The organism is Streptomyces sp. NPDC007896 (genome assembly GCF_042959425.1).
GTDB lineage: Bacteria > Actinomycetota > Actinomycetes > Streptomycetales > Streptomycetaceae > Streptomyces.
The window spans coordinates 54,847-110,519 of sequence record NZ_JBIBKX010000020.1 but is presented as its reverse complement, the minus strand read 5'-3'; the positions used below and the strand labels follow the sequence as shown (position 1 = coordinate 110,519).

The window sequence follows — 55,673 nt, the reverse complement described above, 5'->3', positions numbered from 1 at the left end:
TGTTGGGCACCAGGAACCCGTCGGTGAAGACGGCGCTGCCGATACCGGTGCCGAGCGTCACCATCACGACGACGCCCTTGCGTCCCTTGCCGGCGCCGAAGCGCATCTCGGCGATCCCGGCCGCGTCGGCGTCGTTCACCACCCTCACGTCGCGGCCGGTCGCTCGTGCGAAGAGCCGGGCCGCGTCCGTCTCCATCCAGGCCGGGTCGATATGGGACGTCGTCTGGACTTTGCCGCCCCGGATGACTGTCGGGAGCGTCAGCCCGACCGGTCCTGGGACGCCGATCTGGGAGAGCAGCTGCACGACCACGTCCGCGACTGCCCCCGGGGTCGCCGGATGCGGGGTCGGGATCCGGACCCGCTCACCGATGAGGCTTCCGAGCTCGAGGTCGACCGGCGCTCCCTTGATACCGGTCCCGCCGATGTCGACTCCCAGCACGTGGGCCGTCTTGTCCAGACTTGCCTGCGCCACTGCCCGCTCCCCTCAGGGGCCGGCCCAAAATGTGTTGTGTGAATTTTGGACGTCAGGCCCCGTAAGAGCTTCGCGATATAATCCTTAACACTCACACATATCCCTTATATTCGCCACATCACTCATACAGGGTTATATCGAATCCCAAGGGGTACATCCAAGCATTGCGCGCCCTCAAGGGCGTTGGTCTTCTCCTCTGTCCGAGAGGAACGCGACTGCGACTCGTGCCGGTCGCGACGGTAACCTGCAGCAACTTTCGGAAATCAAGCCGGCTGGCAGCCCGTCCCGCAGGTCCCCACCCGCATCCATGAACCGTTGCCTCTCCCCACCCGGACCGGCCGCGACCAGAGCTTACGGAGGCGTGATGCCAACCCGCCCGATCCGCCTGCTTCTTGCCGACGTCGACGGCACTCTGGTCACGAGCGACAAGGTCCTCACCGACCGCGCCGTCCATGCGGTCCACAAGCTCCACGACGCCGGCGTCCTCTTCGCGGTGACCAGCGGGAGACCGCCCCGCGGCATGTCCATGATCATCGAGCCCCTGGCGCTTGCCACTGAACTCGCCGCCTTCAACGGTGGTCTCATCGTCAACCCGGACATGACCGTTGTCGAGCAGCAGGTCATTCCCGCGGAGGTGGTGGCCCCGGTCGTCGCGCTGATGGAGTCGTTCGGCCTCAGCGTCTGGATCTACCGGGGTGCCGACTGGTACGTCCGCGACGTGAAGGGGCCGCACGTGGATCGCGAGAGCTGGACGGTGCAGTTCGCGCCCACGCTCGTTCCCGGCTTCGACGGGCTCGAGCAGGGCACCGCCAAGGTCGTCGGGGTCAGCGATGACCACCAGGTCGTCGAGGCGGCCGCGGTCGCAGCTCGCGCGCAGTTCGGCGAGCATGTCTCGGCCGCCCGCTCGCAGCCCTACTACCTCGATGTGACCCATCCGCAGGCCAACAAGGGCGGTGTCGTCAAGTACTGGTCCGCCAAGCTCCAGATTTCCCCCGAACAGATCGCCACGATCGGCGACATGCCCAACGACGTACTGATGTTCGCCCACTCGGGACTGTCCATCGCGATGGGCAACGCCAGCCACGAGGTCCAGCGCGCGGCGAGGCGGGTTACAACGAGCAACGAGGAGGAGGGCTTCGCGAACGCGGTCGAGCAGTTCATCCTATGACCCGCCTCACCGCATGCCCGGGCCTGGCCGCCCTCAGCCTGAGACCTGGCCCAAGGAGGAGGACCGTGAGCGTCGAGCATGAGCAGCGTTGAGACGGGCGGCTAGCCTGCCGTCATTCTCCCGACGAAGATTGCCACTTCTGGGCCCGAGCTGCGGGCCGCCGAACCTGCCGACTCTCCGGTACGGCACCGAGAACCAGCTGTCCCCACGCACTGACACAGTTCCGTTTGTCTCACGAGACCTGGCCTGCCTGAGGATCGGCGCAGGCCAAGGCAATCAGCCTTCCCTCCCGCTCGCGCACGCAAGGACAGCTGGACAAGGCCGGACTCAGCGCGTTCACGGACACTGCCGGAGCACCTGACTACTCGTCAGCAGAGTCGGCCAAGGGGCAGCAAGTGTCCGATCAGACCTGGTCACAGAGGCCAAGACTTGCACGTCGCGCTCCGGCCCGAGCCGATCACTCCAGGACGCGACCCTCCCTCTGGGCTGCTCCTACCCAGCCCCTCCGGCCCATCTCCGCTGCCCCACCGGAAACGCCCAACGAAGTTCACGACGCGGGCCGCGCAATCGAGGAACAACTCCCCCGCACTCCCGGCGACATCCATGACCACTTCCGCCGACTACCCGTCGGATCCGCCACGGACATCGGCAGGTGACACCCCCCAGCCCCCAGTTGGACCAGACCAATCCTGTCCGAATCGTTGACATGCACGGCACCCGCCGCAATTCTGAGAGCGCTCTCAACGAGAACCGGACGGCTTCACTCCGCCGGAATCGACCTCGTTGGAATCCCCCCACCCAAGGAGAGAGCGAGTGCCCAGAAGGCTCAGGAGTCTCAAATGGCATGCCCTGGCGGTGGCTGCGGCCACCGCCACCACGGCGCTTCTCACGTTCGGCGCCCCCTCCGACGCGAACGCGGCCGTCCCGACGACGATCCCGCTGAAGTTCACGAACAACTCCGGCCGCAGCGAACCCGTCTACATCTACGACCTCGGAACACTCCTCTCGACGGGCCAGCAGGGCTGGGCCGACGCGAACGGCACGTTCCACGCCTGGCCCGCCGGCGGCAATCCGCCGACGCCCGCGCCCGACGCCTCGATCACGGGACCGGCGAACGGCCAGTCGATGACGATCCGGATGCCCAAGTTCTCCGGCCGGATCTACTTCTCCTACGGCCAGAAGCTCGACTTCCGCCTGACCACCGGCGGTCTGGTGCAGCCGGCCGTGCAGAACCCGAGCGACCCCAACCGCAACATCCTCTTCAACTGGTCCGAGTACACGCTCAACGACTCCGGGCTGTGGATCAACAGCACCCAGGTCGACATGTTCTCGGCCCCGTACGCCGTCGGGGTCCAGCTCGCCGACGGCAGTACCAAGAACACCGGCCACCTCAAAACGGGCGGCTACACCGGGTTCTTCAACGCCCTGCGCGGTCAGCCGGGCGGCTGGGCCAATCTGATCCAGACCCGGTCCGACGGCACCGTCCTGCGGGCGCTGGCTCCCGGTCACGGCATCGAGGCGGGCGCGCTGCCGGGCACCGTCATGGACGACTACGTCAACCGCGTGTGGCAGAAGTACAGTTCGTCGACGCTGACGGTGACGCCGTTCACCGATCAGCCGAACACGAAGTACTTCGGGCGGGTCTCCGGTGACGTCATGAACTTCACCAACAGCGCCGGAGCGGTCGTCACCAGCTTCCAGAAGCCCGACTCGGACAGCATCTTCGGTTGCTACAAGCGGCTGGACGCCCCCAACGACCTGGTACGCGGCCCCATTTCACGGACCCTGTGCGCGGGCTTCAACCGCTCCACGCTTCTCACCAACCCCAACCAGCCGGACACGAGCTCGGCGAGCTTCTACCAGGACACGGTGACCAACCAGTACGCCCGCAAGATCCACGCGCAGATGGCCGACGGCAAGGCCTACGCGTTCGCCTTCGACGACGTCGGCAACTACGAGTCCCTCGTCCACGACGGCAACCCCCAACAGGCGTACGTCACGCTGGACCCGTTCAACTGACCGATACCGAAAGGCTAGGCCCTGTCGGACACCGGGCAGGTGGTCCGCTTCACGAGGTCGTGCCAGCCGGACTCCAGGCGTTCGAGGGGCATCCCGCACTGTCGCGTCAGGTGATGGATCAGGGCGGGTTCCAGGTAGCCCATGAGGGTCTGGGCCAGGAGAACGCTGTCCGCGCCGGGCACGGCCTCGCGCAGGAGCATGGCGACATGCGTGAAGCGGACACGGTACGGGGCGGAGCTGAAGCGGCGGGAGGCGTCCGGCTCGGCGGCGATGTACAGGTCGAGCCGGTCGTGGATCTCGCGCAGGACCCGGCAGCCGAAGGCGTGCAGGCGGTCCGCCGGTGACGCGCCGGGGCCGAGAGGTGGCGGACCGCTGAGGAAGGCGGCCTGGAACTGCTGCTCGGTGTGGTCGAGCAGGGCCATCAGCAGGCCGGTGCGGTCACCGAAGCGCCGGAAGACGGTTCCCTTGCCCACCGAGGCCGCGACGGCGACGGCCTCCATCGTGACGTTGGCGACCCCGTGCTCCTCCACCAGGCGGGTGGCGGCCTCCAGCAGTCGCGCGCGGTTGCGCGCGGCATCGGCGCGGAGCTGCGGCGCGGCAGGCCCGACGGTCAGCTCCAGCGGGACCGGGGCTCCCGAGGGTTCCTGCCCTCTCGGGAAGGGCGGAAGTGGGGTGGACATGAACACAGCGTAACGGCAGACGGGGACAACTGGACCCTGGTCCGTTTAGCTGCTACAACATTAAACAGACCAGCAAGCGGACCTCGGTCCGCTTTATTGCCGCAATGTTTCGTCCCCGGGAGTTCCCCATGTCCGTACGCATCCTCGCGCTCGTCGGCAGCCTTCGCGCCGGCTCCCACAACCGCCAGCTCGCGGAGGCGGCCGTCAAGCTCGCCCCCGAGGGCGCGGAGATCGAGCTGTACGAGGGACTCGCCGAGGTCCCGTTCTACAACGAGGACCTCGACGTCGAGGGCAAGGTGCCGGCCGCCGCCACCGCCCTTCGTGAGGCCGCGGGCCGCTCCGACGCCTTCCTGCTCTTCTCGCCGGAGTACAACGGTACGATCACCGCCGTCCTGAAGAACGCCATCGACTGGCTGTCGCGTCCGTACGGCGCCAGCGCCTTCACCGGCAAGCCCGCCGCCGTGGTCGGCACCGCGTACGGTCAGTTCGGTGGCGTCTGGGCCCAGGACGAGGCCCGCAAGGCCCTCGGGATCGCGGGTGCCGCCGTCCTGGAGGACCTCAAGCTCTCCGTTCCCGGTTCCGTGGTCCGCTTCGCCGAGACCCACCCGGTCGACGACGCCGAGGTCGCCGCCCAGCTCACCGAGGTCGTCGCCCGCCTGCACAGCCAGGTCGGCACCGCCAGCGCCTCCTGACGACTCCCCCCAGGGCCGGTCCGGTGCGCCGGACCGGCCCTTCGCGCGTTCCCGGCAGCCGCCAAACCGCCCCCAACGGGCCGCGAATGTCAGCGATCTTGGCGGAACCAAACCCTCCGGGCCAAGATGCCCGCATGAAGGGTGATCTCTTTTCCAGTGACCACATGGTGCAGCCCGCCGTCACGCCGGGCATGACCATCCAGAACGCCAAGTCGATCAAGTACGCCGTCAACGGCGACATGCTCGCGCGCCAGGGGGCGATGATCGCCTACCGGGGGAATCTGCAGTTCGAGCGCAAGGGCCAGGGCGTGGGCGGCATGCTCAAGCGGGCGGTCACCGGTGAGGGACTGCCGCTGATGACGGTACGCGGGCAGGGCGAGGCCTGGTTCGCGCACGAGGCGCAGAACTGTTTCATCATCGACATCGAGCCGGGCGACCTGTTCACCGTGAACGGGCGCAACGTCCTGTGCTTCGACTCCACGCTGTCGTACGAGATAAAGACCGTGAAGGGCGCGGGCGTCACCGGCGGCGGCATCTTCAACAGCGTCTTCAGCGGTCACGGCAGACTGGGGCTGATCTGCGAGGGCAACCCGCTGGTGATACCCGTCTCACCGCAGCAGCCGGTGTACGTCGACACGGACGCGGTCGTCGGCTGGACCGCGCAGCTCCACACCTCGCTGCACCGCTCGCAGTCGATCGGGTCGATGATCCGCGGCGGCTCGGGCGAGGCCGTACAGCTGAAGCTGGAGGGCGACGGCGTGGTCGTCGTACGGCCGAGTGAGGCGACTCCGCAGAAGGCACAGCAGCACTGACGCCGGGAGAACGGCCGAAAGGGGCCCCGCCGCCGGGCGGGGCCCCTTCTTCTTGTCCCGTCCGTCAGCGCCCTGCGGCCGGGGTGTCGGCGGTGGTGACATTGACGGCGGCCCACGCCGCGTCCACCGCCTGGTACTCGGCGCTGGTCGCCCCGTACATGTCGGCGGCGGCCTCGAGGGTCGCGGTCCGCGCGTCGTGGAAGTCGGTCGTGGAGACCATGTAGCGGGTCAGCGCGCGGTAGAAGATCGCGGTCGCCTTGGCACGTCCGATGCCGGTCACCCGCGAGCCGTCGTACGTCGGCGAGTCGTACTTCACACCGCCGATCGTCTTGCGGCCACTGCCCTCGGCGAGCAGGTAGTACGCGTGCGAGGAGACGCCGGAGCCGGCGTGCACCTCGGTGTCGTACGCCGCGGGCGACCAGTAGTCGATGGTGCCCTCCAGCTTGTCCAGGGAGGGGTGGTCGAGGCGGCGCAGGAACTTCTGGGCGAGGCCCAGCTTCTCGCCCATGAGGTAGTTGGGCGGGTTCTTCGGGTTGTTGGCGGAGAACTCGACGTTGGACCCGAAGATGTCGGCGAGTGACTCGTTGAGTGCGCCCGGCTCGCCGTACTGGTTGCCGCGCGCGTCCACCCGGGTGGGTTCGAGGGCCGCGGTGGCGTCGACGACGCCGTGGGTCAGCTCATGGCCGGTGACGTCCAGCACGACCAGCGGCTTCTTGAACATCTCACCGTCACCGTCGCCGTAGAGCATGCAGCCGCACGTCGAGTCCCAGAAGGCGTTGCCGACCTTGCGGCCGAAGTGGACCATCGCGCGGGCGCCGGTGCTGTTGTTCTTGATGCCCTTGCGGCCGAAGGTCTTCTTGTAGAAGTCCAGCGTCTGGGTGATGCCGTACTGGGCGTCGACCGCGGTGGTGGTCCGGTTGGCGGTGGTGCCGGTGCCCCACTTGTTGGTGGTGCTGGTGAACTTCGTGCCGCGCGAGAAGGCTTCCAGTTCCGCGCCCTTGGCGTCCCGGGTCTCGGTGTTCCACCGGGTGGGGTCTTTGAGGAGGAAGCTGGTGCGGGCGGTCTGCGTGGTGGTCAGCGTCACCTTGCCGGCGAACAGGGAGGTGCCGCTGCCGGTGGCCTTGACCGGGTAGCGGGCGGCCGCCGTCGCGCCGAGGAGGCCGGCCGGCTGGGTGGCCACGCCCGTCACCGGGCTCGCCGTCTCGCCCTTCTCGCGCAGCGTCTTCTCCAGGTGCGGCGAGATGAACTCGTCGCTGTCGGGAGTGTTGCTGCGGATCCGGCCGCTCTGCGCGTCCACGACGACCGTGCGGGAGCCGCCGGCCTCGGTGGTGTCGCTGTCCGTCACGCGCACCTGGTAGGCGAGGGCGGCGGCGCCGTCGCGGGCGTCGACGACGAGTGCGGCGCTGCCCGCGTCGCCCTGGGCGACCGCGGCGGCCTTCTGCTCGGCCTGCCGGGGCGTCAGCTTCGCCTCGGTCGTGGCCGGCTTGACGGCGTGGTCGGCGGCCCGGGTCACGCCCAGGTAGGCGGACTGCTTGCCGAGGTGGATGACCAGGTCGCCGCCGAGCACCGGGAGCCCTTGGTGGCTGCGGACGAAGCGGACGTGCTGCTTGCCGTCCGGGTCGGTCATGACGTCCGTGGCCCGCAGGGTGTCACCCGGGCCGACACCGGTGGCCGGGGCGTGGGCGAACGCGGCGACCCGTGCGGCCTCCACCGGCGAGGAGGCCGAAGTCGCGGTGCGGGCGGGCGAGTCGGGCGCCGCGAAGGCGGGGCCCATCGGAAGCGTGGCCGCCGTCGTCACCGCGACGGCGATCGCCACGCGGCGTATGTGGGGTCTACGCACTGAGTTCCTTCGAACGGGGGCGGCCGGCGTCGCCAACCGCCCTGGGGCACGGCGTCGTTGAACGCCGTGGGAGCTGTCGGGCCCTCCCGACAGATGCGACGAGCGGGGCGATGGTTGCCCGACGAGGTCCACCAACCCGCACATGTGATCGAGGTCGCAGCGCCTCCGGCCCACAGTGGGGGAGCCGGAGGCGAGCAGGTGTCAGATCGTGCGGTGGGCGAGGGAGGAGAGAAGCGTCCGCAGGTCCGTGGCGGGACGTGGGGCCAGGGAGGCTTCCGTCAACAGGGTGTCCGCCTCGGTGAGATGGCGGCGCGCCGCGCCCAGGGCCGCCGAGCGGCCGCCGGCCCGCTCGACCAGGGTCGCCGCCCGGCGTACGGCGCCGTCATCGAGGACGGCGGCGGAGGTGAGGAGTTCGGCGAGCGCTGAGCGGCCCGGCGCGGCCAGGGCGGCGAGAACGGGGAGGGTCTTCTTCCCGTGCCGCAGATCACCGTGCACCGGCTTCCCGGTGACGGCCGGATCGCCCCAGATGCCGAGCAGGTCGTCGGCGATCTGGAAGGCCACCCCGAGATGCCGTCCGGCGCGGTCCAGGGCGGCTGCGGTCTCCCGTGGCGCGCCCGCCAGCCCGGCTCCGAGGGCGAGCGCGCAGCCGAGCAGGGCACCGGTCTTGTGCTCCGCCATCGCCTCGTACTCCCCCGCACCCACCGCGTCGGGGCCGGTCCACGGGCGGTGGGCGAAGAGCAGGTCGTCGGCCTGACCGCGGACCAGGTCGCGCGAGGCCCTCGTCAACCGCCGTACGGCCGCCGCGGCCTGGGAGGCCGCGGGCGCCGCGGTGAGGGTCTCGACGGCCAGGGCGAAGAGCGCGTCGCCCGCGAGGACGGCGGGGCCAGTGCCGTACGCCTTCCACACCGCTGGGCGGCCGCGGCGCATCGCGTCGCCGTCCATGATGTCGTCGTGCAGGAGCGAGAAGGTGTGCAGCAGTTCCACCGCCACCCCGCCCGGCACGCCCGCCTCGGCGGAGCCTCCGGCCGCCTCGGCCCCGAGCACGGCGAGTGCCTGCCGTACGCCCTTGCCCTGGCGGTGGGTCGCGGGGGCGCCGCCGACCTCGCATCGACCCAGCGCGTAGCCGGCCATCTCCGCCACCCAGGGGTGCAGCCCGTCGATCGCCTCCGTGAGGGCCGGGGCGACCAGTTCGCGGCAGCGCGCCAGGATCTCCGGGGCGGCGGCCGGCGCCGTCAGGACCGTACGGGGAGAGGTCATCGGGCGGCCTCCGTGTCCGGGCCCTCCGCCGGGGTGAGGCCGAGTTCCGTCCGCGCCCGTTCGACCATCTCCCGGGCGTGCCGCAGCCCGATGCCCTCCAACACCTCGGCCAGTTCGGTGAGTTCCGCGGCGGTCTCGGCGTGCTCGCGGCCGAGCCTGGCCAGGGACTTGACCAGTCCGAGCCGGGACAGTGCCCGGCCGCGCGGCTCGCTCATCGCCTCGAACTCCGCCAGTGCCTGAGCGTAGAGGTCCCGGGCCCGCTCATAACGCCCGGCCCGGTAGAGGACGTTGCCGCGCATCTTGTGGTTGTAGGCGAGTGCCCCGGACAGGTTCATCGCCCGGCAGGACACCTCGGCCTCGCTCAGCAGTGCCAGCGCGCGGTCCGGGTCCCGGTCGCGTACGGAGACGATGTCCGCGAGGCCGCGCAAAGCCCAGGCGTGGCCGCGCCGGTCCTCGGCGCGCGCGGAGATCTCGGCCGCTTCCTCGAACATGGCGTACGCGGTGTCGTAGGCGCCGGTGTTGCGGTGTATCTGCGCGATGCCCTCCAGGGCCCACACGGTGTGGCGGGCCTCGCCGCGCTTGCGGGCCTCGACCAGCAGCTGTTCGTGCAGGGCGGTCACGGCGGCGTAGTCGCCCTGGATGCGGCCGGTCTCCGCCATGCCCGCCAGGGAGTAGCCGCGTACGACGACGTCCCCGGCCTGCTTGCCGAGTTCGGCGGCCAGTCGCAGCAGCCGCCAGGCCAGTGGGAACGCCCCGCGCTGGCGGGCCAGGGTGCCGCCGCTCCACAGCGCCCATGCCATCGCGCCGGTGTCCCCGGCCGCGCGGGCGGTGCGGTAGCTCGCCTTCCACGCCCGGTCGGCGTCGGCCACCTGTCCGAGCCTGCGGTGCGCCTCGGCGACCGCCAGGCCCGAACGGGCCGCCTCGGCACGGGCGCCCACGCGCTCGGCGGCGCGCAGCTGCTCGGTACCCGCCGCCAGGACATCGGTCAGCGAGGAGTTCACGGACAGGGTGGTCAAAGCGCCCTGGTATTCGGGGGCGAAGGCCTTGCCGTACATGGATCCCTTTCGATCGGCCGACTTTCACGGATCGGCGGCATCCGGCGACTCGACTATGCACCTCACGTATACACACCTTGTATACGCGGAGCGTATAGTGTGCTGGATTTCCACTCGGAAATCCGTCCACGTCGCGGTCGTCACGTCGCCCACCCGTTGCGGATCAAGACGGCGACGGCGTACGCCAGGTTGCCTGCCGCGAAAAAGAAGCGCGAACCGCCTTCGTCGCAGGCATAGTTGGGCCCCGTGTCCGACAGAGAATCAGAAGCGCAAACGATCCCCGAGGGCCCGATGCGTCCCGGCGAGTTCCCGATCGACGCCTCGCTCGTGCGACGACTGCTGGCCGCGCAGTTCCCACGGTGGGCCGAGTTGCCCCTGAAGCGCTTCCCGTCGGCGGGTACCGTCAACGCCCTGTACCGGCTCGGCGACGACCTGGCCGTACGCCTCCCCCGGATCGAAGGGGGCGCCGAGGACGTGGGCAAGGAGGCTCACTGGGTGCCGCGGCTCGCCCCGCTGCTCCCGGCCGCCGTCCCCGAGATCCTCGCCACCGGCACCCCCGGCGAGGGCTACCCGTGGCCCTGGATGGTGCAGCGCTGGCTGGACGGCGAACCCCCGCGCGCCGGCCGTCTCACCGATCCGGGGCCCCTGGCCGCCGACCTCGGCGCCTTCGTGGCCGCGCTGCGCCGGGTCCGACTGCCCGACGGGCCGACCGCCTACCGGGGTGTACCCCTGTCCACCGTCGATGCCACGACACGCGCCGCGCTCGACGAGCTGCGCGGCACGATCGACACATCGGCCGCCACGGCCGCCTGGGAGGCGGCGCTCGCCGCGCCCGCGTGGACCGGTCCGCCCATGTGGGTCCACTCCGACCTGATGCCCGGCAATCTGCTCACCCGCGGGGGCCGGCTCGACGCCGTTCTGGACTTCGGCACCGTCGGCGTCGGCGACCCGGCCTGCGACCTCATCCCGGCCTGGAACCTGCTCCCCGCCGAGGCACGGGACACCTTCCGGCAGGCGGCGGGCGCCGACGACGCCACCTGGGCACGGGGACGCGGCTGGGCCCTGTCCATGGCGCTCATCCAGCTCCCGTACTACCGCGTCACCAATCCGGTGATCGCCGCCAACGCCGAGCACGTCATCCACGCGGTCCTCACGGAGGCCGACACCCTCGCGGAGGCCGATGTCAGGCCCTGAGCATCACAATGGAACGTATATTCGAATACGGAGTACGCTGGGGGCATGTCCACGCACCTCCAAGGCTCGCTGTTCGACCAGACCGACGAGCTCCACCTCAGTCAGTTGACCGCGATGCGCCGGACGGTGCTGGGCGACGGGGCCTGGATCGACCTGTTGCCCGGATGGCTCAGCGGCGCCGACGCCCTGTTCGCCCGGCTCGTCGACGAGGTGCCGTGGCGGGCGGAGCGGCGGCAGATGTACGAGCACGTGGTGGACGTACCGAGGCTGCTCGCGTACTACCGGGCGGGCGACGCGCTGCCGCACCCGATCCTCGACGAGGCGCGACGGACACTGTCCGCGCACTACGCCCCTGAGCTGGGCGAACCGTTCACCACCGCGGGCCTGTGCTACTACCGGGACGGCCGCGACAGCGTGGCCTGGCACGGGGACCGGATCGGGCGGGGCGCTCGGGAGGACACCATGGTCGCGATCCTCTCCCTGGGCGCGCCGCGCGACCTGTTGCTGCGCCCGCGCCGCGGCGGGGAGACCGTACGGCGCCCACTCGGACACGGCGACCTCATCGTGATGGGCGGCTCCTGCCAGCGCAGCTGGGAGCACGCCATTCCCAAGACGGCGCGGGCGGCGGGGCCTCGGATCAGCGTCCAGTTCCGTCCGAACGGCGTGAACTGAGACGGACGCGGGCGTTCGTGTCCGGCAGCGCCCTTCGCCTCACGGCGTCAGGAGTGCCTGGACCGTGGGGCCGTACCGGTCGACGATGTCCTCGATCGCGGTCGCGCGCAGCCGGGTGCCGCGTGCGATGCCGTACATCGCGCCGAGGCCGAGCAGTGTGCCGACGGCGAGTTCGGCGCGCAGGTCCGCGTCGGGGCCGCTCAGCCGCAGGGCGAGGCGGTCGCTGACCTGGGTGCGGAAGTTGGCGCGCATGATGTCGCCCTGGTCGCCCTGGCGCGGGGCGAAGATGATCCGCAGGACGGGGTCGGCTCCGCGCTCGGTCTGGCCGACGAGCACTTGGCGGACCATGTGGGGGCCGAGTTGGTCCAGGGGTGCGTCCAGGAGGGCGGCGGCGTCCGTCTCGAAGGACATCACGCGCCCGAAGAGCGCGTCCTTGTTCCCGAAGTACTTGAGGATCAGCGGAGCGCTCACCCCCGCTCGGTCGGCGATCGCCTTGAGCGTGATGTCCGCGTGGGCGTGCCGGGCCATCAGATGGCGGGCCGCGCGGAGGATGGCCGCCTTCGTGGCCTCGGCGTCGCGGCGCGGTGGGGCGATCGGGGTCGCGCTGAGGCCGGGGGGCGGAGTGGACACGGTGCTCAGGCTCCTTCGAATGCCTCGTCCCGAGGTGCGTCCGAACTGCCGGAGGCCCGTCGGGTGTCACGGAGGGTGGGGTCGGCGGGTATGACGAGGGCGGCGGCACAGGCCACCAGTGCGACCGTACCCGCCATGGCGAAGGCCAGGAGATAGCCGTGCAGCGTGGGTATCGGGGCACCGCCGACGAGGCTGGTGTGGTGGACCAGGATGGCGGCGACGGCGGCGCTGCTCACGGCCTGGCCGACGGTGCGCATCAGCACGTTGACACCGTTCGCGGACGCGGTCTGCCCGGCGGGCACGGCGCGCAGGATGAGGGTGGGCAGCGCCGAGTAGGAGAACGCCGTGCCCATCGCGCAGACCGCGGAGCCCAGCAGGATCACCAGCAGGCTGTGGCTGTTGATGATGCGTATGCCGTAGCCGGCGGCGATGACCAGGGTGCCGAGGGCCAGCGTCACCCGGGCACCGCGGGCCGCCGAGATACGCGCCGAGACCGGCGAGAGCAGCAGCATGATCACCCCGCCGGGCAGCATGACCAGGCCCGTCGCCACGATGGACAGTTCGAGGCCGTAGCCGGTCGCCTTGGGCGCCTGTACCAGCTGTGCCGTCACCAGGGAGTTGGCGTAGAAGGCGAACCCGGTCAGGAGCGCCGCGACATGGGGCAGGGCGACGCGGGGGCTGGTCGCCAGTTTCAGGTCGACCAGGGGACGTTCGGCGCGCAGTTGCTGAGCCCACCACAGGCCGAGGACGCAGACGCTCCCGACGAACAGGCCGAGGACCCGGGGGCTGCTCCAGCCCCACTGGCCGCCCTGTGACACCCCCAGCAGCAGACAGGAGAGCCCCAGGGCCAGGCCCAGCGCGCCGGTCATGTCGAAGCGGCCCGGCTCGCGGACGGGCGACTCGCGCACCGCCCACCAGGCCAGCGCCGTCCCGAGGGCGCCGATCGCGGTCGTCCCCCAGAACATGACGTGCCAGCTGGCGTACTGGACCACCATGGCGGCGATCGGGAGGCCGAGGGCGGCGCCGATCCCGACGGTGGAGCTCATCAGCGCCACCGCGGAACCCGTGCGCTCGGGCGGCAGTTCGTCCCGCAGGAGACTGATCGACAACGGTACGACGGCGGCCGCGGCCCCCTGCAGGGCTCGGGCCGCGATGAGTATGCGGATGTCGGACGTGAGGGCGCACATGAGCGAGCCGACCGTCATCATCCCGAGGGCGATCAGCAGCACCTTCTTCTTGCCGTACATGTCGCCGGCGCGGCCCAGCACGGGGTTGAGCACCGCTCCGGTCAGCAGCGTCGCCGTCACCATCCAGGACACGGCACCCGCCGACGCACCCGTCAGCCGCGGCAGGTCGGGCAGCAGCGGCACCACCACCACCTGCATGACGGCCATGAGGCTCCCGCCGAGCGCGAGGACCGGGACCGTCAGTCGGTCACGCAGTGCCACCATGAACTCTCCAGAAGTCGGCGCGAAGAGGGGGGTGAATGGCAATTCACCATAGCTGGTGAATTGCCATTCACCCAATGGGCGCCCTACTTCAGGGGGCGCTGCCGGCGCGAGCGGGCCTGCACCGTGCGCGCCATGCGCGGACCCAGCCACCGCTTGAACCGGCGCAGCGCCTCCAAGCGCCGTCCTGCGGTCCTGGCGCTTCGTCAGGATCGAGATGTACAGGCTCGCGGGTCCGCCACCGACGCACACGGTCCACACGCGCACCCCGGCCAGTCACACAGAGCGGTCGATTGATCGCAGAAAGTACCAGGCCGGCGCGACCCCCGCGGTTCGCGCCAGCTTGCGGGCGTGAGCCGCGCCACCCGCCACCGGCCGACCCGGGAAGATCATCGGCGGAGTGTCCACCGGCCGGAGGAATTCCGCCTTCCGGTCGATCACGGACACCCTCACAGCGAGATCATCTTCGTTCAACCTTGCACGACATTTACTTAATTGTCCTGATCGCGGCCAACCGACATTCGGCGATTTCTCCCACTCTCCGACGAACCGATAGGCATATCGGGTCATCGACCGAGCTTGATCGCAGGAGGTCTCCGCATGCCGGAACTCACCCGTCGCCGTGCCCTCGGGGCCGCGGCCGCCCTCGCCGCCGCGGCCGGCACCCAGACCGTCGCCGTGGCCAGGGCCGCGGACACCGGACACCACGGCGGGCCCGAGGCCTTCGACGAGGTGTACCGGGGCCGTCGCATCACGGGCCGTGCCGCCGGCGGCCACCACCACGAACACGGCGCCGGGTACGCGGTGTTCATCGACGGGGTCGAGCTGCATGTGATGCAGAACGCCGACGGCAGCTGGATCAGCGTCGTCAGCCACTACGACCCGGTGCCCACCCCGCGCGCCGCCGCCCGCGCCGCGGTCGTGGAACTCCAGGGGGCACCACTCGTCCCCCTCGGCATGCCCATGCCCATGCCCCAGCAGTGACCCAGCCCCGTCAGCACACCGTGGAGTCCCGCACATGACCGTACGCAAGAACCAGGCGAACCTGACCGCCGACGAGAAGCGGCGTTTCGTCGACGCGCTCCTCCAGTTGAAGCGCAGTGGCCGGTACGACGCCTTCGTCACCACGCACAACGCGTTCATCCTCGGCGACACGGACAACGGCGAACGGACGGGCCACCGTTCGCCCTCCTTCCTGCCCTGGCACCGCAGATTCCTGCTGGAGTTCGAGCGGGCGCTGCAGTCCGTGGACGCCTCCGTCGCCCTCCCGTACTGGGACTGGAGCACCGACCGTTCGACCCGTTCCACCCTGTGGGCCCCCGACTTCCTCGGCGGCACCGGGCGCAGCCTGGACGGCCGGGTGATGGACGGCCCCTTCGCGGCCTCCGCGGGCAACTGGCCGATCAGCGTGCGCGTCGACGGCCGTACGTATCTGCGGCGTTCGCTCGGCAGCGGCGCCCGTGAGCTGCCGACCCGCGCGGAGGTGGACTCCGTGCTCGCCATGGCGACGTACGACATGGCGCCCTGGAACAGTTCCTCGGACGGTTTCCGCAATCACCTCGAGGGCTGGCGCGGCGTCAACCTCCACAACCGGGTACACGTCTGGATCGGCGGCCAGATGGCCACCGGTGTCTCCCCCAACGACCCCGTCTTCTGGCTGCACCACGCCTACATAGACAAGCTCTGGGCCGACTGGCAGCGCCGCCACCCCGCCTCCGGCTATCTGCCGCTCTCCGGCACCCCCGACGTCGTGGACCTCGACGAGACCATGAAGCCGTGGAACGACGTGAAACCGGCAGACCTGCTGGATCACACCGCGTTCTACACCTTCGACACCGTCTGACCGCGCGTTCACAGACCCGGTCCCGGTCGCCTCTCCTCACCGGGAGGGACGACCGGGCCTCACACCTCTCGTCTACGCGTCCTCCACCTGCCAGCCGTCCTCGTACGCGATCCGCACGTGCGCCGCGGTGGTGCCCGTCTCGTCCTGGTGCAGCAGGGCGACGGGGCGCTCCGTGAGGACGACGGCGTCCTCCAGCGGCCACCAGGCGCCCACCTGGTACAAGGCCTCCTGCAAGGCTTCCAGCGCGGGTGAGCCGGGCAGCCCGGCGGCGGCGAGCATGCAACGCCAGTGGATCAACTCCCTCGCGGCGGACCAGCTGTCCAGCCTGCCGCCGAACTCCTGCCGCAAGTAGATCTCCTCCCGGCTCGGCGGCGGTGGCGGGGTGATGACGTCCATGACGCGGACGGGCCGAACGATGCGCTCCGGCACCGGACCGCGGAGCCTGCCCTGAAGGCGGCGCTGCACGAGCCCGCCGAAGCGCCCCGGCGAAGGGTTCGCCGACCGGGAAAGGACACGGCTCATCTCCTCCTCCAGTTCGTAGGCGCCGGACTCCCCGCGCTCCCAGTGCAGGCCGAGCGTGTCGTACAGGGGCTCGCCCAGGGCTCGTACCAGTCGCGCCCTCGCTTCGGAGGTGTCCCAGAAGACGCTGGTCAGCGGCCGTCTCGCGCGAGCGGCCTGCGGCCGTCCGTCACCCGCCGGGAGTTGCCCGCGCATCCGTTCCTCCGCCCGCCGCGCGAACTCCGGCGAGAGCCACAGGGGTGGACCGGCGGCGAGATCGGTGAACAGTGTCCCGTCGAGCCGGTCCTCCCGCCCGTGGCGCAGTACCCAGGACGCCAGTGCGCCGCCCAGCGGGGAGCCCATCCATACGACGGTCCGCGGGACCGGCAGACCCTGGGCGCGGTACACGGCGGCGACCGAGGCCTCGGCCCTCGGCCGGTCGCAGGGCTCGGTATTCAGCCCCGCCCGCAGCCATCTGTCGGCTTCGGCCAGCACGCGGGCCTCGACATCCGCGGTCAGTAGCTCTTCGTGCCCCATTTCGTCCTCCCCCGTCGGGTTCCGTCGCGACCCGTCATCGCGTCACCGCGTACAGGTAGCCGTCCTCGCTGCCGACGTACACCACCCCGTCGGACACTGCGGGCGAGGAGTACACGGCCCCGCTGGTGGCGAACTTCCACCGTTGCTTGCCGGTCGCGGTGTTCACCGCGTACAGGTGGCGGTCGCCGCCGCCGACGTACACCACCCCGTCGGACACGGTCGGCGAGGAGAGCGCGCGTTTGCCGATGGGGAACTTCCACCGTCGCCGGCCCGTGGCGGCGTCCACCGCGTACAGGTTGCCGTCGTCACTGCCGGCGTAGACCACTCCGTCGGACACAGTCAGCGACGAGGACACGACACCGCCGACCGCCGTCTTCCATCGCCGCTCGCCGGTCACGGCGTCCACCGCGAGGAGGGTGCCGCCCTCGGAGCCGGCGTAGACCACCCCGTCGACCACGGCAGGCCGGGTGAACACGCTGCCGTCGGTGGTGGCCTTCCACCGCTGCTCACCGGTGGCCGCGTCCACCGCGAACAGGCTGTGATAGCTGCCGAAGTAGACCACCGCGTCTGCCACGGTCGGAGACGAGGCCACCACGCCACCGGCGAAGAAGTGCCACTTTTCACTGCCGTCGGTGATGTCCACGGCGTGCAGGTTGCCGTTCTCACCGCCGATGTAGACGACCCGACCGGCCTCGGTGGGCGACTGGGAACCGACGCTGCCGAGGGTGAACCTCCACTGTTCCTTGCCGGTGGCACCGTCCAGCGCGTACAGGTTCTCGTCGACGCTGCTGAGGAGGACGGTCCCCCGGGCAGCGACCGGTGACGAATACCCGACACCGGTCCTGGGGCGCTTCCAGCGCTGTTCGCCGGTGGCGCTGTCCACCGCGCACAGATTGCGGCTGCTGCTGATGTACACCAGACCGTCGGCCACGGCCGGCGACGCGTACACGAGGCCACCGACCTGGAAGCGCCAGCGCCGCTCGCCGGACCCGGCTTCGCGTCTTCGCGTGGCGGAGGACCTGCTGTCGTAGATGCTCCAGCCGCCGAACCCGAGCCCCGCGACACCGGCACCCACGCCGAGCAGGGCCCGTCGGCGGGACGGCCCCGCCGGGCCACCGGCGGCATCGGCGGACGGCGGCCGGTCACCGTCGGGCCACTCCCCCGGCCTGGACGGCGCCGCCCGCGCCGACGGTTCGGGCGAGGGCTGTGTGGCGATGCGGGTGTGCACGGCGGCGGCCACCGGCTCCGGCAGCCAACCGGCCTGCGACGGTGCGGGTTTGACGGACGGTGCGTCGCCGGTGGCTCGGGCCAGCCGGTCCAGCAACGTGGGCACGGTGGGCCGCCCGCCGGGCTCCTTGGCGAGGCACTCGGCCACCAAAGCCCGCAAGTCGGGCGGGAGTCGGCGCAGGTCGGGTTCCTCGTGGACGACACGGAAGCTCAGAGCGTGCGCCGAACCGGTCCCGAACGGCCCGGCCCCGGTGGCGGTGAAGGCCAGGACCGCGCCCAGGGAGAAGACATCACTGGCCGGCCCGACCGGCTCGCCGGTCAGTTGCTCGGGAGACATGAACCCCGGCGTGCCCACCGCCACCCCGGTCCGGGTCAGCGCGCTCGCCTCCCCGGTCACCGAGATCCCGAAGTCGATCACCCGTGGTCCGTCAGAGGCGAGCAGGATGTTCGACGGCTTGAGGTCCCGGTGGATCACCTCGGCCGCGTGGATCGCCTCCAGTGCCTCGGCAAGTCCCGCGCCGAGCGCCAGCACCGAGCCCTCGGGCCACGGCCCGTGCGCCGCCACGGCATCACCCAACGGGACCCCGGGCACGTACGCGGTCGCCAGCCACGCGGGCGAACCGTCCGGATCGGCGTCGACCACACCGGCGGTGAACACGCCGTTCACCCGTCGGGCCGCGGCGACCTCCCGGGCGAACCGGCGTCGGAAGTCACCGTCGTCCGCCAGTTCCGGGCGCACCACCTTGACCGCGACCGCCCGCCCTCCCGGCGAGCGACCCAGGTAGACGCGCCCCATCCCGCCCGCACCGAGCCGCGCCACGATCCGGTAGCGCCCCGCCTGTCGCGGGTCCCCTGCCTCCAGCGCCTCCACACAACCCCCTGCCAAGGCCCCATGCACCCGGCCGGTGCCGAAGGTCCCACATCCTCCCCGACGCGCCCCGTCTTCGCACTACTGTCCGCCACGCACTTCGGGGGCTGTCCGCCGAGTGTTCGGCGGACAGCCCCCGAAGGAGACCGAGGCAGGGAAAGTACTAGGCGTTGCTCGGCTCGGCCGTGCGGCACTCGGGGTGCCCCCAGCCCTGGCCGTTCTTGGCGATGGGCTCGCCCGCCGCGTACGAGCGGCCGCAGAGGCAGCGGCCCGGGAACTTGGCCTTGATCGTACGGGCCGACGTGCCCTGCCGGGGAGTCTTGGCGGAGGCGGCGGCCGTGGTGCGGCGGCGCCCGGCGGGGGCCGGGGTGTCGGGGGACGGCGGGGGCTCCGGGGAGCCGAGGTCGCTGCCGGCGGGCTGCTGGACGATGGCGGCCTGGCTCGCGGCGCGGTCGGCGAAGTCGTTCAGCCGGTCGCCGTCGACCTGGTGGGCGGGGACGTAACGGAACTCCACGGTGCGGCCGTCGAGGAGTTCGTCGATGCGGGCGACCAGTTCCTGGTTGGCGACCGGCTTTCCGGAGGCCGTCTTCCAGCCCTTGCGCTTCCAGCCGGGCAGCCAGGTCGTGACGGCCTTCATCGCGTACTGGGAGTCCATCCGGATCTCCAGCGGGACGTCCGGCGCGATCGCTGTCAACAGGCGCTCCAGCGCGGTGAGTTCGGCGACGTTGTTCGTCGCCGTGCCCAGCGCTCCCGCCTCCCAGCGGGTCGGCGTCTCCGCGCCGTCGGCCACGACCCACGCCCATCCGGCCGGTCCCGGGTTTCCCTTCGAAGCCCCGTCACAGGCGGCCACCACACGTTCAAGCATGTCCCCGATCATGTCACGGTCCGGCGGCGACTCCCCGCACGGGCCGGAGCATGCTCTCCCGGACCCGGGGGCTGGTACCGAGCAGCCGCAGACCCAGCAGCGTCGCCGTGTGAAGGACGTACTTGCCGTCACGGTGGCTGGCGACCAGTCCCCCGTCGCGCAGCACGCCGATCTGGTAGCTGGCGCTGGGCAGCGCGATCCCCACGGCCTCGGCCACCTCGGAGGTGGTGCGGGCACTCTGACCGGCGACCTCGGTCAGTACGGCGGCCCTGGTGCGGCCGAGCAGGCGCTCGACCCCGTCGTCCGTACCGTCCGCGACGGCGAGCGGAGTCTTCGCCACGGGGTAGACGAGCACGGGATCCAGACCGGGGTCCGCCAGCGCGGTCGGTCTGCGCCAGCAGAAGTAGGAGGGCACCAGGAGAAGTCCTCGGCCCTCCAGATACAGGTCGCGCTGGACGGGATAGTCCACTTCGAGCACCGGGGCACTCCAGCGCGCGACCGGGCGCAGGCTCTCCAGCAGTGCCTGGGTACCGCCGTCGAGGAGGGCTCGGGCGCGCACCCCGACATCGTTGCCCACCGCCGTGCGGATGTGCGGCCAGTGCGGTTCCAGCAGACCGCGGAAGTAGATCCCCAGGGAGTTCGCCAGCACCTTGAGCCCGTCGCTGCCCGGTCTGCCCAGCGAGACGGTCCAGTTCGGGACCGGGCGCGACTCGGCCAGCCGCGTCAGTTCGCGGACCAGTTGCACACGCGGTGTGCGCAGCACTTGGTCGAGTCCGGCGGAAAGACCGCCACCGGTGACCGGCGGGGTGAGGAAGTCCGGAATGTAGCCGGTGGCGGGAATCAGGGCACGCAGCGGGCGCAGTGCGCGGCCCAGGTTCGAGTCGCCGGAGAATCGTTGCCGCGCCGAGCGGCGCCAATGTCCGAATTCCAGCGGTCCCTGGCCGGTTTCCAGACGGCAGACACTGCACATCAGTTCCCACAGGGGATCAGGCTGCCGGGCCACTCGAATGTTCTGCAGATCGTCCGAAGTGAAGTGAATGCGGAGCATGGGGTCTCTTTCGCTCGCAATCCTTGTGGGGGGTTCGGCCGCTCGAACGTGCCGCAACCACAAGAGGGGACGAGCACCGCATGCGCATGGTTGCCCCTGAGACAAGAGGCCCCGGCCCGCCCCGGAGGAATTCCGCCATTCTCCGGGGCGGCCGGTCCGCGGGGGTTCCGCGGTCCGTTCAGGACACGTCGGTCGCCTTGGGCATCGCGCCCTCGGTCGTCTTGACGTCGATCACGGAGAACGCCGCGCCCTGCGGGTCGCTCAGCGCGGCGAACCGGCCGAACGGGCTGCTCATCGGCCCGAAGCGGAGAATCGCGCCCCGTTCGGTGGCCTTCGCGACCGCGGCGTCGCAGTCCTCGACGGTGAAGTACACGTTGAAGTACGGCGGGACCTCGGGCGGGAAGTCGTCCGTCATCCGCATCCGGCCGAGGACCGGATCCTCGCCCAGGTCGTACAGCCTGAAGTCGACGGCGGCGTCGTCCAGCTGCTTCATGCGGTACCCGAAGACGGCCGAGAAGAAGGTGTCCGACTTCTCGGGCTCGCGGGTGAAGACCTCGGCCCAGCAGTACGCGCCGGGCACGCCCCGGGCCTCGAAGCCCTCGTGCCGGCCGGGCTGCCAGACGCCGAAGACGACACCGCTCGGGTCCCGGGCGATCACCATCGTGCCGAAGTCGCCGACCTGCATCGGCTCCATCAGCACCTCACCGCCGTCGGCCCGGATCTTCCGGGCGGTGGCGTCGGCGTCGGGCGACGCGAGGTACAGACACCAGGCGGACTGGCCCTCCTGGCCGGGCATCGGCGGGACGACGGCGGCCACCGCCTTGCCGTTCGCGTAGGCCTGGGTGTAGTTGCCGTACTCCGAGGACGACTCGCCGAACGTCCAGCCGAGCACGTCACCGTAGAAACTCTTCGCTCCCTCGACATCGCTGAACATCGCGTCCGCCCAGCAGGGCGTTCCCTCGGGCTGTACGGCCATGGCGTTCCACTCTTCCCGGTTCGTTACGGTTCGTTACGGTCCATTCCGGTTTCACGCTAGCCAGCCTCCGTCCGGGCCGCGCGCCGAGCGGGACGCCCTGGACGACACTGGAGAGAGGGCTCGGGTGGTCGTCGACGGGACGGGGACACGGGATGATGCACGCGTGGGAAGTGGCCAGGCCCGGGCCGATCGAGGGAGAACCGCTGCGTTTCGTCGAGCGGCCGATCCCGGTGCCGGCGGCCGACGAGCTTCTCGTCCATGTGCGCGCGTGCGGGGTGTGCCGCACCGACCTGCACGTCAGCGAGGGAGACCTGCCGGTGCGGCGGCCCCGGGTGACGCCAGGACACGAGGTCGTCGGTGTGGTCGCGGCGACGGGTGAGGACGTGCTCGCCCACTCGGTCGGCGACCGGGTGGGCGTCGCCTGGCTGCGCCGTACGGACGGCACGTGCGGGTACTGCGCGCGCGGGTCCGAGAACCTCTGCGCGGCCTCGCAGTACACGGGCTGGGACGCCGACGGCGGATACGCGGAGTACACGACCGTCCCGGCGGCCTTCGCCTACCGGCTGCCCGGTGAGGTGGACGACGTCGCGCTGGCGCCGCTGCTGTGCGCGGGCATCATCGGCTACCGCGCGCTGCTGCGCGCCGCGCTGCCGCCCGGCGGACGGCTCGGCCTGTACGGGTTCGGCGGCAGCGCCCATCTGTGCGCGCAGCTGGCCCTCGCGCAGGGCGCCACCGTGCACGTACTGACGCGTGACCCGGCCGCGCGGCGGCTCGCGCTGGAGCTCGGGGCCGCGTCCGCCCGGGGCGCGTACGACGAGCCGCCCGAGCCACTGGACAGCGCGATCCTGTTCGCGCCGGTCGGCGATCTGGTCCCGGTCGCGTTGCGGGCCCTCGACCGGGGCGGAATCCTGTCGGTCGCCGGGATCCATCTGAGCGACACCCCGCCACTGCACTACGAGAGCGACCTGTTCTACGAGAAGGAGCTGCGCAGCGTCACCTCCAACACCCGCCGGGACGGGCAGGACTTCCTGGCGCTGGCGGCCCGCCACGGCGTACGCGCCACGACGCACGCCTACCCGCTGTCCGAGGCACAGCAGGCCCTGCGGGACCTCAAGGCCGGTCGTTTCGACGGGGCTGCCGTGCTGGTGAACGACTTTCCGCCGCGCATCTGAGCATGCGCGCCGGCGACGCGCGTGCGTGGATGGACCCCAGACGTGTGTGCGGCGGTGGAGGTGGCATGACGGGCCGAGGCGGTGAGGACGCTACGGGGGCAGGGGCGTCGTTCGCCGCGATGGAGGACGCCGTCGAGGCGATCGGCACCACCCTGGACGAGCGGACCACCTGCGAAGAGCTCGCGGAGTTCGTGTGCCGGGAGGTCTGCGACGCCGCCGCGGTGGATCTGCTGCCCACCGACGTCCCGGCCGCCGAGCACTCGCACGAGCCGAACCTGACCCGTGTCGCCACGGGTGGCCGTTCCGAGCTGCTCACCCCTTGGACCGCGCACGGCGCCCGCCCGCTGTCCGTCCAGGCGCTCGACGAGGGACTTCCGATCACGGCGTCGCTCGACCTGTCCGGCACGGTCCCCCGGGAGGTCATGACGGTGCCGCTGCTGGCACACGGCCACCTGTACGGAGTGCTGCTGGCCGTCCGACAGGGGCAGGCCTTCAGCGATCGGGGAACCGCCGTCACGCACTACGCGGCACGGCTCGCGGCCGTCCACCTCGGCCACTCACAGCAGCACGACGCCGTACGCGATACCGTGCTGTCCCTGCAGCGGGCTCTGCTGTCCGAACCGGGCCGCCCGCATCCCAACCTCGACCTCGCCACCCGCTATCTGCCGTCCGGCAGCAGCGTCCTGGTGGGCGGGGACTGGTTCGAGACCGTACGGCTGCACTTCGGGCGCACCCTGCTGGTGGTGGGCGACGTCATGGGGCACGGGCTGGACGCCGCGGTGGACATGAACGCGTACCGCTCGATGCTGCGCTACGTCGCCTCCACGGATCTGCCTCCGCACCGGGTGCTGCGCCGCCTGGACGCGGCCGTCTCCGAGGACAGCACCCGGCGTCCGGCGACCGCTCTGCTCGTCCAGGTCGACCCGGCCCGGGGCACGGCCACGCTGGCCAGCGCCGGGCATCTGCCGCCGGTCGTGTTCGCCGGGGACGGCACCGGGGAACTGCTGCATCTGACGGTCGGTCCGCCGCTGGGCACCGGCGTGGGCGGCTACGAGGCGGTCACCCGCGCGCTCGCTGTCGAGGACACCCTGGTGATGTTCACCGACGGACTGGTGGAGCGGCGCGGCGAGGACATCGACGCCTCGCTCGCCCGGCTGGCCGGGCTGCGGCTGCCTCCCGGGACCGGTGTCGACGCGGCTCTCGACGCGGTCCTCGTAGGGCTCGACGCCCGGCACGCGGAGGACGACGTGGCGCTGCTGGCAGCCCGCATCCGCCACCGACCCCCGGTCTGAGGCCCGACCCCGCCGTGACCGACGTACGTCTTCCGCCTTCTGCCCCGCTGTGCTTGCCTGGGGACCCCTTTCGGCGGGCGGGGCGGGAGTTGCTTCATGCGGAGGCCGTGGATCGTGGGGGTAATGTTGGCCGGGCTGCTGCTCGGCGCGTGCGAGGATCCCGCGTCGGGGCCGGAGCAGTCGCCGCCGGATCCCGCGTTGCCCACGGCCGCTCCGTCACCGGCCACGACCACCCGCCAGCGCCCCGCCGCCTCACCCACGGCTCCCACCACAGTTGACGCGGCGGCGAAGGCGCCCACCGTTCTCTACCTCGGGGACTCGCTCGCCATGGAGAGCCAGAAGGTGCTCGGGCAGTCGCTCCGGGAGGAGGTGAACGCCCGCTACACGAGCGCCCCCTACTCCGGCACCACCCTCTGCGACTACCTGGAGGGGACCGGGGAGCGATCCCTCGTACCGCCCGCGGACAAGGCCGCCGCGCTGGTGCGCTCGTTGCGGCCGGACTTCGTGGTGCTTCAGTTCTGGGGCAACTCCTGGGGCTACACGCCCTGCATGGACGGCATCACGTACGACAAGGAACCGGCCACGTACTTCAAGCGGTACGAGGCGGACATGAAGCGACTGACCGAACAGATCGCGGACGCGGGCGGCGCGCGGCGGCCCCGGATCGTCTGGGTGTCGCAGGGCCCGGACCCGATCACCCCCGAGCGGATCCGGAGCGTGAACGCGCTCTACAAGGCACAGGCCGCGGCCTCCCACGACCTGATCGCCGACGCCGGGAGGACGGTGAGCCCGGCGACGGCCCGCTACACATGGGCGCAGTACCTGCCGTGCACCGCGTACGAGCACGACCATCCGGCGTACTGCACCGAGCCGGGCCGCGACCGCACCGCCCTCCACCGCGACGACGACTATCTGCACTTCTGCCTGGCACCGACCACGTCCACGCCGAAGCCCTGCCCGGTCCGCTCCCCCGGCATCGTGCGGATCACGCGCGAGATCACCCGGGTGATAACGGACCGCGTCGGCTGACGGTCCTCAGGGCTGCCCCGCCAGCGTCTTGTGGCGGGGTCGGTCGGGATGCGGCGGCAGGTGTTCCTCGGCCCGGACCGCCAACGCGGCGAGCGGGATGAGGAAGGCGATTGCCGAGCAGGGCGAAGGCGCGGGTCAGGGCGGGGAGAGTTCGGGGTCCTGGGGGTCCGTTTGCGCGTATGGGTTCGTCATGGTGCGCTCCAGTGGCGGGAGGACCGTGCCCGCCCCGCGGCGCGTGGCCGTGGGGCGGGCACGGTTTTCCCTGTCCGTCCGTCGTGGTGATGCCGGGGTGGGCGTCAGCCCATGTGGACCGGGGCGGCGCCTTCGGTGTGCTGCTGCTTGCCCGCGTTGATGGCGAACGCGGTGACGAGCAGACCGGCCAGGAACATGACCGCGGCGGCGAGGAAGGCCATCGTGTAGCCGTGGGTCAGCGCGTCCCCCGCCTTGGCCACCAGGGCGAAGTCCTTGGTGGCCAGGCCCCGGTAGAGGGAGCCGGCCGCCTCGGACAGCTTGTCGTCGGCCGCGGAGGTGGAGATCGTCGACAGGATGGCGAGGCCAAGCGCGCCGCCGATCTGCTGGGCGGTGTTGAGCAGCGCGGAGGCGACGCCGGTGTCCTGGTGGGAGACGCCGCTGACCGCTCCGAGTGTCATCGGGACGAAGCTCATGCCCAGGCCCAGGGCGGTCACGAACATCGCCGGCATCAGATGCGCGGTGTAGGAGGAGTCCGGCTCCAGGGTGGCGAACCAGAACATGCCCACGGCCGCGACCAGCAGGCCGGGGCCGGCGATCAGGCGCGGCGCGAGGTGCGCGACCAGCTTGGAGCTGACGCCCGCTGCCATCGCCATGCCGAAGCTGAACGGCAGGTAGGCGAAGCCGGTCCTGACGGGGCTGTAGCCGAGGATCAGCTGCATGTAGAGGGTCAGGAAGTAGAAGGTGGCGAACATGCCCGCGCCGATGAACAGCATGGTGGCGTAACTGCCCGACCGGGTCCGGTCCTTGAAGAGGCGCAGCGGCATCATCGGGTCGGCGGTGCGGGCCTGGAGGAACAGGAAGGCGGCCAGGAGTACGGCCGCGGCGGCGAAGGAGACGAGGGTGAGGCCGCCCGTCCAACCGTCCTCGCCGCCCCGGGTGATGCCGTAGACCAGGGCGATCAGGCCGCCGGTGCCGGTGATCGCGCCGGGGACGTCGAGGCGGCCGGGGTGGCGCTCCGCCTCGACCAGGGTGCGGGTGCCCGCCAGAACGGCCAGGCCGATGGGGATGTTGACGAAGAACACCCAGCGCCAGTCGAGAACATCGGTGAGCGTGCCGCCGAGCAGCAGGCCGACGGTGGCGCCTACGCCGCCCATCGCCGCGTACACGCCCATCGCGGTGTTGCGCGACTTTCCGGCCGGGAACGTCGTGGTGATCAGGGCCAGGGCGCTGGGCGCGGCGAGTGCGGCACCGACGCCCTGCAGGATGCGCGCGCCGATCAACAGGTTCTCGTTCGGCGCCAGTCCGCCCAGCAGGGAGGCGAGGGTGAAGACGGCTATGCCGACCTGGAACATCTTCCGCCGGCCGAAGAGGTCACCCGCCTTCCCGCCGAGCAGGAGCAGGCCTCCGAAGGCCAGCGCGTAGGAGTTGACGACCCAGGCGAGGTTCGCGTCGGAGACGCCCAGGTCGGTCTGGATGGCGGGCAGGGCGATATTCGTGATCGTGGCGTCCAGGACGACCATCAACTGGGCCGCGGCGATCACGAAAAGAGCCAGGCCGAGATGCCTGCCTCCGGACGAGGAACCGGATGTATCCGGCCCCGCGGGGGCAACAGCGGTCACGCTCTCAGCAGACATGAATCAAGTACTCCAGGGAGTGCGCAGGAAACAGTGCCCCCGACCACGCCGCAGACATGAAATGCCGGTGCCGTGATCGGGGAGACGAAAGAGTGAACGGAGTCTGATGAAACGGAACACTCGCTGTGCAATCCGAGGCCAGGGTGCCGATACGGCACGCGATCCGGACTCGGGACGAGGCTCAACCGTAGCATTCTTTCGGCGCCGCTCCGGGCGCGTTCCATCCCTTTGAATATTGTCGATCTCGCACTTGACGAACAGCCCCGAAGTGTGGGCAAGGAAAGGCACGCAAAGCCCGTGCCCACACTTTTTCGGAAAAGGCAAATGGGAATTCCATGCAGGGCGCGCAATTCCCCGCGCGGCAGGGATCAGTCCGTGAGATCGACGCGCACCGTCGTCAGACGGGCACCCATTGCCCGCACCGCGGCGCTGTTGAACCGCGGCAGGCTCTTCAGTCGCGCGCGGGCGTCGTCCTCGGGCATCACATGGGCGGTCCCGGTGTACCAGCGGCCCCGGACGCGGACCCGGACCCGCGGGTCCGCCTGGATGTTGCGCACGTACTGCGAACGCTCGCCGTACTCGCTGACGAACCAGAACTCCCGTCCTGTCAGACGTCCGCCCACCGGGGTTCGGCGCGGCAGCCCCGATGTGCGTCCCGTGGTCTCCAGCAGGGTCTGGATCGGCAGGCGTTTCAGGAGCGGATTGCCGATCCGCCGCTGGAACGACGTGACGACGCGGTATTTCCGTTCGGGGTTGCGGGACATGCGGGGGTCCTCCTGTTCGGTGCCGGGCACCATTGTGCGGGGCCCGACGACCGTCTCACGACCGCCGTCGGAGTTCCGTTTCGATCAGACGGTTGAGGTGGCGGCGTGCGTCCTCGGTGCTCGGCGGGGGTGCCCGCCGCAGCCGTTGCGGGGCGAGACCGTCGGCGAGGGCGGGGCAGCGGACCGTGCGGCCGTCCAGGTCGTCGGAGCTGAACTCCCCTTCGGTGACACCTCGTTCGGCCAGTTCGCGGATCTGGGCGCGCCAGGCCTCGTAGCGCTCGGCCCGACCGCGGGCGAAAGCCTGGGCCGGGTCCTGGCCCGCCGCAGGGCCATGGCCTGGGTCTGAGTCCGGGTCTGAGTCCGGGTCTGGGTCTGAGTCCGGGTCCGGGTCCGGGTCTGGGTCCGGCCATCGTGGCCGGCATCGTCCGGGCACACGACGCCACACTCCAGGCGCTGAGAGCGTCCCTCTGTGAACTTCGCACTCAGAAAGTCTTGTTGGGCTCGTTGACATGCCGCAAGCACTCGCGTTTCACTCAACTCTCGTGCATGGCAACGTTGTCAGGCCGTCGGAGCGACCGACGCCGTTGCCCACCGCTGGCGTTTTCCGTTCCCGGGGGACGTCAGCACCGATGTGCGAAGCGCCAACCGCTGCGGAGGCAACCGATGGTCAGACCTCGACGTTCAACGGCGCCACATGACCGAATGAGATTCCGCCAACGCCTGGCGGTGGTGTCCGTCCTGGGCATCGCCGTACTCCCACTCCCGGCGATCGGGGGCGCCCATGCCGCGACGCCGGCCCTGGTGACGGACCCCGCGTCCCTCGTCAACCCCCTCATCGGCACCTCCGGTGCGGTGGACACCTTTCCCGGCCCCGACATGCCCGCCGGCATGGTGCAGTGGGGTCCCGACACGACGCCCGACCGCCCCTCCGGCGGCGGCTACGAGTACAACGACAACAAGATCTCCGGCTTCAGCCTCACCCATGTCTCGGGTCCCGGCTGCGGCGTCGCGGGCGACCTGCCCGTCCTGCCGGTGACCGGAGCGTTGTCGGGCAAGCTCGGCGACACGTCCGTCGGCTTCAGCCACGACGACGAGCAGGCGGGTATCGGGTACTACAAAGTCACCGACGCGAACGGGGTGAAGACCCAGCTGACCGACACCACCCGTGCGGGGCTGGGCACCTTCACCTTCCCCGCGGGCCAGCAGGCGAACCTGCTGTTCAAGCTCAGTGGGGGTGCCACGCAGGTGGACGGAACCCGAGTCCAGGTGGTGAACAAGAAGGAGATCAGCGGCTCGATCGACAGCGGTCACTTCTGCGGCGCGAACAACAGGTACACGCTGCACTTCGACATCAAGTTCGATCGGCCGTTCACCGCGAGCGGCACCTGGGTCGGCAGCACCATCAACCCCAGCGCGACGTCGCTGAAGGCGGGCAGGGCGCAGCAGAACCTGCAGACGCACCCGTCGAAACCGCTCAAGGAGAGGCACTTCACCGTTCCCGCGGCGCCCTCCCCGACCGTGCACGGGAGCGGCACCACATCCTCGAGCACGCCGTCCCCGGCGCCCAGCGCCGATGCGGGGTCCGGGGCGTCCACCACGAACAAGGCTGCCGTCGAGCCCCCCACGACAGGCGCGAACGGCATGTACCTGACCTTCGACACCTCCTCGACCCCGACGGTGAGCGCGAAGGTCGGCATCTCGTACACGAATGACGCCAACGCCGCGGACAACCTCACATCCGAGATCAAGAACTGGAACCTCGGCGCCGTCGAGCAGGCGAACCACGACGCCTGGAACGCGGTACTGAACAAGATCCGGACCGGCGGCGGGTCCTCGGACCAGCAGGTGCAGTTCTACACGGCGCTCTACCACGCGCTGCTGCACCCCAACGTCTTCTCGGACGACAACGGCCAGTACATGGGCATGGACAACCAGGTCCACAAGCTGGCAAAGGGCCAGCAGGCCCAGTACGCCAACTACTCGGGCTGGGACACCTACCGCTCCCAGACCCAGCTGATGGCGATGGTCGAGCCCAAGGTCACCAGCGACGTCGTCACCTCGATGCTCAACGGCTACGACCAGACGGGCCTGCTGCCCAAGTGGGCCTCGAACAACGGCGAGAGCTATGTGATGGTCGGCGACCCAGCCGCCGGCATCATCGCCGACGCGTACGCCTTCGGCGCCCGGAGCTTCGACACCGACAAGGCGCTCGCCGCCCTGCAGCACGAGGCCACCGCCCCGAACAACGACCGCCCCGGCGAGTCGGTGCGGGACACGAAGGGCTACCTCCCGCTGGACGAGAACGACTACGGCTGCTGCAACTTCTACGGCCCGGTCTCCACGCAGCTGGAGTACGACTCCGCCGACTACGCCGTCGCCGCCTTCGCGAAGTCGCTGGGCAAGACGGCCGTGTACGAGAAGTTCGCCACTCGCGCCCAGGACTGGATGAACGTCTTCAACCCGCAGACCGGCTACGCCCAGGGCAAGAACAAGGACGGCCAGTTCGCGACCGGTTTCACCCCCGGCACCTCCAACGGCTTCGTGGAGGGCACCTCGGCCCAGTACACGCCGATGGTCCCGTTCAACCTGCAGCAGCTCATCCAGGCGCGCGGCGGTGCCCAGGCGTACTCGTCCTTCCTGGACAGCCTGCTCGACAACATCACGCGCCCCGGCAACACCGACGCCGACCTGAGCAACGAGCCCAGCGTGGAGATCCCCTGGGAGTACGACTACACGGGCCAGCCGTGGAAGACCCAGGCGGCTGTCCGCAAGGCCCAGCAGAACCTGTACTTCAACGCTCCGGTCGGCTCGTTCGGCAACGACGATCTCGGCGCGATGAGCTCCTGGTACGTCTGGTCCGAGCTCGGCATGTACCCGGAGACCCCGGGCACGGACACCCTGGCGCTCGGCAGCCCGGCGTTCCCGGTGGCCAAGGTGACCTTCGGCAACGGCAAGTCGGTGCAGATCAACGCGCCGCAGGCCGCGCCCGACGCGCCGTACGTGCAGTCGCTCGACGTCAAGGGCAAGGAGTGGAACACCTCCTGGCTGACGTACCAGCAATTGGCGGGCGCGGGCACGGTCGACTTCACACTCGGCACCGAGCCCGACAAGTCCTGGGCGTCCGACCCGTCGGCGGCACCGCCGTCGGACACCACGGGCGGCGACCGGGTACTGGCGGCGACCGGCCCCTCCAGCGACGGCCTGGTGCTCCAGCCGAGCGCGTCCGGTGACGGCACGCTCGACCTGACCAACCTCGGCAGCAAGGCCGTCACGGTCGACTGGAAGGCGACGGCGCCCTCAGGCGTCACGCTGGACACGGCCTCCGGCTCGGTGGCGGTGCCCGCTTCGGGCAGCGCCGAGGCGAAGGTCCACGTGACGGCGGGCGCGGACGAGGGAACCTTCCCGGTCACCTTCGCGCTGACCGACCACAGCACCGGTACGGCCGTGAGCGGGGCCACCCTCCGCGTGGCGGTGGCCAAGGCCGGTGCGCTGTGGCCGTACGACACCAACGAGGGCATCTACCCCGACGGCGCCGGCTACTCGGGCGGCTTCGACGGCGGCGGTTGGGCGTTCTCGCAGAACGCGCTGTCGGCGGCGGGTGTCACGAGCGGGTCCACCGTCACGGTCGACGGCGTCTCCTACACCTGGCCGACGGTGACGTCCGGTCAGCTGGACAACCTGGAGATGGCCGGCCAGACCATCCCGATGCCGGCCGGCACGTCGGGTGCGTCGCTGGGCCTGCTGGGCACGGCGGCCAACGCGCCGACCGACGGCAGCGGGGTCTCGGGCACGGTGACCGTCACCTACACCGACGGCACCACCTCCCAGTCGACCGTCGGCTTCTCGGACTGGACACTGAACGGCGGGTCGAGCAAGCCGCTCGCGGGTGACACGACGGCCGTCACGACGGCCTACCGGAACACCGGGAGCGGAGGCCGGGACAACGTGAAGACCTACGTCTTCGCCACGAAGGTCCCGCTCGACGCGTCCAAGCAGGTGGCGTCGATCACGCTGCCGGTGACGGGCTCGACGGGCACCGACCACCTGTTCGCCTACGGCTTCGGCCAGTAAGAGCTCGGCACGCGCTGACGAAGACGGGCCGGTTCCCGAGCTCATGCCCGGGAACCGGCCCCACGCGGGCGCAGCCCCGCCCGGTGCACCACTCGAGCAGGTAATAACGCCACGAACGCCGGCGTGACATGCAACGGTCCGTAGAAGTCGGTCTCGAACTCGCGGCGCACGTCTTGATCGAGTACCGGGGAGAGCTACTCGCCCGCTTTCTGCCGCGGCCGTGCCCTGTCCTCGCCCTCGCCCTCGCCCTCGTCCTCGTCCTCGTCCTCGATGGCGCGTACGAGATCGATGGCGCGGCCCAGGGTGGTGAGGCGGGCTTCCAGGGTGTCCCCTGCCGGATAGAAGCGGACGGTGTCCACAGCGGCGTCGCGCCAGATCCGCAAGCGGTCGCGGACCATCTGCTCGGTGCCGATGAGGGTGGTACCCAGCACCATGTCGTCGGTGACCAGATCGGCGGCACCCTCACGGTCGCCGGACTGCCAGCGTTCGCGCACAGCCGTCGCGACATCGGCCCAGCCCTGACGGCTGTAGGCGTCGTTGTAGAAGTTGGTGCTTCCGGAACCCATCCCGCCGAGGCTGAAGGCGAGGTCCTTCTTACGGGGGGCGATGAGCGCGCGCAGATGTTCCTCGTCTTCGGCGAAGTTGACCTCCGCACCCTGGCAGATGTCCAACTCGGTGCGGGAGCGGCCGGCCGCCGCCAGGCCGGCGTCGAGGTGGTCGAAGTAGGCTTCCTTGGCGCCTTCGGGGACGAAACTCGTGCCCAGCCAGCCGTCCGCGACTTCACCGGTGAGGTGAAGCATCTTCGGGGAAAGCGTGGCGAGGTAGATGGGGATGTCGTGCTCGGCGCGCGTGGAGAGGCGCATGGGCTTGCCCTCGCCACCGGGCAGCGGGATCTGGAACTCCCGCCCCGAGTAGGTGATCTTCTCGCCTGTCGTGGCCTGCCGGATGATCTCCACTGTCTCCCGCATCCGCGACAGCGGGCGGGCGAACGGCACGCCGTGCAGGCCCTCGATGACCTGCGGCCCGGAAGGGCCGAGTCCGAGCAGGAAGCGTCCCTGGGAGATCTGGGAGAGCGTGATCGCGGTGCGGGCGATCACTACGGGGCTACGGGTGGCGAGCTGGATGATGCCGGAGCCGAGCAGGAGGCGATGGGTGCGGGCGGCGAGGTAGCCAAGCGGCGAGGGGGCGTCGGAGCCCCATGCCTCAGCCACCCAGCAGATGTCCATGCCGAGCTTCTCGGCCTCGGTGACGAAGTCGACCGTCTCCTGCCACGAGCCGCCGGAGGCTTCGATGGTGGTCGCCGTGCGCATCAGACACCCGTCCTTCCGGTGGTTCCCGCCTCGGCGCGCTGTTTGATTGCCGTCAAGGTGCTGGTGATGCCGGTCTCGAACTCGCGCATCCGCACGAAGACGATCTTCTGCTCCTTCTCCGGCATCCGGTCGATCGCGAACGACAGCCCCGAGCGGCCGGGTCCCATCCGCATCCACTGACTCAGCTGCGTACCGCCGTTGCGTGACTGGAGGGAAAACCGCCACAGCGCGGTGGGCCGGTCGGGGTCCTCCACGGCCCAGGCGAACACCCGGAGCGGTTCGTACTCCACGATGTACGAAGTCGTCTCCCACTCGCCGAGGGCGTCGTGCTTGCTGTGGCCGATGAACCGGGCGCCCAGCGCTGGGCCTGAGCACCCGTCCTGCCACCGCACTGACTGCAGCTCGGCACTCATGCCGGGCATCAGCTCGACATCTGACACCAGTGCCCACACCCGCTCCGGGGGAGCGTCGATCCAGGTGTCCACCTCGACCGTCGGTGTATCCGCATACCGTGCGCCTGTCCACTCCATCTGCCGCTCAGCCTCCCTGCTGTTGTGCCCCTGACCTTGAGAGTTTCGTAGATAGACTTACGTGTCAAGGATCGCCCGCATCGAGTGGTGCCACATCCAGGTCGAACAGCGGCGCTGCCCCGGGCAGCGCACGGCCGAGGCCCTCCTCGGCGGGCAGGAGCCGGACGCCTCCGCGGCCGCCTTCAAACTGCTGTGGAGCCGTTGCGCGGCAAGGGGTCGCCCTGGCCCAGTCGCCGGCCAAACGACTGAACACCACCGTGCTAAAGGGCTACGGGCCGAGCGAATCCAGCCCGACACTCACCGGCATTCCCGTCGACCGGCCCGACATCGACCGCGAAGAAACCTGCGCGGGCCCCGGGCGACCGACGCCCCGCATGAGAATGCGGATCGTTCTGGCGCCCGCGTCTCACCCGCAGGGTAGGCGCCGTCGAGTCATGGCGTGAACCGGTGCCGGATGTCCGGACGCTCCGCCAGGTGCGGCGGGTACCCGGGGCCCATCCGCGGATGCGTGTCCGCCGCGGTCATGGGTTCCTTGCATGCACCGCACACGACTTCCGGCTCGCCCTGGTGTCCGCAGCGGTCGTGGTGAAAGACGACGGGAGCCCCCTGCTCGCCGGCCAGCCACCGGTTGCCCCAGCCGTTCATGGCCGCCAGCACGCCGAAGAAGTCACGCCCCATCTCGGTGAGGACATAGTCGTAGCGCACCGGGTCGTGTTGGTAGGAGCGCTTCTCCATGAGGCCCTCGTCGACCAGGCGTCGCAGCCGGTCCGCCAGGGTGTTCCGCGCGATCCCGAGCTCCTGCTGGAACTCGTCAAAACGCTTGATTCCGTAGAACGCCTCACGCAGCACGAGAGGAGTCCACCAGTCTCCAAGCAAGTCCATGGTGCGCGCGATGGAGCAGGGCCAGTTCGCGAACGAAGTCCTTCTCATCCCCCCAGCATATGAGAGTCGCGAAAAGAGACCCAGCAGCTGAGTGGGGGAGCGAAAGCCCAGGCACCGAATCCGGGGCGTGGCCGCCGGAGCGCCCGGCGTGCGTACCTGGTGCGACCCTGCGGCTACTACGGGAGAAGCGCGTACCCGGCGCTGCACAGCGGCGGCCGACTCGCCTGATCCCCGCCCGGGGCGAGGACGCGGGCCGGCCGTCGTGCCGGCGGTCCGCTACTCGCCCGCGTACGCCTTCTCCAAGGCCGCGATGTCCAGCTTGGACATCTTGTACATCGCCTGGGCCGTCCGGGCCGCCTTCTCGGTGTCCGGGTCACTGATCAGTTCGATGAGCCTGCTCGGGACGACCTGCCAGGACAGGCCGTACTTGTCCTTGACCCAGCCGCAGGGGCCTGCCTCGCCGCCGTCCTCGACGAACTTGTTCCAGTAGTGGTCCACCTCCTCCTGGTCGTCGCAGTGGATCTGGAACGAGATGGCCTCGTCGAACGTGAACTGCGGGCCGCCGTTCAGCGCGACGAACTTCTGTCCGTTGGCCACGAAGTCGACGGCCATCACGGAACCGGCGGTGCCGTGCTCGGACTCGGAGAAGCGGGCGATCCTGCCGAGCCGGGAGTTCTTGAAGATCGAGACGTAGTAGTGCGCGGCCTCCTCGGCCTGACCGTCGAACCACAGACACGTGGTGAATCCGTCGGCGGACATACGTACCTCCTGCGGCGGGAAATGTTTCGTCACCTCTGTCGACCGATCGTCGTCCCAAAACTCATCGACGTCGCGCGGGAATCCTTTCGCCGCGGGACGATGGCGGCCGACCGCGTCATTCCTCGCGCCCTCCAAGGAGCGCTATAGCATGCGCGGACATGACTTCCTCCGCTGATTCCTCCACGCCTTCCGCCGTCTCGGACAGCGCGCGCATCGAGCCGTTCCGTATCGACTTCCCGCAGAGCGACCTCGACGACCTGCACCGACGACTCGATCGCACCCGCTGGCCCGACGAACTGCCGGGGGTCAGCTGGGCCTACGGCGTCCCGCGGGAGTACCTGCGCGAACTCGTACGGTACTGGCGGCACGACTACGACTGGCAGGCGGCGCAGGCGCGGTTGAACGCATGGCCGCAGTTCACGACGGAAATCGACGGCGCGCGGATTCACTTCGCGCACCTCCGTTCCCCGGAACCGGACGCGACCCCGCTGGTCATCACGCACGGCTGGCCCGGCTCGATCGTCGAATTCACCGACGTCGTCGGCCCGTTGACGGATCCGCGCGCACACGGCGGCGATCCGGCCGACGCGTTCCATCTCGTCGTACCGAGCATTCCCGGGTTCGGGTTGTCCGGGCCCACCCGGGACACCGGCTGGGAGTTCCAACGGGTGGCCGCCGCCTTCGCCGAGCTCATGACACGGCTCGGGTACGAGCGGTTCGGCGCCCAGGGCGGCGACTGGGGCGGGGCCATCTCCCGGGAGCTGGGCCGGGCGTTCCCCGAGCGGCTCATCGGTGTCCACCTGAACCTGCTGCCCGGATCGTCAGCGGCCACCGAACCGACTCCTGAGGAACTGGCCGCGCTGAGCCCCGAGGAGCGCGAGCGCGCGCTGCTGTCGTGGCGGCGCGGTGTGGAATGGCGCCGCGAGGAGGCCGGGTACGCCGAACTCCAGGGCACCCGGCCACAGACCCTGGCCTACGCGCTGACGGACTCCCCCGTCGGTCAACTCGCCTGGATCGCCGAGAAGTTCAAGGCGTGGACGGCTGCGAAGGACCGTCCCGAGGAAGCCGTCGACCGGGACCTGATGCTGACCAACGTGATGCTGTACTGGCTGACCGGTACGGCGGGGTCCTCGGCCCGCATCTACTACGAGCGGGCGCACGCGAACTACTGGGGCACACCGCCCGAGCCGTCGACCGCGCCGACCGCGCTGGCCGTCTTCCCGCACGAGCCCCTCGTACCGCTGCGACACATCGCGGACCGTACGAACAACATCGTGCGGTGGACGGAGTTCGACCGCGGCGGACACTTCGCCGCGGCGGAGGAGCCCGAGCTGCTCGTCGGGGATGTGCGGTCCTTCTTCCGGGACCTGCGCACCGACGCCTGAGCACTGCTCGGACACCTGGGCCCCGGTCCCCCGCCGGGGCCGCCGGTGACGTCGGTGCGCGCCGGTGACGGCAACCCCGTGTCCCCTCTGCTCGTGGCGAATCTGCTGCGGGCCGAGAAAGCTGATCCGAGAGGGCCTTCGGTCCGAGAGTGGAGAGCGCGGCGACGACAGCCGCGCCACGACGAGGAGGACCGATGACTCCACTCATCACCGGCCGGTACCCGGCCCACGCACCGCGCGCCGAGGAGGGCGACACCCCCGCGACCCGCTTCGACGACCATCTGGCCGCGCAGCTGCTCGCGCAGCGGATCGTCCTGCTCGGCACCCAGGTCGACGAGGTGTCCGCGAACCGGGTCTGCGCCCAGCTGCTCGTGCTGTCGGCGGAGGACCCGCGCACCGACATCAGCCTGTACATCAACAGCCCGGGCGGATCGGTGACCGCGGGGCTCGCGATCTACGACACCATGCGGCTGATCCCCAACGACGTCTCGACCCTCGCCATGGGATTCGCCGCAAGCATGGGACAGTTCCTGCTCAGCGTCGGCACGCGAGGCAAGCGTTACGCGCTGCCCAACGCGCGGATCATGATGCACCAGCCGTCGGCGGGCATCGGCGGCACCACCGCCGACATCGAGATCCAGGCGCAGAACCTGGAGTTCACGAAGAAGGCCATCGAGCGGATCACCGCGGAGCACACCGGCCAGAGCGAGGAGACGATCTCCCGGGACGGCGACCGCGACCGCTGGTTCACGGCCGAACAGGCCAAGGAGTACGGCATGGTGGACCGGGTCGTGGAGTCGCTCGACGACGTCCGCCCGGCCGCGTCACGGCGACGGATGGGGCTCTGACATGGGTACGTACACGATTCCGAACGTCGTCGAGCGGACCCCGCAGGGCGAGCGGTCCTACGACGTCTTCAGTCGGCTGCTGTCCGAGCGGATCATCTTTCTCGGTACCGAGATCGACGACGGGGTCGCCAACGTCGTCATCGCGCAACTCCTCCATCTGGAGTCGTCGAACCCGGAGAGCGAGATCGCGATCTACATCAACTCGCCCGGTGGGTCGTTCACTTCGCTCATGGCGATCTACGACACGATGACGTTCGTACAGGCGCCCATCTCGACGTTCTGCGTCGGCCAGGCGGCCTCCACGGCGGCGGTGCTGCTGGCCGGCGGCGATCCCGGGCGGCGGTTCGTGCTGGAGCACGCGCGTGTACTGCTCGGCCAGCCCGCGAGCGGCGGCCGGCAGGGAACGGTGTCCGACCTCGCCCTCCAGGCCAAGGAGATGCTCCGTATCCGCGCCCAGGTCGAGGAGGTCCTCTCCCGGCACACGCACCACGACGTGCCGACCCTGCGCGCGGACATGGACCGCGACAAGGTGTTCACCGCACAGGAGGCCGTGGCATACGGGCTCGCGGACGAGGTGCTCAGCCGCCGACTCGCGACGGTCTGACACCGGGCCACCGCCAGGGCCGCGTCTGCGGCATGGTCCGCCGGACAGTCCCTGGCCGGTCGGCCCGGTCAGGCGGCGAGGCACATGCCGTCTGGCCGGTCGGCCCGGTCAGGCGGCGAGGCACATGCCGTCTGGCCGGTCGGCCCGGTCAGGCGGCGAGGCACATGCCGTCGTGGTGCGAGGCCGACGGGGTGCGGCGGCGGGCGGGCCGCACCTGGGCGAGGCGGGTGAGTTCGCCCTGGGCCAGTGACAGCAGATCGGTGAGCCCGAGGCCCAGGGCGCGCGCGGCGGCCGCGAGAACTTCGGAGGAGGCCTCCTTGCGGCCGCGCTCCAGCTCCGAGAGGTACGGCATCGAGATCCGGGCCGCGTCGGCCACGTCCTTGAGCGTCCGCTCCTGCGCGAGCCGCTCGCGCCGCAGGACGTCACCCACCAGGTCGCGCCACAGCGGCTCCCTGCTCCTGGGCGCCGGTGGCGTCTGCCGGGGCGCGAGGGCCGGGCGGGGCCGCTGGGGCGCGTCGGCCACGGGGGCGGCGGGGCCGGTGGGACGGGTCGCCGGGTCGAGGGCCGGAGCCGGTGCGGTCGCCGGGCGGAGGGGAATGACGCGGGCTTCGTTCGGCGCGTAGTTGCTCACCCCTTCAGCCTAGAAGCCCCGACCCGCTGGGAAAGGGATCGGCTCGGCATTCCGCTCTCGGGGGAATCAAGGCGCGTCACCCGCCCGTCACTGCCCGACCCGCCCGTCGATCCGCTCGCGCAGGAAGTCAGCGTGGCCGTTGTGCCGGGCGTACTCCTCGATCAGGTGGACCAGCACCTCCCGCAGCGCGATCGGCTCGTCGTCGTGGGTGCCGGTGATGTCGAGGTCGCGGGCCTCGTCCACGAACCGCTCGGCGAAGGCCACCTCGGAGCGCCAGGTGTGCCAGGCATCCGCCACCACCTCGGGGTCCGGCACCGCGCCGTTGAAGTCGCCGTCCGGGTCGCCGTCCGAGCGGTAGTGCCGCGGCGCGTCCTGGCCGGCCAGCACCCCGCGGAACCAGGCCTGTTCGACCCCCGCCAGATGACGCACCAGCCCGAGCAACGACATGTTCGAGGGCTCGACGGAACGCCGGGCCATCGCCTCGGCGTCCAGGCCCGCGCACTTCATCTCCAACGTCAGCCGCTGGTCGCGCAGATACCCGACGAGCGTGTCCCGCTCCCCCACGAACCCCCCGTCGGAGCGCGGATCGTCGTCCGGGTGCACGAACATGTCCCACCAGCCGAAGGTCCGTTCGGACGGGGTGTTCCCGGACTGGGGAGGCTGGGGAGGCTGGGGAAGTGTGGTGTCGGCCATGTCTACGAGCATCGGCGCGCCGACCGGGATCCGCCACCGGTTTTCCGCCTGACCGAATCGGTGTCAAGTCGTCGGCGATGCACGGCGGTCGGCACGGAACCCGGCCCGCGTACATCGGGAGGAACCGGGTAGCCGGGACCAGAAACGATCACCGGCAGGACCGACCTGTCGGCTCACCCCACCGGAGGACCCCTGTGCTGATGGCCCACCCCGCGGTACTGCGCAACCTCGTCGAGCAGTACGTCGCGCTGCGCACGCTCCACGCCGAGAACGGCGGTACGGAAGTCCGGCGGCGCATGGACGACGTGGCCTACACGCTGTGCGTCTCGACCGGTACGAGGGATGTGGACGCGGCGCTCGTCGCGGCCCGCCACCGGCTGCCCGGAGCCCGCACGATGGACGACTCCGTCCTCGCCACCTGACCCGAGGCACGGGCCTGGTGTCCGAGAAACCCTGGTGTCCGAGCTCAGTGAGCGATCTGGACCCGGTCGCGCGGGCCCGAGAGCGAGCCCGCCCGACCCTTCAGCCCCTTCAGCGCAGCCACTGGTCCTTCTCCGTGGGCCGGTACAGCGTCACGGCCCGTGTCAGCTTGTCGAGCACCAGCCTCGGCTCCGCGACCCGGGTCACTTCGCCGTCGTACGAGAACCGCGGGTCGCCGTGCAGCACTTCGAGCCGCAGGCCGCGCACCTGCGCCGTGGTGAGGACCCGGCTGTTGTGCAGGGTGCCGGTCAGGACGGCGAGCAGCAGCCGGGTCCTGGCCAGCGGGGTGCCGGCGTCGACGGCACGGACGTCGAGCAGTCCGTCGTCGAGTTGGGTGCGGTAGGTGGGGGCGAATCCGGCGGGGTGGTAGATGCCGTTGCCCGCGAAGAGGAGCCACAGTCGCTTGGGGCGGCCGTTGACCGAGACGGTCACGGGGCTGCCCTTGGCGAGGACCCTGGCCAGTCCGACCACCAGCGCCGGCCACTTCCCGATCCGCTGCTCCAGCTTCTCCCGGGCCCCCACCAGGTCCGAGTAGACGCCGAGGCTGAAGGTGTTGAGGAACACCTGCTCCGGTCCGCCGGGGGCACGGGCGCGCCCGAGGTCCGTGACGACCGCGTCACCCGCCTGCACGGCTCGTACGACGTCCTCCAGCGTCTGGTTGCCGAGGTCGACGGCAAAGTGGTTGAAGGTGCCGCCGGGGAAGACCGCGAGCGGCAGACCGAGCCGGGCGGCGATCTCCGTCGCGGCGTTGATCGTGCCGTCTCCGCCGCAGGCGCCGAGGGCGCCGCCCTCGTCCTTGGCCCGCCGGGCGGCCTGTTCCAGGAGTTCCACCAGGTCCTGGTCCTCCTGCGGCACCGTGATCTCGGCCTTGGGCAGCGCGTCGCGCAGATACGCGCTCGCGTCGGGGGTGTCGGCGCCCCACGAGAGCCCCGAGGACGGGTTGACCACGATGTGAAGTCGGGCGCCCCCGGGCAGCGCGGGAGCGGGCCGCCGCGGGGGTGCCGCCGCGGCCGCCGCCTCCGGTTTGACGGGCCACCAGCGGGCGGTCAGCGCGGCGGCGCCGACGCCGATCGCGACGCCCACGGCGACATCGCCCGGACGCCGGTCCCCCGAGCGCGTGCGGGCCACGGTCAGTGCGGCCGCGCCGGGCACCGCGAACAGGCCGTACCGGGGCGCTTCGAGCAGGACACCGGCGGCGAACGCGGCGGCCGACGCGACTCGGCCGGCCGCGTCGAGCGGCTGTGCCTTGCGGGCCGCCGGGCGCGCCAGTACGCGGGTCACGGCCGAGGCGATGGCGACGGTGCCGATGCCGCGCAGCGCGGCCCGGCGCGCGGTCCGGTTCCCTGCCGCGCCGAGGGCCGCGGCGGCGGCGCCCCACACGAGTCCACCGGCCACGGTCCGCCGCCATCCGGAGGGCCCGGCCGGTCCCATGGCCGCCCCGCCCGGTCGCCACGGCGTGCCGCCGCTTGTCCGTCGCCCCGCCCCACGCCTTCTCATCACAGGCCCGCCCTCGCGTCTCGACAACAGATCTCCTGGTCGGCAAGGTTGTGCCGCCGTTGTCCTTGTTCCCCGAGTTCGCGCATTCATGGACCCCGGCCGGGGCGGCGGTCAGGTGGTCTTGGGCAGCTTCACCACGGTGACGAAGAAGTCGTCGATCTGGCGGACGGCGGAGATGAACTGGTCGAGGTCGACCGGCTTGGTCACATAGGCGTTCGCGTGCAGTTTGTAGCTGCGCAGGATGTCCTCCTCGGCGGAGGAGGTGGTGAGGACGACGACGGGGATGTGGGCCAGTTCGTCGTCGGATTTGATCCGCTCCAGGACCTGGCGCCCGTCGTACTTGGGCAGGTTGAGGTCGAGCAGGATCAGGTCGGGGCGCGGGGCCCCGGTGTGCTGGTTGGTGCGGTAGAGGAAGTCGAGGGCCTCCTCGCCGTCGCGTACCACGTGCAGGGTGTTGCGGATCTTGTTGTCCTCGAACGCCTCGCGGGTCATCAGCTCGTCGCCGGGGTCGTCCTCGACGAGCAGGACCTGGATGGGTTCGACGGGGGTGGTCACGTGTGTGCTCCTTCGGGCGGGCGCGCTGCCTCCTCGGACCCGAGGTCGGGTTCCGGTCGCGCCATGGGCAGGGTGAAGGACACGCGCGTGCCCGCACCGGCGGTGCCGTCCAGGGTGATGGCACCGCCGTGATGTTCGACGATCTTGCGGCACACGGCAAGGCCGATCCCCGTGCCCTCGTACTCGTCGCGGCCGTGCAGCCGCTGGAAGATGACGAAGACCTTCTCCCTGAACTCGGGTTCGATGCCTATGCCGTTGTCCTGCACGACCAGCCGCCACTGTCCGTCCTCCGGCTCCGCCTCGCAGCGGACGGCGATCTCGGGCGCCCGGTCGGGGTGGCGGAACTTCACGGCGTTGCCGATCAGGTTCTGCCAGAGCATGGTGAGGGTGGTGGCGTCGCCCGTCACGGTGGGCAGCGGCCCCTCGCGCAGGACACGCGCACCCGTCTCCTCCAGGACCACGCTGAGGTTGCCGAGTGCCCGGTCCAGTACGTCGTCGAGTGCGACGGGGACCTGCGCCTCGCCGACGCGGCCGACGCGGGAGAAGGTCAGCAGGTCGTTGATGAGGATCTGCATGCGTTTGGCGCCGTCGACGGCGAAGTCGATGTACTGCTTGGCCCGGTCGTCCAGTTGGTCGCCGTACCGTTTCTCCAGGAGCTGGCAGAAGGACGCGACCTTGCGCAGGGGTTCCTGCAGATCGTGCGAGGCGACGTAGGCGAACTGCTCCAGCTCCGCGTTCGAGCGCTTCAGTTCCAGGGTCTGGGCGTCGAGCTCCTCGGCCTGGCGCTCCAGGAGGACCTCGCGGGCCTGGGAGGCGGAGAGTTCCTCGACGATGCGGCGGCGCATCTCCTCGACGGCCCGGGCCACCCTCTCCAGGTCGCGCGGCCCGTCGAGCCGGATCCTGCGCTCGAACGCGCCGCCGCTGACGTTCACCGAAGCCGCTTCCAGGACCCGCAGGGGACGCCCCACGATCCGGTGCAGCAGCAGGGTCAGCGCGACGCCGCTCGCCAGGAAGGCGGCGAGCATGCCGAGGAAGAGGAGGTTGCGGGACCGACGGCTGTCGTCGGCCAAGGCGCGGGTCCGGTCGCGCAGCTGCTGGATGTCCTTCTGCAGGGTGGCGAGTTGACCCCGGATCGCGTCGAATCTGGCCTTGCTCGCCTCCAGGGAGGGGGCTTTGGCGCCGCCGGGCGTGCGGGCCGCCTTGATCAGCGGCTCGGCGTAGTCGTGGCGCCAGGAGTCGCTGAGGCGCTCGGCCGCCTTCAGGTCCGCGGCGATCCGGGAGTGGTCGGCGAGTTGCGTCGCCAGGCGGGCCTCGAAGGTCTTCTCGTCCCGAGCTCCCGACGCGTACGGATCGAGGAAGCTGGAGTCCCTGCTCAGTACGTAGCCTCGTACGCCCGTCTCCTGGTCCACCAGCGAGGTCTCCAGCTGGTAGGCGGTGGCACGGGCCGGCTGGATGCGGTCGGTGAGCAGATCGGTGCGGTCGTCGGCGCGGGCCTGGAGGACCCCGCCGGACACGGCGAAGACGATCACCAGCAGCACGTTGGCGGCCAGCACCACATGGATCCAGCCCTGCACGGTCAGCCGGGCGACGCGTGTGGGCTTTCCGTTCCCGGGGGCGTTCGGCGTGGGGTCCGGTCCCGGGGCGTTCGGCGTAGGGTCCGGTCCCGGGGCGTTCGGCGTACGGGTCATGACATTCCGTCCGTCGCCAGGTGCAGGACGGCCACGTCGTCGGCGAGTCCGCCGTGGGAGGCGGTCAGCGCGGCGACGTCCTCGACCACCGCGTCGACGAACGGCCGCCCGCGCAGGGCCTGGTGTTTCCTCGCCACCGCGAGCAGTCCTTCCTCTCCGAGCCGCCGGGCCGGGGCCACGACGCCCTCGAAGAGACCGTCGGTGAACAGCGTCACGGCGCTGATGTCGTGCGCGGGCAGCTCGGTCTCCGGCCAGTGGGCCCGGCTCGGAAGCAGTCCGAGCGCGGGGCCCGGGGCCGGCTCCAACAGCTCGATGCCGCGCGAGGTGCTCACGAGCAGTCCCGGGTGTCCGGCCCGGATCACGCTCATACGGCTGCGGTCCTTGGCGATCCGCAGGACGGTGAGGGTGGCGAAGATGTAGTCCGCGGCGCGCTCGGCGCCGATGATCTCCTCCAGAAGCTCGAGTTGGCGCGTGCCCACGCATCCGGAGAGCACGGCGGCCCGCCAGGCCACCCGCAGACAGACGCCGAGCGCGGCCTCCGCCGCGCCGTGGCCGGAGACGTCCCCGATCACCGCGTGCACGGTGCCGTCCTCGGTCTCGACGACGTCGAAGAAGTCGCCGCCGAGCAGGGCGTGGTCCCGTCCCGGGCTGTAGCGCGAGGCCACCTGGCAACCGGCGCCCCGCATCAGGGGCGTGGGCAGCAGTCCACGCTCCAGGCGCGCGTTCTCCCGGGCCAGCAGCCGGCTCGCCTGGAGCTCTGCGCCCGAACGCTCCACCTGCTTGCGTTGCAGGGCGTAGCGGACCGCGCGGCTGAGCGCCTCGGCGTCCAGGCCGTCCTTGGCGAGGAAGTCCTGCGCTCCTTCGGCCACCGCGGCGAGCCCGGCCTCGTTCTCGGCGACTCCGGTGAGCACCACGACGGCCGCGTCGGGCGCGGCGTCACGCACCAGCCGGACCGCGCCGAGTCCGTGGGTGTCGGGCAGATGCAGGTCCAGCAGGACGCACACGGAGTACGGCGAGGCATCGAGGAAGACACGTGCCTCGGCGAGGGACTTGCACCAGGTGACCTCCATCGGCAGTCCGCTGTCGGCCAGCACCTCCCGCACCAGCAGCGCGTCTCCGGCGTCGTCCTCGACCAGCAGCAGTGCCGCGGTGGCGTCCAGGGCCCAGCGGGGATCCGAACTCCCCTGCCGGGGCACCGCGCCTCGTTCACCTGTCCGCGGCAGGCGATCCGCCACGCTCGCCCCCCTTGGGTGACCCACGTCGACCATGGTCGGCTGTGAGCCTACTGGTACGTCGCTCCGGGTCAACGGCGCAGGGCGAGCCGGGCCTTGACGCACTTTCCGACCGGTACCCGCCCGACGGTCACCTCCGTCGCGAGCGCGTGCACGATCTCCAGGCCGTGCCGCCCCACGCGTTCGGGATCCCGTGGATAGCGCCGGGGCAGGGCGGCGCTGCTGTCGTACACGATGACGGTCACGGAGGTGTCGGTTCCCTCCAGTTCCAGGATGTACGGCCCGTGGCTGTGCCGGTCCGCGTTGGTGACCAGCTCGCTGACGACCAGCAGGAGGTCGCCGGTGGCCCGTGCGCCGATCTCGGCACACCACTCCGAACGGAGCTGTTCGAGGAACAGCTCGGCGAAGTGGCGCGCTTCGGCGATGCACCCCGGCTCGCCGGTGTAGTGCGCCGCCCGCCGAAGCGGTTCCACGGGCACGTCGAAGCCAGTCGGTATCACCGCTCCGTCCAAGCGCTCGGTCATGTGGTTCTCTTTCGGATGCCGGTACGTCGGGACATTCCGCGTCCGGACGCTGCTGCTGCAGAAGTGCTCGTACCCCGTACAGCCCTCCACAGTCACCCCGATGTTCCCTCGTCCCGGTGGCTTGCGCACACGATTCCCACAAGGGAACGGTGTCATCCCGACGCGGCCGGGCAGGGCCACCGGGCGAGGCATGACCGGTCACCGACTTCTCGGTGCGAGCAAGGGGCGCGGACGGATGGACGGACAGGACCCCGAAGTACGGGACGACATACCGCCCCGGGAACGGGACAACGCCCTGCTCCAGGCCGCCGACCGGCTCGCCGCCGCGGCCGAGATCCTGGTCTCCGTGTCGGCGCGTACGGCGGTCGCGGTCGACAGCAGACTGTCGCCGCCGCTGCTGCGCGCCCTGACCCTGGTGGGCACGGATCCCGGTCTGACGCTCGCGGCACTCGCCGAGCGGGCGCAGATCAGCCGCTCCCGGGCGAGCCGGGTGTGCGACACGCTCGAAGAAGCCGGACTGCTGGCCCGTTCGCCGCGCACCGAGGACCGCAGGGGCGTCGGCCTGAGTCTGACCGGCCGCGGGCGCTCCGCCCTCGACCGGGTGCGGGAACAGCGCACCGCCTGGATCAAGGACGCCCTGCTGCGCATGCCCGAAGCCGATCTGAGCGGGCTGCTGGCCGCGCTGCGCTCGCTCGGCCCGTCCCTGGCCCAGGGGCATCCGGACCATGCGGAGACGCCCGGGCCGGCCGATCGGTCCGCCTGACGCGCCCTCAGACCGCATCGGCCTCCAGCGCCTCCCCCACAGTGGGGAAGACCGGCAGCAGGTCCGAGATGCCGGTGATGCCCAGCACCCGCTCCACGAAGGGTGAGAGAGCGGCCAGCCGGAGCCGCGGGCCGAGCACCCCGTGGGCCCGTAGGACGACGTTGATCGTGGTCGAGTCCAGGAAGGTCACCGCGGCCAGGTCGAGGACCACCGCACCCGGGCAGGCCCGGCCCGCCGCCGCGAGGGCCTCGTCGAGCTCGCCCGCGTTGTCGAGATCCATCTCGCCGCGGACCGCGATCACGGTCGACCGACCGGCCTCGCGCGTGGACAGCGACATGGCCGCCTGACCTGGACTTCGGCCTGAATGCACAGCGATCCCTCGAAATGTCGTCGAATCCACGGAGAGTGGGGTAACCGCATGGGGACGGTGCGCCACAACGCCGCGATGGAGCGGTGTCAGGCCCTACCGTAGCCGATCGTTGTCATTTGACAACAATTGCCGTCAGGCAACAATCTGGTCCCCCTGCGATCCCAAGTCCGGCGACCCGTGGGCCGGTTGTCGCAGTGATGGGGTCGCAGTGACGGGTCGCACCGAAGGGACGCAGATGGAGCTAACCGGTACCGGTCGCATGCCCGGGCGCCCGGCCGGACCGGCCGGAGCGCTCTTCGAGCTGGTCCAGCGCGGTCGCCCGGAACGCTTCGAGGCCTTCGGTGAGCCGGGCGACGTCCGCCGAGGACATCTGCTCCAGCACGGCCCGCACCTCGCGCGCGCGGTGGTCCCGGAGTTCGCTCAGCACCTGCTCGCCGAGCGGGCTGAGGCCGACCTCGACCTCGCGCCGGCTCGTCGAGCTCGGCACTCTGCGGATCAGGCCGACTGCCTCCATCCGGTCACACAGACGGCTGACCGAGGAGGGACGCGAGGCCAGGGCGTCACCGAGCGAGCGAAGATTCATGGACCCGCCCTGCTCGATCACGATCAGGGCCCGTAGCTGAGAGGGCGGCACCGGTCCGGACGGCGCGGACTCCTGCCCTCGACCCCACAGGAGTTCGAGGAGCTCCGAGACGGCGTCGAGCGTGTGCGCGGCTTCGTCTCGGGAGACGGGTGGACGGATCGAGCGAGGCACCGATCCACCTTGTCATCTCCTGAAGGCCATTACCAGCCGCGCCGGTCCACCGGAGCCCTCGGAACAGACCACTGCGACCACGCAGACCCACTCGCACGACAACCGCACGAGAAAGTCATCACGACCGTGACCTCTGTGAACGACGTCGACAGAGCCCTGCGCGCGGCCCCGCCGCACGCACTGCTCGACACCCTGCGCCCCTTTCTGACGGATGTCTGGGGGGCGATCGACGCCGACCTGCTGCTGGCGGACTACGGGATGACCGTGCTCCAGCCGGTCGAGGAGCCCGGCGACCCCGCGCGTGCCGTGTCCCTGCACAACAGCCCCGAAAGCCGGGCCTTCGGCAGTCAGGAGCCGTACGAGGAGCGCCCCCGGAACGGCGAGCGGACGCGTCTGCATCTGCCGGTCTCCGCCCGGGGCGAGCGCCTGGGCATCCTCACCCTCCTGCTGCCTCCGGGGCCCGTGGACCCCGCGGTGACCGACGAACTGATGCAGGTCGCCGATCTGCTGGGCCACGCGATCGTCGTGGCCGAACGGGACACCGACGTCTACCGGCAGGCCCGGCGGGTCGGCCGGCTGACGCTGGCCGCCGAAATGCAGTGGGAGCTGCTCCCGGGCCGGGCCTGTGCCCGCGAGGAGTTCGCCGTCGGCGCCCAGCTGGAGCCCGCGTACGCGGTGCGCGGGGACAACTTCGACTGGTCCTCGGACGCGCACCGGCTCACCCTGTCGATCATCAACGGGATGGGGGACGGCATCCACGCGTCCTTGCTGACCCATCTGGTCGTCGGCGCCCTGCGCAACGCCCGCCGCGCCGGGCTCCCGGTCGCCGACCAGGCCAGACTCGCCGACCAGGCCCTGTACGCGCAGCACCACGGCGACCAGCACGTGTCGGCGCTGCTGCTCTCCTTCGACCTCGCCACCGGCAGCGCGCTCGCGGTGGACGCGGGCTCGCCCCGGATGTGGCGCCGACGGGGTACGGCCGTGGAGCGGATCGAGCTGGAGGCGCAGCTGCCGCTCGGCATGTTCGAGGAGTCCGACTACGTGGCGCAGGAGTTCGGCGTCCTGCCCGGTGACCGGCTCCTGGTGGTGAGCGACGGTGTGTACGACGCCCTGTCCCCGCTGGGCGAGGTCTTCGGGGAGCGGGCGCTGGCCCGTGCCGTGTCGGCCACCGCCCTGCTGCCCGCGGCCGACGTACCGCGCGCCGTCCTCGACGAGCTGGCCCGCTACCGCGTCACCGAGCCGCTGGACGACGCGCTGATCGTGTGTCTCGACTGGTCCGGCAGACCGGTCGGCACGCCGTCCGGCTGACACCGCGACCGGGTCCAGCCGCCGAAATGGCGGTGGCCACGGTGCATTCCCCGGTCCGCTCGGGGCACCCGGACCGGGCGGAATCCGGCCGACGGCGGCCGGGGCCCGAAGGCCCGGAGGTGGACGGTGGACTGGTGGATGTGGCTGGTCGTCGTGGTCGCGGCCCTGGTGCTGCTGGGAGTGGCGACGGTCTGGGTGCAGACGAGCAGACGGTCGGGGACCGTCATCGCCGTGCGGCGCGGGCACCGGTTCGGGAAGCGGGAGGTGCGATGAGCGAGTTGATGTCCGCGCGCGACCTCGGTGGCCGACCGGTGGTCACCCTGGGCGGTGAGGCGGTGGCGCGGGTCAAGGACACCGTCTTCGACGGGCCCGCGGGACGTGTCACCGGCTTCACGCTCAACGGCCGGGGGCTGCTCGCGGGCCCGTTGAAGAAGAGCCTGCCGTGGAGCGCGGTCCACTCACTGGGCCGCGACGCCGTCATGATCCTCGGCCGGGAGGTCCTCGCCGAACCGGCCGCGGTGATCGCTCGGGACGAGGCGGCGCACGGCCGGGTGCTGGGCGCCAGGGTGCTCACGGACGGGGGCACGGAGATCGGGACCGTGCTGGACCTCGTCGTCCAGGCCGGTATCAGCGGGCGCGTGGTGGGGTTCCGGATCGCCGCCCGCCAGTCCCTGGAGTCCGGATCGAAGCGCCGCCGCCGCAAGGTGTACGTCCCCCGGGGCGAGACGCTCGCCGTGTCGGGACAGGCACTCGTCATCCCCGCGGACGCGGCCCGCTTCGTCGCGGACGACCTGGCCGGTTTCGCCGCCCAGGTCGAGGCGTTCCGGCTCCGGGACACCGCTGACCGGACGGAACCCACACCGTGACGCTGTTCACCCGGATCCGCGGCCTGCCGGTCATCACGCTCGGCGAGGCGAACGAGCTCGGCGTCGTCAAGTCCCTCACGATCGATGTCGCATCGGGGCTGGTCGGCCAGGTGCGGCTGTCGCCGGCCCGGGGTCGCAGGGAGATCGCGATCGACTGGAGCGCCTTGCACGTGATCGGCCCGGACGCCGTCCTCGTCCGGTCGGACACCGCCCTGGACACCGCCCCTCCCCCGGCGCCCGCGGAAGTCCTGGGCATCCGGGTCCTGACCGAGGACGGGGACGAACGCGGCACCGTACGGGACATCGCCTTCCACCCGGTCACCGGCCGCGTCGAGAAGATGTGCACGGCCCTGGGCGACATCCCGGGCGACCGGCTGATCGGGCTCGGGGAGTACGCCCTGGTCGTACGGACCGACTGAGTCGCCTCAGTACCCAGGAGGCGTCAAAGCCGAGTCCGGAACGCCGTAGGACGACGAGGTGTCCGCCGTCGTGGCGCCCGCACTCGCCGTGGCGTCGGTGGTCGCGTCGGAGGACGTGAGGCCGGAGTACGGCACCGACTCCGATGCCGTCGTGGGAGGTTCGGAGGAGGGGTGATCCGGATCCGATGGCGCAGAGCCGGGCGGAGACGATACATCGGCCGCCGGCGCATCGGACGACGCCGACCAGGACGGAGACTTCGGTGACGCCGACGACATGCTCACCGCGGGGGACGGCTTCGCCGGAGGGTACGTCCTCTCGTCCCGGCGGCCGTCGGTGTCGCCCCGGTGACGGCCGACCCATTCGTCGCGGTGGGGGTCGTAGATGACGAAGACGTCGATGGTGGTCTTGGCGGGCACGACGACCACCACGTTCTGCGACCGGTACGAGGCCCAGGTGTCACCCGTCCGCCTGGGCACGGTCTGCTGCGCGACCGCCGGTGTCAACGGGTTCCCGCAGGCACAGCGCACGCGCGGCACCCCGTGGCCGTCGACGAGGACCGCAGTGCCCGTCTGGAGCACCGCCTGGTAGCTGGTGGCCGCGCCGCCCCGGTAGCCGTGGTTGGTGACGCGGGTGTCCATCCGCAGCTGTACGGGGGTGAGCGAGCGCAGGTAGGCGGGGACCGCGGTGGGCTGGACGCCCTCCACGGAGGCGAACGCCTTGTTCTTCGCCGGTTCCGCCTGGAGCGCCTCGATCTGCTTCTCCCCATCGCAACTCGCGGTGTTGCGGGTGCCGCCGTAGAGCCCAGGCGCGGAACCCGACACGCCGCGCGTCACATTGGCGGACTCCGGCATGTTCGCCGCGGGTGTCACCGGCGCGATGGAACTGTCCTTCGCCGTCGACCGCGTGAACGGGTCGGGACCCGGTTTGTTCGCGGCCTGCAGGAACAACTCACCGCCCGACGCCGTGCCGGACGTGCCGCCCGAGCGGGTGAGGACGACACCGAGCACCACCCCGGCCACCACGACCCCGGTGATCAACGCCATCCGCGGCGCCGACCTCCACCAGGGGTGGTCCGGGCCGCCGCCATGACCGGGCGGGCCGCCGGGACCGCCGCCTCCGGAACCGCCCGCGCCCGGCGGTCCGGGCGGCGGACCGCTCGGCGGTGGCGCGAGCGGGCGGCCGATCCCCTGGGTCGGAGCGTGGTCGGAGGCACCCGGCCGGGGAGAGCCCGACAGCGGGCCCGACGGGGGTCCGGTGGGCCGGTCGGGGAACGACGGGTCGACGCTCACGAACTCTTCTTCCGGGCGTAGGGATCTCGCGGCGTTTCACGCGTTATATGCCGGTTCATTCCGCAGCGAGCCCATTGTGTGCTCCGGTCGGGTGTCTCCCGCAAGCTGACGCGGTCGGCCCTCCCGACGAGCGGTGGACCCCGGTGCTGCTTAGCGTGGCAGCGTGAGCCCGCAGACACCGTCCGACCAGGTCGTCGCCGCTCCAGGCGAGCGGACGGCCACCCGCCACGGCTGGGTCCAGGCACTCCTGGCGGTGGTGGCCGGGGTGATCGTCATGCTCGCGGTCGCCGCTCTCGGGCTGTGGGGGGCCGGTGCCACGGGCCTGCCCGAGCACGCCTACCCCCGGGTCGTCGCGGCCTCCGTCGTGACCGCGGTCGGCGGCACCATCGAGCTCGCGGGTGACGCGGGCGTGATCGCCGACACCCGGGCGGGACTGACGGTGATCCCCCTGTCGGTCACGCTCGCCGGGGCCCTGGTGGTCGCCGCCGGGTTCCTGCGGCCGCTGCGGCACCGGGCCGTCGCGGGCGCCCCCGAGTTGGCCGGCTGGGCCGCCAGGATCGCGGTCCTGTGGCTGCTGGCCCTCCTCGGACTCGCGCTCTACTCCCACCAGAACTTCAAGATCTCCCTCGGTACGGGGACGATCAGCGACCTCGGCGACCTCATCGGGGTCTCGCCCGAGGTGGGCTTCAAGACAGCCGTGCCGATGACGCTGTTCTACGGGGTGCTGTGGCTCGCGGGTGTCCTCGTCCTCGCCCTGCTGGTGTCGCGCGGAGCGCCGCTCCCGGCCCGGCTGCTGCGCTTCCAGGAGTCGGTGCGCCCGGCCGCGTACGCCATGGTCGTACTGCTCCTCGCCTGCGTCGCCGCGGGAGCGGTCGTCGCACTGGTGGTGGCCGCGACGCGCGGGCACGTACCCGAGACCTTCGCGGTGATCTTCCTCGGGCTGCCCAACCTCGCCTGGCTGGCCTTCACGATCGGGCTGGGCGCCACCTGGAGGGGGCGGGTGGACGGGCCGTTCGGGCTGCCCATGCCGCACGTCCTCGACCAGGTGCTGCGCACCCCGGACGTCTCCACGGTCAACCTGCGCACCCTGGGCCACCACGACGGCAGGGTGTGGTGGCTGCTGGTCGTCGACGCGCTGCTGCTCCTGGGCGCCGCGTTTGTGATGGCCGCCCGCTCACCGGCCCGGACGCGGGCCTGGCAGCACGCCGTCCGCATGGCCCTCGCGCTGGCGCTCACCGTGCTCATGATCTGCCTGGTCGGCAGGATCTCGGCGCACTACGCCCTGTCGCTCATCGGCATCGGTGACGCCGGCGGCGGCCTCGCGGGCGAGCTCTTCCTCAAGCCGAAACTCTGGAGCGCGCTCGGACTCGCCGTCGTGTGGGGCCTGGTGACCGGGTTCCTCGGCGCCCTGCTGGCAAGGGGAGTCGGCCGAAAGGGCGAGGTCGTGCAGGACACGGTCGGCTAGGAGCACCGCCGACCGCCAGGGCGGTTGTCTCCCGCGCTGTCAGCGGTCACGCGGCTCGTCCGGCGCCTCCGGGACGAGACGTGTCGGTTCATGGTCGTCGGGTGCCCGTACGACACCGGTGCGGGCCCGGCCCGGAACACTCCCGTTCCGCTCCGGGGCCGCCGGTTCGTCCGCGACCGCGTACGTGCTCAGCCGCGTCCCGTCGGTGTACACCCAGCGCTCGTGCTCGGCGTCGTACAGCCAGAGGGACTCGCCGTCGACGACCACCCCGATCCGCTGCCCGCGCGTGATGCCGCGGAAGGACGCCCCGTCCAGCCGCCCGGCCGCGAGGTCCTCGGCCGCGCTCCGATAGCGGATGAGGGCCTGCTCGACGCGGGCGAGGAGCGGGCGCGGGTCGGCCGTTCGGGTGAGGGGGTCGCCCTCCGCGGGCGGCGGCTGCGGCACGGCGACCAGCAGCCGGCCGTCGACCCAGGCCGACCAGCCGTTGGCGCAGACGATCCGGCCCCAGTCACCGAGCCGCTCGACGAGCTGCACCGGGAGCAGCGCGTCGAGCGGCACCGTGGGCCGGGAGGGGTCCGGCGCCTCCCAGGCGGGCAGGCCGTCCGGCGGAACGACGTGCGTCGGGCGGAAGTCGTCGGTCGCCGCCGGGTCGGGAGTCGTCATCGCACCTACTTCCGCATGACCTCGGGTTCGTGCCGCCGCAGCAGCCGGGCCACCACACACCCGAAGACGATCGACAGCACGACCAGCATGCTCACGTTGACCAGCCACACGCTGGGCTCGTGCCGGAACAGCGGGTCGGAGGTGAACGTCCCCGGGACGATCCGACCCAGGGCGATGGTCCCCGACATCGCGCCCAGGGCCCAGCGGGAGGGGACGAGCCAGGCCACTTGCTCCATGCCGGGCACGCCGTGCAGCTTGAGCAGCGCGCCGCTGAAGACCACCTGGACGACGGCGATCAGCACCAGCAGCGGCATGGTGACCTCCTCCTTGGTCACCATGGCGGAGACCAGGAGGCCGAGCATCATCGCGCTGAAGGCCAGCAGGGCCACGGCCAGCGTGATCTCGAGAAGCGGCGACACGAGGACCCCTTCGCCGCGGGGCGCGTTGAGGTCGACGCCGAACAGCGCGACGAGGGTGAGGACGACGGCCTGGAGAACGGTGATGGTGCCGAGGACCACGATCTTCGACATCAGGTACGCCGACCGGGACAGGCCGACCGCGCGCTCCCGCTGGTAGATGACCCGTTCCTTCACCACTTCGCGTACGGCGTTGGCCGCGCCCGCCAGGACTCCGCCGATGCACAGGGTGAGCAGCGCGTTCATCGACGTCTCCAGCGTCAGTTTGCTGCCGGCCACGGCGCGGGCCATCACGCCCATGATGCACGGCAGCGCGATCATGACGGCAAGGAAGGTCCGGTCGGCGCTGAGCACGGCCGCGTACCGACGCACCAGGGTGCCGAGTTGCGCGCCCCAGCTCTGTGCCTTGGGCGGCGGTCCGACGGCGGCGGCCGGGCCGGCCCGGAGCAGATGAGGCTGTGGGCTGGAGCTGTCGATGTACCGGCCCTGGAGTGGCGAGCTCCGGTACTCCCCCGCCCAGTCCCGGCCCTGGTCGCGCTCGAAGGCCTCGAAGGCCTCGGGCCACTGCTCGTAGCCGAAGTAGGCGAGCGCGTCTTCGGGCGGTCCGAAGTAGGCGACCTTGCCGCCGGGCGCGAGCACCAGGAGCCGGTCGCAGACGTCGAGGCTGAGCACGCTGTGGGTGACCACGATGACCGTACGGCCGTCGTCCGCGAGGCCGCGCAGCATGTGCATCACCGAGCGGTCCATGCCGGGGTCGAGACCGGAGGTGGGTTCGTCCAGGAACAGCAGCGACGGCTTGGTCAGCAGCTCCAGGGCCACACTGACCCGCTTGCGCTGCCCGCCGGACAGACTGTGGATGGGCTGGCCGACGCGCTGCTCCAGGCCCAGCTCCTGGATGACCTCGTCGACCCGCGCCTGGCGCTCCGCCTTCGCGGTGTCCTGCGGAAAGCGCAGCTCGGCGGCGTACGAGAGGGCCCGCCGCACCGTCAACTGGGCGTGCAGGATGTCGTCCTGCGGCACGAGTCCGATGCGCTGGCGCAGCTCGGCATAGTCCCGGTAGAGGTCGCGGCCGTCGTACAGGACCGCGCCGCGGTCGGCGGGGCGCTGCCCGGTGAGGGCGTTGAGGAGCGTGGACTTCCCGGCGCCGCTGGGGCCCACGACGGCCAGCAGACACTTCTCACCGACGGGAAAGGACACCTCGTCGAGGAGGATCTTGCGGCCGCGGTCGACGGCGACGGTCAGTTCCTGGACATCGAGGGAGACCTCGCCGGTGTCGACGTACTCCTGCAACTCGTCCCCGACGAGGCAGAACGCGGAGTGGCCGATGCCGACGATGTCACCGGTGGTGATCGGGGCGCGGGTGACGGGCTGCCCGTTGAGGAACGTGCCGTTGTGGCTGCCGAGGTCGAGGATCTCGTACGTCCTGTCCGGGTGGGCCAGCAGTTCGGCGTGCCGCCGGGAGACGACCAGGTCGTCGATGACCAGGTCGTTGTCGGCACCGCGGCCGATGCGGACGGTGCGGGTGGGCAGCGGCCGTACGGTGGTCGGCCGTTGGACGGTACCGCCGGCCGAGGATCGGAAGGCTGCTGACGGCCGCTGCGAGGGCCTGCCGGCGAAGACCGCCCGGGGGCCGTCGGAGGGGCTGCCGAAGTGGATGACGCTGCCGGGTCCGACGCCCCATTCGCGGACCCGCCTGCCGTCGGCGTACGTGCCGTTCGTGCTGTTCTCGTCCTGGATCGTCCAGTGGTCCGCCTCGGGCCGCAGGACCGCGTGGTGCCACGAGACC

Annotated in this window: 53 protein-coding genes and 1 pseudogene (2 of these 54 only partly in view); 22 read left to right on the top strand and 32 right to left on the bottom strand. The window is 70.9% G+C overall.

The features are described 5' to 3' along the window. Positions 1-472 carry the 5' portion of a polyphosphate--glucose phosphotransferase gene (ppgK, locus tag ACFZDJ_RS44725; RefSeq protein WP_391068019.1) on the bottom strand. It extends 302 nt beyond the left edge of the window, so 472 of the gene's 774 nt are visible here — the first part of the coding sequence; it begins with the start codon at positions 470-472; its stop codon lies off the left edge, out of view. A gap of 364 nt (positions 473-836) precedes the next feature. On the opposite strand from ppgK, the gene ACFZDJ_RS44720 reads away from it, so the two are divergent. Together ACFZDJ_RS44720 and ACFZDJ_RS44715 are read left to right on the top strand one after the other, a co-directional pair. Then, positions 837-1,640 (top strand): Cof-type HAD-IIB family hydrolase, encoded by an 804-nt coding sequence (locus ACFZDJ_RS44720; protein ID WP_390933161.1) that lies wholly within the window; start codon positions 837-839, stop codon positions 1,638-1,640. An 813-nt stretch (positions 1,641-2,453) separates the two neighbouring features. Further along, positions 2,454-3,659, top strand: a complete 1,206-nt coding sequence (locus tag ACFZDJ_RS44715) for a beta-1,3-glucanase family protein (RefSeq protein ID WP_390933162.1) — start codon at positions 2,454-2,456, stop codon at positions 3,657-3,659. 14 nt (positions 3,660-3,673) lie between these two features. Here the strand turns inward: ACFZDJ_RS44715 and ACFZDJ_RS44710 are convergent, their stop codons facing one another. After that, on the bottom strand, positions 3,674-4,339 hold the full coding sequence (locus tag ACFZDJ_RS44710; protein WP_385369701.1) for a TetR/AcrR family transcriptional regulator: 666 nt from the start codon (positions 4,337-4,339) through the stop codon (positions 3,674-3,676). A 128-nt stretch (positions 4,340-4,467) separates the two neighbouring features. Between ACFZDJ_RS44710 and ACFZDJ_RS44705 the strand changes: the two genes are divergently transcribed. Both ACFZDJ_RS44705 and ACFZDJ_RS44700 read left to right on the top strand, forming a co-directional pair. Continuing rightward, entirely contained in the window at positions 4,468-5,031 is a 564-nt protein-coding gene (locus ACFZDJ_RS44705; RefSeq protein WP_390933164.1) for an NAD(P)H-dependent oxidoreductase, read from the top strand. Between the two features lie 134 nt (positions 5,032-5,165). Then, on the top strand, positions 5,166-5,843 hold the full coding sequence (locus tag ACFZDJ_RS44700) for an AIM24 family protein (protein WP_168505574.1): 678 nt from the start codon (positions 5,166-5,168) through the stop codon (positions 5,841-5,843). A 64-nt stretch (positions 5,844-5,907) separates the two neighbouring features. Here ACFZDJ_RS44700 and ACFZDJ_RS44695 read toward each other — a convergent pair whose 3' ends face one another. From ACFZDJ_RS44695 to ACFZDJ_RS44685, 3 genes are all read right to left on the bottom strand, one after another. Continuing rightward, positions 5,908-7,683, bottom strand: coding sequence for a M4 family metallopeptidase (locus tag ACFZDJ_RS44695; protein ID WP_391068016.1), 1,776 nt, complete (start codon positions 7,681-7,683; stop codon positions 5,908-5,910). Between the two features lie 201 nt (positions 7,684-7,884). After that, the gene (locus tag ACFZDJ_RS44690) at positions 7,885-8,940 is read right to left on the bottom strand and encodes a polyprenyl synthetase family protein (RefSeq protein ID WP_391068013.1); all 1,056 of its coding nucleotides are present in this window, start codon (positions 8,938-8,940) and stop codon (positions 7,885-7,887) included. Further along, positions 8,937-9,995: a tetratricopeptide repeat protein gene (locus tag ACFZDJ_RS44685; protein ID WP_391068010.1), complete on the bottom strand. Its 1,059-nt coding sequence runs from the start codon at positions 9,993-9,995 to the stop codon at positions 8,937-8,939. Before ACFZDJ_RS44685 ends, ACFZDJ_RS44690 begins: the two co-directional genes overlap by 4 nt. Before the next feature lie 291 nt (positions 9,996-10,286). Here ACFZDJ_RS44685 and ACFZDJ_RS44680 point away from each other — a divergent pair, with 291 nt between their 5' ends. Together ACFZDJ_RS44680 and ACFZDJ_RS44675 are read left to right on the top strand one after the other, a co-directional pair. Beyond that, complete coding sequence (locus ACFZDJ_RS44680) at positions 10,287-11,189, top strand: phosphotransferase (RefSeq protein ID WP_391068140.1); 903 nt, start codon at positions 10,287-10,289, stop codon at positions 11,187-11,189. Between the two features lie 45 nt (positions 11,190-11,234). After that, positions 11,235-11,861 carry an alpha-ketoglutarate-dependent dioxygenase AlkB gene (locus ACFZDJ_RS44675; protein ID WP_391068007.1) on the top strand — a complete coding sequence of 209 codons (627 nt, stop codon included), beginning with the start codon at positions 11,235-11,237 and terminating at the stop codon, positions 11,859-11,861. A gap of 39 nt (positions 11,862-11,900) precedes the next feature. Here the strand turns inward: ACFZDJ_RS44675 and ACFZDJ_RS44670 are convergent, their stop codons facing one another. Beyond that, positions 11,901-12,500, bottom strand: a complete 600-nt coding sequence (locus tag ACFZDJ_RS44670; RefSeq protein WP_101407139.1) for a TetR family transcriptional regulator — start codon at positions 12,498-12,500, stop codon at positions 11,901-11,903. Next, positions 12,497-13,942 carry an MFS transporter gene (locus ACFZDJ_RS44665; RefSeq protein WP_391068004.1) on the bottom strand — a complete coding sequence of 482 codons (1,446 nt, stop codon included), beginning with the start codon at positions 13,940-13,942 and terminating at the stop codon, positions 12,497-12,499. The genes ACFZDJ_RS44670 and ACFZDJ_RS44665 overlap by 4 nt, the downstream gene beginning before the upstream one ends. A gap of 597 nt (positions 13,943-14,539) precedes the next feature. On the opposite strand from ACFZDJ_RS44665, the gene ACFZDJ_RS44660 reads away from it, so the two are divergent. After that, on the top strand, positions 14,540-14,923 hold the full coding sequence (locus ACFZDJ_RS44660; RefSeq protein ID WP_391068001.1) for a tyrosinase family oxidase copper chaperone: 384 nt from the start codon (positions 14,540-14,542) through the stop codon (positions 14,921-14,923). Positions 14,924-14,957: 34 nt separating this feature from the next. Then, positions 14,958-15,782 (top strand): tyrosinase family protein, encoded by an 825-nt coding sequence (locus ACFZDJ_RS44655; protein ID WP_390933172.1) that lies wholly within the window; start codon positions 14,958-14,960, stop codon positions 15,780-15,782. Between the two features lie 72 nt (positions 15,783-15,854). Here the strand turns inward: ACFZDJ_RS44655 and ACFZDJ_RS44650 are convergent, their stop codons facing one another. The 5 genes from ACFZDJ_RS44650 to ACFZDJ_RS44630 all read right to left on the bottom strand — a co-directional run bounded on the left by ACFZDJ_RS44650 (position 15,855) and on the right by ACFZDJ_RS44630 (position 21,801). Next, positions 15,855-16,817: a DUF6745 domain-containing protein gene (locus ACFZDJ_RS44650; protein WP_391067998.1), complete on the bottom strand. Its 963-nt coding sequence runs from the start codon at positions 16,815-16,817 to the stop codon at positions 15,855-15,857. 34 nt (positions 16,818-16,851) lie between these two features. Next, positions 16,852-18,915 carry a PQQ-binding-like beta-propeller repeat protein gene (locus tag ACFZDJ_RS44645; protein ID WP_391067994.1) on the bottom strand — a complete coding sequence of 688 codons (2,064 nt, stop codon included), beginning with the start codon at positions 18,913-18,915 and terminating at the stop codon, positions 16,852-16,854. A gap of 160 nt (positions 18,916-19,075) precedes the next feature. After that, positions 19,076-19,789, bottom strand: a complete 714-nt coding sequence (locus ACFZDJ_RS44640) for a ribonuclease H (protein ID WP_384924091.1) — start codon at positions 19,787-19,789, stop codon at positions 19,076-19,078. Position 19,790: 1 nt separating this feature from the next. Further along, entirely contained in the window at positions 19,791-20,825 is a 1,035-nt protein-coding gene (locus ACFZDJ_RS44635; protein WP_391067991.1) for a helix-turn-helix domain-containing protein, read from the bottom strand. Between the two features lie 178 nt (positions 20,826-21,003). Beyond that, the gene (locus ACFZDJ_RS44630) at positions 21,004-21,801 is read right to left on the bottom strand and encodes a VOC family protein (protein ID WP_391067988.1); all 798 of its coding nucleotides are present in this window, start codon (positions 21,799-21,801) and stop codon (positions 21,004-21,006) included. Positions 21,802-21,956: 155 nt separating this feature from the next. Between ACFZDJ_RS44630 and ACFZDJ_RS44625 the strand changes: the two genes are divergently transcribed. The 3 genes from ACFZDJ_RS44625 to ACFZDJ_RS44615 all read left to right on the top strand — a co-directional run bounded on the left by ACFZDJ_RS44625 (position 21,957) and on the right by ACFZDJ_RS44615 (position 25,294). Further along, on the top strand, positions 21,957-22,973 hold the full coding sequence (locus ACFZDJ_RS44625) for a zinc-binding alcohol dehydrogenase family protein (protein WP_391068137.1): 1,017 nt from the start codon (positions 21,957-21,959) through the stop codon (positions 22,971-22,973). 65 nt (positions 22,974-23,038) lie between these two features. After that, positions 23,039-24,265 carry a SpoIIE family protein phosphatase gene (locus ACFZDJ_RS44620; RefSeq protein WP_391067984.1) on the top strand — a complete coding sequence of 409 codons (1,227 nt, stop codon included), beginning with the start codon at positions 23,039-23,041 and terminating at the stop codon, positions 24,263-24,265. 96 nt (positions 24,266-24,361) lie between these two features. Continuing rightward, positions 24,362-25,294 (top strand): SGNH/GDSL hydrolase family protein, encoded by a 933-nt coding sequence (locus ACFZDJ_RS44615; protein WP_391067981.1) that lies wholly within the window; start codon positions 24,362-24,364, stop codon positions 25,292-25,294. 296 nt (positions 25,295-25,590) lie between these two features. Here ACFZDJ_RS44615 and ACFZDJ_RS44610 read toward each other — a convergent pair whose 3' ends face one another. From ACFZDJ_RS44610 to ACFZDJ_RS44600, 3 genes are all read right to left on the bottom strand, one after another. Then, complete coding sequence (locus ACFZDJ_RS44610; protein ID WP_391067979.1) at positions 25,591-27,120, bottom strand: DHA2 family efflux MFS transporter permease subunit; 1,530 nt, start codon at positions 27,118-27,120, stop codon at positions 25,591-25,593. Positions 27,121-27,488: 368 nt separating this feature from the next. Continuing rightward, the gene (locus ACFZDJ_RS44605; RefSeq protein WP_390933179.1) at positions 27,489-27,884 is read right to left on the bottom strand and encodes a nitroreductase/quinone reductase family protein; all 396 of its coding nucleotides are present in this window, start codon (positions 27,882-27,884) and stop codon (positions 27,489-27,491) included. Between the two features lie 55 nt (positions 27,885-27,939). Beyond that, on the bottom strand, positions 27,940-28,395 hold the full coding sequence (locus ACFZDJ_RS44600) for a TetR family transcriptional regulator C-terminal domain-containing protein (protein WP_391067976.1): 456 nt from the start codon (positions 28,393-28,395) through the stop codon (positions 27,940-27,942). Between the two features lie 191 nt (positions 28,396-28,586). On the opposite strand from ACFZDJ_RS44600, the gene ACFZDJ_RS44595 reads away from it, so the two are divergent. Further along, positions 28,587-31,955 (top strand): lectin, encoded by a 3,369-nt coding sequence (locus ACFZDJ_RS44595; RefSeq protein WP_391067973.1) that lies wholly within the window; start codon positions 28,587-28,589, stop codon positions 31,953-31,955. A gap of 101 nt (positions 31,956-32,056) precedes the next feature. Here ACFZDJ_RS44595 and ACFZDJ_RS44590 read toward each other — a convergent pair. The 5 genes and pseudogenes from ACFZDJ_RS44590 to ACFZDJ_RS44570 form a co-directional block, all read right to left on the bottom strand. Next, positions 32,057-32,146, bottom strand: a pseudogene (locus tag ACFZDJ_RS44590) (short-chain dehydrogenase); the annotation flags it as partial. 3 nt (positions 32,147-32,149) lie between these two features. Beyond that, the gene (locus ACFZDJ_RS44585; RefSeq protein WP_391067970.1) at positions 32,150-33,265 is read right to left on the bottom strand and encodes an LLM class flavin-dependent oxidoreductase; all 1,116 of its coding nucleotides are present in this window, start codon (positions 33,263-33,265) and stop codon (positions 32,150-32,152) included. Next, positions 33,265-33,795 carry an SRPBCC family protein gene (locus ACFZDJ_RS44580; protein ID WP_391067967.1) on the bottom strand — a complete coding sequence of 177 codons (531 nt, stop codon included), beginning with the start codon at positions 33,793-33,795 and terminating at the stop codon, positions 33,265-33,267. The genes ACFZDJ_RS44585 and ACFZDJ_RS44580 overlap by 1 nt, the downstream gene beginning before the upstream one ends. 432 nt (positions 33,796-34,227) lie before the next feature. Beyond that, a complete protein-coding gene (locus ACFZDJ_RS44575) occupies positions 34,228-34,677 on the bottom strand; it encodes a winged helix-turn-helix transcriptional regulator (RefSeq protein WP_391067964.1) in 450 nt (149 codons plus the stop codon). Between the two features lie 276 nt (positions 34,678-34,953). Further along, positions 34,954-35,436 (bottom strand): VOC family protein, encoded by a 483-nt coding sequence (locus tag ACFZDJ_RS44570; protein WP_390933184.1) that lies wholly within the window; start codon positions 35,434-35,436, stop codon positions 34,954-34,956. Between the two features lie 158 nt (positions 35,437-35,594). On the opposite strand from ACFZDJ_RS44570, the gene ACFZDJ_RS44565 reads away from it, so the two are divergent. The 3 genes from ACFZDJ_RS44565 (at position 35,595) to ACFZDJ_RS44555 (ending at position 38,273) form a co-directional block, all read left to right on the top strand. After that, on the top strand, positions 35,595-36,821 hold the full coding sequence (locus ACFZDJ_RS44565; RefSeq protein ID WP_391067961.1) for an alpha/beta fold hydrolase: 1,227 nt from the start codon (positions 35,595-35,597) through the stop codon (positions 36,819-36,821). A 194-nt stretch (positions 36,822-37,015) separates the two neighbouring features. Next, positions 37,016-37,669, top strand: a complete 654-nt coding sequence (locus ACFZDJ_RS44560) for an ATP-dependent Clp protease proteolytic subunit (protein WP_390933186.1) — start codon at positions 37,016-37,018, stop codon at positions 37,667-37,669. A gap of 1 nt (position 37,670) precedes the next feature. Beyond that, a complete protein-coding gene (locus ACFZDJ_RS44555) occupies positions 37,671-38,273 on the top strand; it encodes a ClpP family protease (RefSeq protein WP_054233833.1) in 603 nt (200 codons plus the stop codon). Between the two features lie 148 nt (positions 38,274-38,421). On the opposite strand, the gene ACFZDJ_RS44550 is transcribed toward ACFZDJ_RS44555, so the two are convergent. Together ACFZDJ_RS44550 and ACFZDJ_RS44545 are read right to left on the bottom strand one after the other, a co-directional pair. Continuing rightward, entirely contained in the window at positions 38,422-38,904 is a 483-nt protein-coding gene (locus ACFZDJ_RS44550; protein ID WP_390933187.1) for a helix-turn-helix domain-containing protein, read from the bottom strand. 87 nt (positions 38,905-38,991) lie between these two features. Next, complete coding sequence (locus ACFZDJ_RS44545; RefSeq protein ID WP_168516917.1) at positions 38,992-39,513, bottom strand: DinB family protein; 522 nt, start codon at positions 39,511-39,513, stop codon at positions 38,992-38,994. A gap of 278 nt (positions 39,514-39,791) precedes the next feature. Here ACFZDJ_RS44545 and ACFZDJ_RS44540 point away from each other — a divergent pair, with 278 nt between their 5' ends. Further along, positions 39,792-40,019 carry a DUF5133 domain-containing protein gene (locus ACFZDJ_RS44540; protein ID WP_391067958.1) on the top strand — a complete coding sequence of 76 codons (228 nt, stop codon included), beginning with the start codon at positions 39,792-39,794 and terminating at the stop codon, positions 40,017-40,019. A 109-nt stretch (positions 40,020-40,128) separates the two neighbouring features. Here the strand turns inward: ACFZDJ_RS44540 and ACFZDJ_RS44535 are convergent, their stop codons facing one another. The 5 genes from ACFZDJ_RS44535 to ACFZDJ_RS44515 form a co-directional block, all read right to left on the bottom strand. Next, positions 40,129-41,472 (bottom strand): diacylglycerol kinase family protein, encoded by a 1,344-nt coding sequence (locus tag ACFZDJ_RS44535; protein ID WP_391067956.1) that lies wholly within the window; start codon positions 41,470-41,472, stop codon positions 40,129-40,131. 213 nt (positions 41,473-41,685) lie between these two features. Beyond that, a complete protein-coding gene (locus ACFZDJ_RS44530) occupies positions 41,686-42,129 on the bottom strand; it encodes a response regulator (protein ID WP_391067953.1) in 444 nt (147 codons plus the stop codon). Then, a complete protein-coding gene (locus ACFZDJ_RS44525) occupies positions 42,126-43,817 on the bottom strand; it encodes an ATP-binding protein (protein WP_391067950.1) in 1,692 nt (563 codons plus the stop codon). Before ACFZDJ_RS44525 ends, ACFZDJ_RS44530 begins: the two co-directional genes overlap by 4 nt. After that, positions 43,814-45,052, bottom strand: coding sequence for a SpoIIE family protein phosphatase (locus tag ACFZDJ_RS44520; protein WP_391067947.1), 1,239 nt, complete (start codon positions 45,050-45,052; stop codon positions 43,814-43,816). The genes ACFZDJ_RS44525 and ACFZDJ_RS44520 overlap by 4 nt, the downstream gene beginning before the upstream one ends. Positions 45,053-45,120: 68 nt before the next feature. Then, positions 45,121-45,573, bottom strand: a complete 453-nt coding sequence (locus ACFZDJ_RS44515) for an ATP-binding protein (RefSeq protein ID WP_391067944.1) — start codon at positions 45,571-45,573, stop codon at positions 45,121-45,123. A gap of 235 nt (positions 45,574-45,808) precedes the next feature. Here ACFZDJ_RS44515 and ACFZDJ_RS44510 point away from each other — a divergent pair, with 235 nt between their 5' ends. Beyond that, positions 45,809-46,336, top strand: coding sequence for a MarR family transcriptional regulator (locus ACFZDJ_RS44510; RefSeq protein WP_391067941.1), 528 nt, complete (start codon positions 45,809-45,811; stop codon positions 46,334-46,336). A gap of 7 nt (positions 46,337-46,343) precedes the next feature. Here the strand turns inward: ACFZDJ_RS44510 and ACFZDJ_RS44505 are convergent, their stop codons facing one another. Both ACFZDJ_RS44505 and ACFZDJ_RS44500 read right to left on the bottom strand, forming a co-directional pair. Beyond that, positions 46,344-46,673, bottom strand: a complete 330-nt coding sequence (locus tag ACFZDJ_RS44505) for an STAS domain-containing protein (RefSeq protein WP_168505613.1) — start codon at positions 46,671-46,673, stop codon at positions 46,344-46,346. Positions 46,674-46,947: 274 nt separating this feature from the next. Beyond that, on the bottom strand, positions 46,948-47,460 hold the full coding sequence (locus tag ACFZDJ_RS44500) for a MarR family winged helix-turn-helix transcriptional regulator (RefSeq protein WP_168505615.1): 513 nt from the start codon (positions 47,458-47,460) through the stop codon (positions 46,948-46,950). A gap of 126 nt (positions 47,461-47,586) precedes the next feature. Between ACFZDJ_RS44500 and ACFZDJ_RS44495 the strand changes: the two genes are divergently transcribed. The 4 genes from ACFZDJ_RS44495 to ACFZDJ_RS44480 all read left to right on the top strand — a co-directional run bounded on the left by ACFZDJ_RS44495 (position 47,587) and on the right by ACFZDJ_RS44480 (position 50,053). After that, entirely contained in the window at positions 47,587-48,768 is a 1,182-nt protein-coding gene (locus ACFZDJ_RS44495; protein WP_391067937.1) for a SpoIIE family protein phosphatase, read from the top strand. 126 nt (positions 48,769-48,894) lie between these two features. Then, a complete protein-coding gene (locus ACFZDJ_RS44490) occupies positions 48,895-49,041 on the top strand; it encodes a hypothetical protein (RefSeq protein WP_390933199.1) in 147 nt (48 codons plus the stop codon). Continuing rightward, a complete protein-coding gene (locus ACFZDJ_RS44485; RefSeq protein WP_391067934.1) occupies positions 49,038-49,634 on the top strand; it encodes a PRC-barrel domain-containing protein in 597 nt (198 codons plus the stop codon). Before ACFZDJ_RS44490 ends, ACFZDJ_RS44485 begins: the two co-directional genes overlap by 4 nt. Further along, positions 49,631-50,053 (top strand): PRC-barrel domain-containing protein, encoded by a 423-nt coding sequence (locus ACFZDJ_RS44480; RefSeq protein ID WP_391067932.1) that lies wholly within the window; start codon positions 49,631-49,633, stop codon positions 50,051-50,053. The genes ACFZDJ_RS44485 and ACFZDJ_RS44480 overlap by 4 nt, the downstream gene beginning before the upstream one ends. Before the next feature lie 6 nt (positions 50,054-50,059). On the opposite strand, the gene ACFZDJ_RS44475 is transcribed toward ACFZDJ_RS44480, so the two are convergent. Then, positions 50,060-51,343 (bottom strand): DUF6777 domain-containing protein, encoded by a 1,284-nt coding sequence (locus ACFZDJ_RS44475; RefSeq protein WP_391067929.1) that lies wholly within the window; start codon positions 51,341-51,343, stop codon positions 50,060-50,062. Between the two features lie 163 nt (positions 51,344-51,506). Between ACFZDJ_RS44475 and ACFZDJ_RS44470 the strand changes: the two genes are divergently transcribed. Then, on the top strand, positions 51,507-52,808 hold the full coding sequence (locus ACFZDJ_RS44470; RefSeq protein WP_391067926.1) for a streptophobe family protein: 1,302 nt from the start codon (positions 51,507-51,509) through the stop codon (positions 52,806-52,808). A 39-nt stretch (positions 52,809-52,847) separates the two neighbouring features. On the opposite strand, the gene ACFZDJ_RS44465 is transcribed toward ACFZDJ_RS44470, so the two are convergent. Next, complete coding sequence (locus ACFZDJ_RS44465) at positions 52,848-53,471, bottom strand: hypothetical protein (RefSeq protein WP_390933204.1); 624 nt, start codon at positions 53,469-53,471, stop codon at positions 52,848-52,850. Positions 53,472-53,476: 5 nt separating this feature from the next. Continuing rightward, positions 53,477-55,673, bottom strand: the 3' portion of a protein-coding gene (locus ACFZDJ_RS44460; protein WP_391067923.1) for an FHA domain-containing protein. Its footprint extends 137 nt past the window's final position; only the last 2,197 of its 2,334 coding nucleotides appear in the window; its start codon lies beyond the right edge, outside the window — the gene reads right to left on this strand; its stop codon occupies positions 53,477-53,479.

Excerpts from the sequence above, each read along its gene's own strand:
- ACFZDJ_RS44720 (WP_390933161.1), top strand. The coding sequence starts at position 837 with ATGCCAACCCGCCCGATCCGCCTGCTTCTTGCCGACGTCGACGGCACT.
- ACFZDJ_RS44710 (WP_385369701.1), bottom strand. The coding sequence starts at position 4,339 with ATGTCCACCCCACTTCCGCCCTTCCCGAGAGGGCAGGAACCCTCGGGA.
- ACFZDJ_RS44705 (WP_390933164.1), top strand. The coding sequence starts at position 4,468 with ATGTCCGTACGCATCCTCGCGCTCGTCGGCAGCCTTCGCGCCGGCTCC.
- ACFZDJ_RS44700 (WP_168505574.1), top strand. The coding sequence starts at position 5,166 with ATGAAGGGTGATCTCTTTTCCAGTGACCACATGGTGCAGCCCGCCGTC.
- ACFZDJ_RS44690 (WP_391068013.1), bottom strand. The coding sequence starts at position 8,940 with ATGACCTCTCCCCGTACGGTCCTGACGGCGCCGGCCGCCGCCCCGGAG.
- ACFZDJ_RS44685 (WP_391068010.1), bottom strand. The coding sequence starts at position 9,995 with ATGTACGGCAAGGCCTTCGCCCCCGAATACCAGGGCGCTTTGACCACC.
- ACFZDJ_RS44680 (WP_391068140.1), top strand. The coding sequence starts at position 10,287 with ATGCGTCCCGGCGAGTTCCCGATCGACGCCTCGCTCGTGCGACGACTG.
- ACFZDJ_RS44675 (WP_391068007.1), top strand. The coding sequence starts at position 11,235 with ATGTCCACGCACCTCCAAGGCTCGCTGTTCGACCAGACCGACGAGCTC.
- ACFZDJ_RS44665 (WP_391068004.1), bottom strand. The coding sequence starts at position 13,942 with ATGGTGGCACTGCGTGACCGACTGACGGTCCCGGTCCTCGCGCTCGGC.
- ACFZDJ_RS44660 (WP_391068001.1), top strand. The coding sequence starts at position 14,540 with ATGCCGGAACTCACCCGTCGCCGTGCCCTCGGGGCCGCGGCCGCCCTC.
- ACFZDJ_RS44655 (WP_390933172.1), top strand. The coding sequence starts at position 14,958 with ATGACCGTACGCAAGAACCAGGCGAACCTGACCGCCGACGAGAAGCGG.
- ACFZDJ_RS44650 (WP_391067998.1), bottom strand. The coding sequence starts at position 16,817 with ATGGGGCACGAAGAGCTACTGACCGCGGATGTCGAGGCCCGCGTGCTG.
- ACFZDJ_RS44640 (WP_384924091.1), bottom strand. The coding sequence starts at position 19,789 with ATGATCGGGGACATGCTTGAACGTGTGGTGGCCGCCTGTGACGGGGCT.
- ACFZDJ_RS44635 (WP_391067991.1), bottom strand. The coding sequence starts at position 20,825 with ATGCTCCGCATTCACTTCACTTCGGACGATCTGCAGAACATTCGAGTG.
- ACFZDJ_RS44630 (WP_391067988.1), bottom strand. The coding sequence starts at position 21,801 with ATGGCCGTACAGCCCGAGGGAACGCCCTGCTGGGCGGACGCGATGTTC.
- ACFZDJ_RS44625 (WP_391068137.1), top strand. The coding sequence starts at position 21,957 with ATGCACGCGTGGGAAGTGGCCAGGCCCGGGCCGATCGAGGGAGAACCG.
- ACFZDJ_RS44620 (WP_391067984.1), top strand. The coding sequence starts at position 23,039 with ATGACGGGCCGAGGCGGTGAGGACGCTACGGGGGCAGGGGCGTCGTTC.
- ACFZDJ_RS44615 (WP_391067981.1), top strand. The coding sequence starts at position 24,362 with ATGCGGAGGCCGTGGATCGTGGGGGTAATGTTGGCCGGGCTGCTGCTC.
- ACFZDJ_RS44610 (WP_391067979.1), bottom strand. The coding sequence starts at position 27,120 with ATGTCTGCTGAGAGCGTGACCGCTGTTGCCCCCGCGGGGCCGGATACA.
- ACFZDJ_RS44605 (WP_390933179.1), bottom strand. The coding sequence starts at position 27,884 with ATGTCCCGCAACCCCGAACGGAAATACCGCGTCGTCACGTCGTTCCAG.
- ACFZDJ_RS44600 (WP_391067976.1), bottom strand. The coding sequence starts at position 28,395 with ATGTCAACGAGCCCAACAAGACTTTCTGAGTGCGAAGTTCACAGAGGG.
- ACFZDJ_RS44595 (WP_391067973.1), top strand. The coding sequence starts at position 28,587 with ATGAGATTCCGCCAACGCCTGGCGGTGGTGTCCGTCCTGGGCATCGCC.
- ACFZDJ_RS44585 (WP_391067970.1), bottom strand. The coding sequence starts at position 33,265 with ATGCGCACGGCGACCACCATCGAAGCCTCCGGCGGCTCGTGGCAGGAG.
- ACFZDJ_RS44580 (WP_391067967.1), bottom strand. The coding sequence starts at position 33,795 with ATGGAGTGGACAGGCGCACGGTATGCGGATACACCGACGGTCGAGGTG.
- ACFZDJ_RS44575 (WP_391067964.1), bottom strand. The coding sequence starts at position 34,677 with ATGGACTTGCTTGGAGACTGGTGGACTCCTCTCGTGCTGCGTGAGGCG.
- ACFZDJ_RS44570 (WP_390933184.1), bottom strand. The coding sequence starts at position 35,436 with ATGTCCGCCGACGGATTCACCACGTGTCTGTGGTTCGACGGTCAGGCC.
- ACFZDJ_RS44565 (WP_391067961.1), top strand. The coding sequence starts at position 35,595 with ATGACTTCCTCCGCTGATTCCTCCACGCCTTCCGCCGTCTCGGACAGC.
- ACFZDJ_RS44560 (WP_390933186.1), top strand. The coding sequence starts at position 37,016 with ATGACTCCACTCATCACCGGCCGGTACCCGGCCCACGCACCGCGCGCC.
- ACFZDJ_RS44555 (WP_054233833.1), top strand. The coding sequence starts at position 37,671 with ATGGGTACGTACACGATTCCGAACGTCGTCGAGCGGACCCCGCAGGGC.
- ACFZDJ_RS44545 (WP_168516917.1), bottom strand. The coding sequence starts at position 39,513 with ATGTTCGTGCACCCGGACGACGATCCGCGCTCCGACGGGGGGTTCGTG.
- ACFZDJ_RS44525 (WP_391067950.1), bottom strand. The coding sequence starts at position 43,817 with ATGACCCGTACGCCGAACGCCCCGGGACCGGACCCTACGCCGAACGCC.
- ACFZDJ_RS44515 (WP_391067944.1), bottom strand. The coding sequence starts at position 45,573 with ATGACCGAGCGCTTGGACGGAGCGGTGATACCGACTGGCTTCGACGTG.
- ACFZDJ_RS44510 (WP_391067941.1), top strand. The coding sequence starts at position 45,809 with ATGGACGGACAGGACCCCGAAGTACGGGACGACATACCGCCCCGGGAA.
- ACFZDJ_RS44505 (WP_168505613.1), bottom strand. The coding sequence starts at position 46,673 with ATGTCGCTGTCCACGCGCGAGGCCGGTCGGTCGACCGTGATCGCGGTC.
- ACFZDJ_RS44485 (WP_391067934.1), top strand. The coding sequence starts at position 49,038 with ATGAGCGAGTTGATGTCCGCGCGCGACCTCGGTGGCCGACCGGTGGTC.
- ACFZDJ_RS44465 (WP_390933204.1), bottom strand. The coding sequence starts at position 53,471 with ATGACGACTCCCGACCCGGCGGCGACCGACGACTTCCGCCCGACGCAC.